Raw genomic sequence first — 57,671 nt, 5'->3', positions numbered from 1 at the left:
GGAGTTTGAACGTGTAGCAGGAACGAGTGCTGGGGCAATTGTCGCAGCGTTAATTAAAGCTGGTTATACAAGTGCAGATTTATTCGAAATTTTAGATACTTTAAATATAGAAGTTTTTAAAGATGAGAGAATGTCATGGCTTCCATTTACGGTTGCCAAATGGCTTCACATGTATTTTAAATTAGGGCTTTATAAAGGAGATGAATTGGAGGCGTGGCTCAGGACGGCTTTAGAAGCAAAGGGAGTTTCGACTTTTGCTGATTTACCAAAAGGATCTATTAAAATTGTCGCCTCTGATTTAACGAGAGGGAGAATTTTAGTTTTACCCGATGATTTACCACAGTTTGGAATATTACCTGAAAAATTTTCAGTGGCGAGAGCTGTTCGGATGAGCTGTAGCATTCCTTTCTTTTTTGAACCTGTTAAATTATATGATCGTAGAAATCGTGGTCAGTTTTCCTATATCGTTGATGGAGGATTGCTAAGTAATTTTCCACTTTGGCTTTTTGTTGATAAAAAACGAAAAAAAGGCGAAGACCTGTTATTGGCTTTAAATTAACGCCTAACATCAATCAAATACCTCCAAATGAAATTAAAAACGCCTTAGGGATGTATAGAGCGTTATTTGAAACGATAATTAATGCTCATGATACAAGATATATTGAGGCTGAAGAAGCGAAAGATATTATTTTTATTCCGATTAATCAAGATATCAAGGCGACGAATTTTTCCATATCAGAGGAAGAAAAAGAAGAGCTTGTTCAATTAGGACGCCAAAAAACAACGAAATTTTTACAAAAATGGTCTTAGTTAAATGAAGCTAGCTAAATACAAAAAACCGACTGAAAAAGCTCAGTCGGTTTTTGTATTTAAAATAAGGCTCGATTTTTCTTTTTATTTTTCTTTCCTTCAATGACGGTGAGATTATGTTCCCTTTTTCGATTAGCTGTTGACTTCGTTGTTTTTTTCTTAATAGGGGTGATCGTTGAATTTGTAGTTTGACGCCCGCTATTTCTAAAGGAAGATTTGGCAGAACCATTTTTTTGAACCGTACTAGTCCTTTTCGCTTTTTGAAGTTGTTTTCTTGTCGGCCCTTGTTTTTTAGGAATAAAGGATGTGCCATAACGTCTCATCATAAATAAACGATAAACAAGGAAAATGCCGCCAATAAAAAGAGCGATAAAAAGTAAGGTTCTTAATAAACCAAGAGGATTTGTGACAATTTGATGACTAAGACCGATGACTGCAAGAACAATAATGATAGGAACCGCAATTTGTAAAGCACGGTGCATTTTTTGTTCACCTCCATTTATGTTATAAAGCGAAGCCTGTTTGGGCAGAAGTGAGAAAAAATACAGGGCGGCTGTTGAAGACGCTTTTTGTCTTCATAAAGACGACCGATTTTTCTCGAACTTCTAACAGGCGTAGCTAGATTAAATATAAAGCGAAGCCTGTTTGGGCAGAAGTGAGAATATCAAGGTTCAACGCTAAGTTCGCACCATCCTGCCGCAACGCCTTGTACCCACATCCTGTGGGCAAGGGCGGCTGTTGAAGACGCTTTTTGTCTTCATAAAGACGACCGATTTTTCTCGAGCTTCTAACAGGCGTAGCTAGATTAAATATGTTATCAGTTTACCATAAGCATAACCTGACATACGTAATAATTCTATTAATATAAATTTACCCATTAGTTTCCCAAAATAAACAGGTTAGGCCTAAACGAATAAGTGCTTATTTAAGGCTGAGCATTCAGGCTTTATATTAAAGATATTCGACAGATAAAAAGATTATCCTTTTATCTATGCTGTTGTAGAATATTTTCTTTAGGAAAATTATTGGATGAGAAAAAAAGACTTCTGGATATACTAAAGTTGAGGTGAGTAGAATGGCTAAAAAGCAGTTAGAACAAAATGAGCAAGAAAAACAAATGTCTTTTAATACAAAAGTCGTTGTTATCGGTTTATTTGGGGGGCTGATCTGGGCTAGCATCTGGTATTTCTCCTTCTTTTTTAATTTTATTCGAGTCGGGCCAGCCTTGATCTTAATGCCTTGGGCTTTAGCTGATTGGAAGGATACATATATCGGACAGTTAGTTGGAATTGGCGTCATTATGATCCTTTCCATTGGAATTGCCTTTCTTTATAAAGCGACATTACAGCGGATGAAATCATTATGGGCAGGGGTTGGATTTGGTTTGTTATTGTGGGTTCTGCTCTTTTATATTCTCAATCCACTATTCCCTGGGTTAAAAACGGTTCAAAATTTAGATTCAAATACGATTGTTACTTCTCTTTGTCTGTTTGTTCTTTACGGGCTCTTTATCGGGTATTCGATTTCGTATGAATATGCTGAACAAAAAAGAGGGTAATCCTTTATTAAATGGACAAGGATGCAACGTGAATCCTTTAATTATGAATAGTGTCAATTTTTCGTGATATTGCGTTATAGAGCCGTTTATTATGATACAATAATAAAGATTGTACATAGTTAAAAGGCGGTGAATCTTTTGAAAACGTATCTAGTCTTAAATGGCCCAAATTTAAATCGACTCGGTTTAAGAGAGCCAGGTGTATATGGTCATGCGACATTAACTGATTTGGAACAGCAGTTACAAGTGAAGGCTCAAGAGCTCGGTTGTCAGCTTATTTTTAAACAGTCTAATCATGAAGGACAAATCATTGATTGGATTCATGAATATGCCGAGGATGTAAATGGGTTAATTATAAACCCAGGTGCTTTTACTCATTATAGCTATGCAATTCGAGATGCGATTGCTTCTGTGAGTTATCCAACAATTGAGGTTCATATTTCGAATGTGCATACTAGAGAAGCGTTCCGACATCATTCAGTGACGGCACCTGTTACCGTAGGGCAAATTGTTGGATTAGGTTTTAAAGGGTATCATTTAGCCTTAATCGCTCTAGTGGAAGGGGAAAATGAATCATGAAAAGAATTGAAGCTTTAAGAGGTAAATTAGCTGAAAATCAAATTGATGCGTTAGTCGTAGCAAGTGGAGTGAATCGACGTTATATGACAGGATTTAGTGGTTCGGCTGGAATTGCTTTAATTTCTGAAAAAGAAGCGGTTTTTATTACAGATTTTCGTTATGTTGAGCAAGCAAAGGAACAGGCAAAAGGCTTTGAAATTATCCAGCATACAGGACCAATTACAGAAGAATTAGCGAAACAAATTGAACGAATCGGTGCTAAGTCTGTTGGGTTTGAGAAAGCACACGTAACTTACTCTTCTTTTGAAGCTTATAAAGAAGCCATTTCATCAGCCAAGTTAGTTCCAGTTGGTGGATTGGTGGAATCATTACGTATGTATAAAGATGAAGAAGAAATCAAAATAATGAAGGAAGCGGCTCAAATTGCGGATGCGGCTTTTGAGCATATTTTGACGTATATTAAACCAGGTGTGAAGGAAATTGATGTATCGAATGAATTAGAATTCTTTATGAGAAAACAGGGAGCGATCAGCTCTTCCTTTGATATTATCGTGGCCTCAGGTCATCGCTCTGCTCTTCCGCACGGAGTTGCAAGTGAAAAAGTCATTGAAACTGGAGAACTTGTTACCTTAGATTATGGTGCTTATTATAAGGGCTACTGCTCAGACATCACGAGAACGCTTGCTATCGGTGAAATCAGTGATGAGCTTCGTCAAATTTATGAGACCGTTTTTTATGCTCAGAAATTGGGGATGGAGGGCATCAAAGCAGGAATTACAGGGATTGAAGGTGACGCTCTAACACGAGATTATATTAAAGAACAAGGGTATGGTGAGTACTTTGGACATTCAACTGGACATGGTTTAGGAATGGAAGTACATGAAGCACCAGGACTTTCATTTAAATCAGATATCGTACTTGAGCCAGGTATGGTCGTAACAGTTGAACCGGGTATTTACATTCCAAATGTCGGTGGTACAAGAATTGAAGATGATATCTTGATTACAAAGGATGGAAATGAATCCTTTACTTCTTCACCAAAAGAGCTAATTACCCTTGGATAAAATATAGCATTAATAGGTAGGGGATAAGTTCTTTTCTTTATAGACTCAGAAGGGTTAAGTACTAATGGGGTAGAAAAGGGCAACATGATTTCTTTATCATAAAAAAGAAGATTCTTCATGAAAGCTATGGTATAGTATTGATTGTGACTTTGCTCTGCGTATAGGCAGAGGGAAAGATGGAGGAATTGAAATGATTTCAGTAAATGATTTTAAAACAGGCTTAACAATTGAAGTGGACAATGGAATTTGGCAAGTGATGGAATTCCAACATGTAAAACCAGGTAAAGGTGCGGCATTTGTTCGTTCCAAACTTCGTAATCTTCGCACAGGTTCTGTTCAAGAGAAAACATTCCGTGCCGGTGAAAAAGTGTCAAAAGCTCATATTGAAAACCGTCGTATGGCTTACCTTTATGCAAGTGGAGATACACATACATTTATGGACAACCAATCTTATGAGCAATTGGAGCTTCAAACAGCTCAAATTGAACATGAACTAAAGTTTTTAAAAGAAAATATGGAAGTTCAAATCATGAGCTACCAAGGCGAAACGCTTGGTGTGGAAGTTCCAAATACGGTTGAATTAGAAGTAACGGAAACAGAACCAGGAATTAAAGGGGATACAGCTTCAGGTGGAACAAAACCAGCCACATTAGAAACAGGTTTAATTGTTCAAGTTCCTTTCTTTATTAACCAAGGTGATGTTCTGATTATCGATACACGTAGCTCAAGTTACGTATCTCGTGCATAATAAGTAAGCATTTTTGAAAAAAGGCTTTCCAAAAAGTTGTTTTTATAGCTTTTGGGAGCCTTTTTTGTTTTGTACTTGTAATGCTAATGTAGCGTGATTTTCGTTAAGTACAAAAAGTTTAAGTGCGACAAGCATAAGTGCGACAAGTGGCAGGTGTTTGTCGAATTAAATTGCGAGCTAAGGGCTTCCGCATTCTTTGTGGCTTTTTGATTCAATAAGCATTCTAACCCCACTCTCCTCTCTCTCCTTATGTTACCAATCCCATATTATATCGTTCTCTAAGTAAGCACCCTTCTATAACCTTCTCTAATTCTTTCAGTGAATATGTTCTGAACTCGTCCTTTCTTACATAACTTTGTATAAAGCCAATTGCTGTTAATAGAAAAGAAGTTTGGACATTCCGCAAGGTCGAAAAAGGATGGAGCAAAGGAGTCATGATAGTCATTAAAGGACTAAATGATTGTTCTTGTCGGTTCAATCGACTTTTGAATGGGAGTTGTTCTCCTTCTAGTACTTGAGGTGAAAGAATGAAATCGTGGTTTGTATCGATTGAACTAGCTTTAATTATTATGGTAGGTTTTCGCGTTTTATCTGGCTTGATAGAAATAAGTGCCGCGATGTTAATGCTGAAGCTTAATTCTATTGAAAAAGCGATAGGAGTAAATGCGGTTTTAGCTATCATTGGACCGACGATTTTTATTTTATCGGTTGTCGTAGGATTAGTTGGCATGTCCGATAAACTATCTTTTTCGAAATTTTTATTTATTGGGGCAGGTGTCATGTTAATTCTAATTGGCATTCGCAAATAGGAGGATACCCAATGAAACCAGAAATTATGGCTGTTTTGCCAGAGTCGATTAGAACGTTAATAAAAAGTATGCCGTCTTCTTTAATCGATAAAGTGGAAGAGATTCGAGTCAGGGTAGGAAGACCATTAGAAGTAATTGCAGAGGGAAGACCTTTTTATCCGGAAAATGATAACCATATGTATCGAATTCGTCCTGAGGATGGGCAATTTATTTTGAATCAGCTGAGCCATTATTCCTTTTATGCTTTTGAAGAAGAGTTAAAAAGGGGGTATATTACTATCCGCGGAGGCCACCGTGTTGGTTTGAGTGGCAAGGTTATTCTCGAAAAGGGACAAGTCAAAACACTAAAGGAAATTAGTTCTTACAATATCCGAGTGGCAAGGCAAACGATTGGAGTAGCGGATAAGCTTATTTCGCAAATTTTTGAAAAAGAGTGGTTGAATACATTAATCATTGGGCCGCCGCAAACGGGAAAAACCACGCTTTTACGAGATATAGCAAGGCTGATTAGTGAAGGCGATCGGAAAAAGGGAATTCAGCCATTAAAAGTAGGCATTGTGGATGAGCGTTCAGAGATTGCTGCTTCTGTAAAAGGAGTACCTCAGCATCGTTTAGGGGATCGTGTTGATGTTTTAGATGGTTGTCCAAAAGTGGAAGGAATGATGATGCTCATACGAACGATGAGTCCAGATGTCATTATCGTCGATGAGATTGGGCGAGAAGAAGATCGTATTGCTATTGAAGAAGCGATGTATGCCGGAGTAAAAGTGATTACGACAGCACATGGACACTCCGTACATGATTTAAAACGAAGGCCAGCTTTAAAAGGGTTAATAGAACTTGGTGTATTTGAACGCTTTATTGAATTAACGAAGTCAACAAAACCTGGGGTCATTCGTAGAGTCGAACGTTTTCAATGGCAAGAAGGGAGAGGCATAAGGTGAAGTTGTTAGGGGCTGTCCTCATTTTATTAACAACTACTTTTGTTGGGTTTGAATATGCCAGGCGGCTAAGTGAAAGGCCAAGACAGATTAGACAGCTCATGTCAGCGATGCAATCGTTAGAAGCAGAAATGCTCTATGGGTTAACCCCACTATCTGAAGCTTGTTCAAATATAGCTAAACAAATTCCAAATCCAATCTCTTCTTTTTATGAAGCCTTTGCTAATAAACTTTTGGCAAAGGAAGACTCAGCCTACTTAGCTTGGGAACAGAGCTTGGATGAGGTTTGGCCGAATACCGCTTTATTAGAGACGGAGAAGGAAATCATGAAACAATTTGGAGCGACACTTGGGCAACAAGATCATGAACAGCAAAAAAAACAAATTCAATTAGTGCTAACCCATTTAAAACGAGAAGAGTTAGAAGCCCGAGATAAACAAGCAAAGTATGAAAAAATGATTAAGAGTTTAGGTTTTTTAAGTGGGGTTTTAGTTGTTATCGTTCTTATCTAAATACTTAAATCTGAATATTATAATGGGTCTCAATTAGGTCGTTTTAGTAAAGGAGAGATAAAGGTGTATGATGTGAACACCATTTTTCAAATCGCAGGGATAGGGATTGTGGTTGCTATGATTCACACGGTTCTCAAACAGATGGGGAAAGAAGACTGGGCCCATTGGGTTACGCTAATTGGCTTTGTTGTTGTTTTATATATGGTTGCGACGATTGTCGATGATTTATTCCAAAAAATTAGAGGGGTCTTCTTGTTCCAAGGATAGGAGGAGATGACAATTGACATTATTCAAATTGTTGGGCTAGGGCTTATTGCAACCTTCCTAGCCCTCGTTGTGAAAGAACAAAAGCCTCAATTTGCCTTTTTATTGACGGTCTTTGTTGGTGTATTTATCTTCCTGTTTCTTATAGATGAAATCGCAAAAGTAATTCAGATGCTCCAAAGCATTGCAGAGCAAGCAAATATGAACATGATTTATTTACAAACGATTTTAAAAATTATTGGAATTGCTTATATTGCTGAATTCGGGGCCCAAATTGCGAAAGATGCCGGACAAGCTGCTATTGCATCTAAAATTGAATTGGCGGGAAAAGTGTTAATTTTAGTTATGGCGATTCCGATTTTAACGGCGGTTATTGAAATGGTCATTTCCTTTTTGCCGACTGCCTAAAGGGAACCAAACTTTAAAGAAGGGAGGAGGGAATGACATGAGAGTCCGGCTGTTTTTTCTTATTTTGGTGATGACTCTTGCTGCTTTTTCGCTCTCGCCTGACTATATCAAAGCCGAGGAAGGCCAGAAGCAAGAACAAGTGCCTTTTGATGAGCAAGGTTTTGTGGAGCAGCAATTGCAACGATTGAACTTAGATGAGATTGTTCAATACTGGGAACAAATATCGACCGAATATGGTGGATATTTACCAGAGAGTCAAAAAGGCTCCTTATTTGATTTTTTAACTGGTGAAAAGCAATTTTCTTTTAAGGAATGGGGATTAGGACTTGTTCGTTTTTATTTCATGAACTAATTGTAAGTGGGAAGCTACTTGGAAGCTTAATACTATTAACGATATTTTGTATGATTTTGCAATCGTTACAAAATGCTTTTGAACAACATACGATTAGTAAAGTGGCCTATGCGATTACGTATTTAGTCTTAATGATTATTGCTTTAAATAGTTTTCGCTTAGCGATTGATTATGCGGAGTATGCGGTTAGCAATATGACGAATTTTATGGTCGCAATGCTGCCTTTATTACTTGCTTTAATGGCTTCAATTGGAAACATCACATCTGCTGCTATGTTTCATCCATTAATCATCTTTCTTGTTCATACGAGTGGTTTACTTATTCAATATATGGTTTTTCCTTTGCTGTTTTTATCTACGGTCTTAAATATTGTAAGTACATTAACAGACCATTACAAAGTGACAAAATTAGCAGGTTTATTAAGGACGATTGCGGTCGGAGCATTAGGAGTTTTTCTTACCGTCTTTTTAGGAGTAATTTCCGTACAAGGAGCGTCCACTGCGGTATCTGATGGGTTAACAGTACGTACGGCCAAATTTATTGCCGGTAATTTTGTTCCTGTTGTCGGTCGGATGTTTACAGATGCAGCTGATACGGTTTTAAGTGCTTCTCTTTTATTAAAAAATACAGTTGGAATTGCCGGATTAGCGATTTTGCTTATTCTCTGTGCCTTCCCTGCTTTAAAAGTGTTAGGACTAGCCTTCATTTTCAGTTTCTCTTCAGCGGTATTACAACCATTAGGAGGCGGTCCGATTATTGAATGTTTATCGATTATTGGCAAATCGATTATCTATGTTTTTGCTGCTTTAGCTATCGTCTGTTTAATGTTCTTTTTGGCCATTACGATCATGATATCAGCTAGTAATTTATCATTTATGATTCGGTAAGGAGAGGAGGGGATCTAGTGGCATTTATTATCGAGTGGCTGACGAATATTATTTTGTTAATTTTACTTGCGACGATATTAGAGCTAATTTTACCGAAAAATTCATTTCAAAAATATGTGAAAATGGTTGTTGGTTTATTACTTTTAATTGTTTTATTACAGCCCTTATTTTCCATTTTTACGCAAGATTTTGACGAATGGCTTTTTACAATTGCTACTGACAGTGAATTACAGGAAAAATCAATAGAAGAATCTATAAATTTGCAAAAAAAAGAAATAGAGTTGGGACAATCTGCATATATTTCAGAACAGATGGCTTTCCTTTTAACAGAACAAGTAGATGCACACTTGGAACAGTCCTACTCATTAAAGATTTCAGAAATTGAGTTTGAGTTGAAAGAGAATCATCTCATGGACCGGCTCCCTACTGTGGACGATATTGCTTTTATCAGAGCACATATTGACCATATAGTAGACGCGGAGTCTGGTGAACTCCCAGAAGTAAAGGAGGTCGCATTAGTCAAAATTGATACGAGCACCCCGCTTGGCCAAGTGCAAGATGTGGAAGAAGCGGAGGACCCAATATTAGAAGATGTTAAAGAAGATCTCGTTAAAAGCTGGGAAGTTCCAAAAGAAACACTTTCAGTCGTTTGGAAAGGAGGGGCGAGCGAATTTGAGTGAGAAGGAAAAAAAGGATAATCAATGGTTGAAGAAGCTTTTTCAACCACCATCCCAGGATAAGAAGAAAAAAATTCCCTTACACTATGTGCTACTTCTAGGCTGTGTTGGATTAATGTTAATGGTATTAGCGAACATGGTCATTTCTGATGATGAAAATGACTTAAGTTCTGGACCGAGCGAGCCGGTATATAGTGACCCACCGAGAGAGAATGACGAAGAAACAGAAGAAGCATTTGGAAAAACGACTGAAGATCCAAACTCGATACAAGATTATGAAAACCGCTATGAAAATCAATTGAAAGAAATTTTGAACCAAATTGCTGGTGTAAGTAATACCGATGTAATGATTACTTTCGCTGAATCTGAAAAAAGTATTTTTGAAAGAAATCGAAATCAGAAACAACAAAATACAAAAGAAGTAGATCGTGAAGGGGGAACGAGAGAGGTAGAAGACTTTACTGAGGACGAACAAGTAGTGATCGTTCGGACAGGGGATACTGAAGAACCTATATTAGTAAAAACAGAAAAACCGAGCGTTAGTGGGGTACTCGTTGTCGCAAGGGGGGTAGAAAATGCTCAAGTGAAAAGCTATGTAGTGGAGGCTGTGAGCCGAGTATTAGACGTCCCGACACATCGAGTGTCCGTAATGCCGAAAAAAATAGAGGAGGATGAATAATGGTACTAAAAAAACAAACGGTATGGTTATTAACAATGTTAAGTTTGATCGTTGTCTTATCCGTCTATTATATTTTACCAGGAGCAAATGGCGGTGATCTAGCAGCGGTTGATACTGGGGAAATGGATAGTATGGAAAATGATGATAGAGAGGCTGGAGAATCCGATAAAGAAGAAGGTGACGAAGCAGACGGTGACAAGGCAGATGGTGACCAAGAAGAGGCACCATCTGATGGAGCTAATGATGCGGATCAACAAGATAGTGTTGTAAATGTTTCTGAAGTGTTTGAAGAAGCTGAAGAAATGGAAGGCACAGTGGCTAATCCAGAAGCTGCAGATGTCTTTGCAATGCAAAAAATGTCTTTACAAGAATCACGTCATCGTGCAGAAGAGGAGAATAATAATGTAGTAAGCTCACCTGAATCAAGTCCATCTGAAGTTTCTCTAGCGCTGGATAAAACAAAGGAACTTCAGCAACTAGCTCAACTAGAAGAAGAACTAGAAAGAGCGATTCAAATTGATGGCGGGTATGAAAATGTCTTAGTTCTCATGTCAGATGGTGCGGTTGAAATCCATGTCCAAGCAGAGGAATTAACAAGAGAAGATTCTGTGAAAATTATGGATATCGCAGGTGAAAAAGTGGGCAGAAATGTAGAAGTAGCTGTTAATTATACGAAATAATAAAGGGTGAGGCTGTCACTCGTAGCAATTGCTAAGAAAAAAAGGATGAGAAGGTCATTAAACCTCTTCATCCTTTTTTAATGGATTTTAGGAATGGTGGTTTGATTGGTGTGGAAGTGGCCTCGTATCAACCCTCTTAACGAAAGTCTTTTTACATCGTTTTATCAATTAATGTGCATTGCCTGTTCGGGCATGGTATAATACGACAATGTATCTTATGTTTATGAGGAGCGATTATGATGGAATGGACTGATTTAACAGAGGGAGCAAAGGCTGTTCTGGAGCAAACGAGAAATTTAAAAAATGATAATATCCAAATTGTTGAATTTGAAATTGGATTTGAACAGCACTTTGAAGCGAATGATGGGGACTCTTACACCGTTTCCATTCAAGAAGAAGATTATCAAAATTTAAAAAAATATACGCTCGAAAATAGTTATGATGAACGATATCATATGGCAAGAAATAAAGACATTGTAAAGATTATCTTATTAGAAGATGGTAAGATTCCTGATAATTTATCAGAGTTCCCGATTTTCCGTCAGTATAAAAAAGAGGCTTTATTAAAAGCAGAAGCTGAAACGGTTGTTGAAAGTCAAGAAGAAACAGAATAACTTCATTCATTCTACAAAAACTAGTTTTATGTAGAAAATGCTCAAATAAAAATTCGCTCCATTATTTACATAATGGAGGTTTTTTTGCTAGGAGAGCGAATAAGTACATTAAATAACGAAATAGTTTTTAACGTAACGATATATCGGAAAAATAACTTGTGGTATAATATGCGATGTACTTCTATTATGAGGTACTAATTACATCGTTTTCAAAGGAGCGTACATATATGTTATCTGTAAAAGAAATTAAAGAATTAATTAAAGCAGTCAATGAATCTGGTTTAGAGGAATTTAATTATGAAGAAGAAGGTACGAAGCTCCATTTAAAAAAACCTTCTAATGGACAGGTAGCTCAAGTGACTTCATTTGTGCCAGCCGTTTCGCATGAAGTAAAAGAGACGGTTGAAGCAGAAGTTGCGGAAACTGTGGAAGCATCAGAACAAGTAAAGAGTGCCGTGAGTAAAGAAGAGAATCTGCATACCATCACTTCTCCGATGGTCGGAACTTTTTATACCGCCCCTTCTCCTGATTCACCGGTTTATGTTGAAGCTGGAGATCAAGTGACAGAGGATACGGTTGTTTGTATCGTAGAAGCGATGAAGCTGATGAATGAAATTGAAGCAGAAATAAAAGGGAAAATCGTTGAAGTTTTAGCGGAAAATGGCGAACTTGTAGAGTTTGGTCAACCATTATTTGTCGTAGCACCAAGATAATAGTAGGAGAGTGTAATCATGATAAAAAAATTACTAGTCGCAAATAGAGGAGAAATTGCCGTTCGGATTATTCGAGCATGTCAAGAACTAGATATTGAAACGGTTGCTGTCTACTCAGAAGCAGATAGAGACGCTCTCCATGTTAAACTCGCGGACGAGGCTTATTGTATAGGACCAACACCTGCTAGCCAAAGTTATTTGAATTTCACTAATATTATGAGTGTCGCGACGTTAACAGAGTCAGATGCGATTCATCCGGGCTATGGATTTTTAGCTGAAAACCCTGATTTTGCTGAAATTTGTGCAGCGTGTAATATTAAATTTGTTGGCCCGAGTCCGCAAGCAATTAGCCGCATGGGGACAAAGGATGTAGCAAGGGAAACGATGGCCCAAGCTGGTGTTCCTATTGTTCCTGGTTCAGATGGTATTGTAGAAGATGTTGACGCTGGCTTAAAAGTGGCAAACGAAATTGGTTATCCTGTGATTATTAAAGCAACAGCCGGTGGTGGCGGAAAAGGGATTCGTGTCGCCAAAAATCCTGAAGAACTAAAAAAGGGCATCAATATTACTCAAAAAGAAGCTCAAGCCAACTTTGGAAATCCTGGTGTTTATATTGAAAAGTATATTGAAGATTTTCGTCATGTTGAAATTCAAGTCATTGCCGATGAGCATGGCAATACGGTTCACTTAGGGGAAAGAGATTGCAGCATTCAACGTCGCCTTCAAAAGCTACTTGAGGAAACACCATCACCAGCGATTTCAGAAGAGAAACGTAAAGAGATGGGAGATGCAGCTGTAAAAGCAGCGGAAGCGGTTGAATATACGGGAGCAGGAACAATCGAGTTTATTTTTGACCACCGCACAGGCGATTTTTATTTTATGGAAATGAATACTCGCATTCAGGTTGAGCATCCAGTAACAGAAATGGTGACCGGTATCGATTTAATCAAAGAGCAGATTCATGTGGCAAACGGAAAACCGTTATCGTTTAGACAAGAAGATGTAACGTTTAATGGCTGGTCGATTGAATGTCGGATTAATGCAGAAAATGCGAAAAAGAACTTTATGCCTTCACCAGGGACGGTAACTTCTTATTTAGTACCTGGTGGACTAGGTGTTCGAATTGATTCTGCGGTATACTCAGGTTATACAATTTCCCCATTTTATGATTCAATGGTCGCCAAAGTCATTACTCACGGGGCGACAAGAGAAGAGGCTATTGCTAGAATGAAACGGGCTCTTTCTGAATTTGAAGTTGAGGGAATTGATACAACGATTCCATTCCACATCCGTCTGTTAAATCATGAGACATTTGTTTCTGGGGATTTTAATACAAAATTCCTAGAAGAACATGCGATTATGGAAGATAGTAAGTAATCGAATAGATTGGAGGAAATGAAAATGAACGAGAATCATATTTTAGAATTAGATGAGCAAAAAAGCGAATTGGGAAAAGTAGAAATTTCACCTGAAGTGATTGAAGTAATCGCAGGGATTGCGGCTTCTGAAGTGGAAGGTGTCGCCAATATGAGAGGGAATTTTGCCTCAGGTGTTGCTGAAAAGCTAGGAAGAAAAAATCATGGTAAAGGCGTACGTGTTGACTTAAATGATGACGGGATTTTAGTTGATGTATCAGTTGTCATTATGTATGGTGTGTCTGTACCAGAAGTTGCGAAACTTATTCAAACGAATATTCAACAAGCTCTTCAAACAATGACGGCTATCCAATTAAATGCGATCAATGTTCATGTTGTTGGCATTCAATTTGAAACAACAGAAGCTGTTGTTGAAGAAAAATAAAAAAGTGTTTTATTCAGCTCGGTTTTGAAACAGTCAAGAGTATAAGCTTGACTGTTTTTTTTAGGTGGCTGTTACTTAGAGGCAATTGGCGATTTGCCTACCTTCTTTCGACAAGTGACAGGCACTTTCCACTATGGTATTATCAACGTATTAAACAAGCTTAAAGGAGCAAAGACAAAATATGAATCGTAGAGTAGCAAGGTTAAGAGCTGCACAAGCTTTATACCAAATGGATGTGGCTCAATCAGAGCCGAATGAAGCGTTAGAAAGTGTGCTTGATACAGGAGAAGAAGCGAGTGGATTTTTAAAAGATTTGATTTTCGGAACCGTCGAACATAAAGCAGAATTAGATACTATTATTTCCGCTAATTTAGTCGGCTGGACAATCGAACGAATGGGCCATGTTGACCGTGCGATTACAAGAATGGCTTTATATGAAATGCAATATATTGACGACATTCCGAAAAATGTCACGTTTAACGAAGCCATTGAGTTAGCCAAAGCATTTGGAGGGGAAGAATCCGGGAAATTTATTAATGGTGTGCTTTCCAAATCAATGGAGGAATTAAATAAATAGAGAAAAAAAGGAGTGAAGCAGGTGACAGCCACGATTCTAGACGGAAAAAAGATAGCAAAGAACAAAAAAATGGCGATAAAAGAAAAAGTAGAAGCGTTAGCAAATAAAGGAATCGTACCAGGGTTAGCTGTCATCTTAGTAGGGGAGGATCCAGCATCACAAACCTATGTCCGCTCAAAACAAAAGGCTTGTAAAGAAGTAGGGATTTACTCAGAATTAATAGAGCTTCCAGAAAGTGCATCGGAACAAACTTTATTAGTCGAAATTGATCGTTTAAACAATGATAACGACATTGATGGAATATTAGTACAACTCCCACTACCTAAACAAATAAGAGAACGTGAAGTGATTGAGCGGATCTCTCCCCAAAAAGACGTCGATGGATTTCATCCAATTAATATTGGGAAAATGATGATTGGTGAAGAAACATTCCTACCATGTACACCATTTGGTATTTTAGAAATGCTAAAGGAAACAAAAATTAATTTAGAAGGCAAACATGTTGTTGTCATTGGGCGCAGTAATATTGTCGGCAAACCTGTTGGACAATTACTATTGAACAAAAATGCGACCGTTACTTATTGTCACTCAAAAACCCGTAACCTTAGAGAATTAACGACCAAAGCAGATGTCTTGATCGTTGCAGTTGGACGTGACCGGATCATTAAAGCTGACGATGTCAAACAAGATGCGATTGTGATTGATGTTGGTATTAATCGAGTCGATGGAAAGCTTTATGGCGATGTCGATTTTGAAAATGTAAAGAATGTCGTCTCTTATATTACCCCTGTTCCTGGTGGGGTCGGCCCAATGACGATTACGATGCTATTAGAAAATACGATCCAATCAGCAATGAGGAGAGGGCTTTTATCATGTTAAAGCAAAATGTTTTAACCGTCACAGAAGTCACACGGCATATTAAGACGTTAATGGAAAAGGATTTTCAATTACAAAATTGTTGGTTACGAGGGGAAATTTCAAACTTTAAAAGACATAGTCGTGGCCATATGTATTTTACCATTAAGGATGAAAATACGAGGATGCAAGCAGTTATGTTTGCAGGCAATAATCGCTTTTTAGATTTTAATCCCGAAAATGGTATGAAAGTTATCGTTCAGGGAGAAATCAATGTGTATGAGCCATATGGTTCTTACCAAATGTATGTAAGGGAAATGCAGCCAGATGGTATTGGTAGTTTATATTTAGCTTATGAGAAGCTTAAAGCAGATCTTGAAAAAGAAGGGTTATTCTCTTTGGAACGGAAAAAAGCTTTACCTCAATTTCCAAAGAATATAGCAATTATTACTTCTCCTACTGGTGCTGCTATTAAGGATATTGCTTCTACATTAAAACGGAGATATCCGATAGCTCATTTAGCTTTATTTCCCGTTCTTGTTCAAGGCGAACATGCCCCCGCCTCGATTATTAATGCAATCGAACAGGCGAATTTGATTGGTCAATTTGATGTTGTCTTATTAGGGCGTGGTGGTGGTTCAATTGAGGAATTATGGGCATTTAATGATGAACATGTTGCAAGAGCAATAGCTGATTCTAATATCCCGATTATTTCTGCGGTTGGCCATGAGACTGATTTTACGATTAGTGATTTTGTCGCTGATTTACGTGCTCCAACCCCAACTGGAGCAGCAGAAATGGCTGTTCCCGATTTGAAGGACCTATTTATTCATATTCAGCAGTATAAACAAAGGCTAATGAGGCAAATGAATGAAAGAGTGCAGTTGGAACGAAAACAACTTGAGAGGCTTAATCGCTCCTATGCGTTTCGATATCCAGCTCAGTTGATTCGCCAAAAGGAGCAAGAATTAGATGGATTAATGGACCGGCAAAAACGGGCGATGTCGCAATTAGTGGCGAGTAAAAAAAGCACGCTCACTCAGCTTCATAAAGAAGTAACGAGAAGTCATCCGAAAGCTCGAATTGAGCAAACTGCAAATCAATTAAAAAGTTTAGAGGATCGACTAAAGGCAAAAACACATGAAACGATTCGTAGCAAACAACAAGGATTTCAATCATTAATTACGCAATTAAAGCTTGTAAGTCCGCTGCAGATTATGGAACGTGGCTATAGTCTTGTTTATAATAAAGATAACGAAATGATCAAAAAGACGACGCAAGTAACAAAAGGTGAGCACTTAAGCATTCAAGTAACAGATGGTTTAGTTCATTGTCATGTTGTCGATACGATCCGAACAAGCGACCAATTGAAAGAGGTAGAGGGGGATAAATGATGAGTGATACAAAAAAAGAAGAAATTAGTTTTGAAGAAGCGATGAACGAGCTTGAAAATGTAGTGGAACAGCTTGAGCAAGGAGATGTCCCTTTGGATGAAGCGATTTCAATGTTTCAAAAAGGAATGGAGCTATCTAAGCAGTGTCATGATAAATTAGAGCAAGTCGAAAAGAAAATGGACCGTATTTTACACCCAGATGGTGAAATAGAAGAGGTTCAGTTAGTGGAGGATGAAGGGTGAACGAACATCTTCAAGCATTTATAGAGGAAACGAAATTTGTGATCGATGAAAAGTTGCCGCAGTCGATTCGTGCTTTAAATGCTCCTGCCTCCTTAAAAGATGCGATGATTTATTCATTAGAGGCTGGTGGAAAACGAATCAGACCTTTGTTATTATTAGCGACCTTAAAAGGCTTTGATAAGTCATTTGAGACAGGTTACGAGTTAGCTTGTGCGATTGAAATGATTCATACGTATTCCTTAATCCATGATGATTTACCGGCAATGGATGATGATGATTTAAGAAGAGGGAAACCAACAAATCATAAAGTTTTTGGTGAAGCAACGGCAATTTTAGCTGGAGATGCCTTGTTAACTCATAGCTTTGAACGGATTGCTTCTTCACAACTTGCGCCGGAAAAGGTTGTTCGTTTAATTAAAGAGCTTGCGATTGCTGCTGGGCCGGTTGGGATGATTGGTGGGCAAGTGGCTGATATGGAAGGGGAAGAACGGGCGTTAACATTAGAAGAGCTTACTTATATTCATAACCATAAGACAGGTGATTTATTGACGTATTCTATTGTAGCAGGTGCGATTATAGCTGATGCTAGTGAGGAAGATGTTGAGCGTTTACGTCACTTTGCTCGTGAATTAGGGTTATTATTTCAAATTAAGGATGATTTGCTTGATGTTGAAGGTGAGCAAGAGCTGATTGGGAAGCCTTTAGGTAGCGATGTTGGAAATAATAAAAGCACCTATCCGAGCTTGCTTGGGTTGAATGAAACAAAAGAAGTATTAAATGCCCATTATGATGTTGCACTTGAATCCTTACATAAAGTTTCAATGAATACGAATCTATTAGAATCATTAGCTGATTATATAAAGAATCGTAATCATTAAGCTACTATGTTCTGCTGAGTCCTAAAGAGGGGGATGTTCCTTTTTAGGGCTTTTTTCTATGATAAATCATATGGCTGTTGTATAAAAAGGTTCTTCGGCTACCGCTGCAGAAATGATTGCTCCGCGTCCTGCTGGGTCCGACTCACCTGCGGAACGCGTAGGGTATCTCGCTGGTGGAGTATGCCAAATTATATACACCTTTGCCTTATTTACGTTAACGTTTGAGCAAAAAAAGACCACATGGTATAATATTAAACAGCTTTTATAAGCTAATGAGCCAAGCAATGAAAATAGTGGATAAATGCTAGAGAACGTTAAAAAACTTGGTGCTCTGAGCATAGTATTGAAGAAAAATGGACTGTATGAAGTTATAGTTAACCGTTTTACATAATTATCCTTATATTGACTTTTGAAAATCTTCTCTAATTTAGGTAAAAGGTTTTCATCTTTGTTTTTTCTGATACAATGAGGGGAAAGAATGAATTACGGTATGTATTTTGACTTTATTCTAAACAGACATAAGACGACCAAATGGCCAACATGAAATCAGCAATTGGCCCATATAAAAGTAAGATAAACTGACTCGAAAGTGAGTGTTTTGAAAATGAAGCTGGAAAATATTAAAGATCCTAGTTTGATAAAAGGCTACAGCAAAGCACAATTAGAGGAATTAGCTCAAGACATTCGTCATTTTCTAATTGAGAAACTATCCGTTACAGGCGGACATTTAGGCCCTAATCTTGGGGTTGTTGAACTGACATTAGTTCTTCACCATTTGTTTGAAAGCCCTAAGGATAAGTTTATTTGGGATGTAGGACATCAAGCATATGTCCACAAAATTTTAACAGGACGAGCTGACCAATTTGATAAGCTCAGACAATATCAAGGTTTATGTGGATTTCCCAAACGAAATGAAAGTGAACATGACGTTTGGGAAACTGGTCACAGCTCCACATCTTTATCTGCAGCGATGGGAATGGCGACAGCACGAGATTTAAAGGGAGAAGACAATAGTGTTGTGGCGATTATTGGAGATGGTGCTTTAACAGGCGGGATGGCTTTAGAAGCACTAAATCATATTGGGCACGAACAAAAGGATTTAATTGTTGTCTTAAATGATAACGAAATGTCGATTGCCCCTAATGTCGGTGCCCTTCACAATGTGTTAGGAAAATTAAGAACAGCCGGTAAATACCATAAAGCTAAAGAAGAGCTTGAAATGTTAATCAAAAAAATTCCAGCATTCGGTGGCAAGCTTGCCGCAACGGCTGAACGTGTGAAAGATAGCTTAAAATATTTACTCGTTTCGGGTGTCTTTTTTGAAGAAATGGGCTTTACGTATTTAGGTCCAGTTGATGGTCATGATTTAGATGACTTAATGGAAAATATGAAATATGCAAAGAAAACAAAAGGTCCAGTCCTCATTCATGTTCTCACCAAAAAAGGAAAAGGGTATGAACCAGCAGAAAATGATGCCCTTGGAACTTGGCATGGCTTAGGACCATACAAAATTGAATCAGGTGAAGTTGTGAAAAAGCCGGGACCACCTAGTTATAGTGGTGTATTTGCAGAAACGTTAAAGAAGATTGCCCGTGAAGATGAGCGAGTTGTTGCGATTACAGCGGCAATGCCTGGTGGAACGAAACTGGATGTTTTCGCAAAGGAATTTCCTGAAAGAATGTTTGACGTAGGGATTGCTGAGCAACATGCAACAACGATGGCTGGTGGCCTCGCCACACAAGGATTAAAGCCTGTTTTTGCTGTGTATTCAACTTTCTTACAACGAGGCTACGACCAAATCGTTCATGATATTTGTCGTCAAAATTTAAATGTCTTATTTGCGATAGACCGTGCCGGATTAGTCGGGGCTGACGGCGAAACACATCAGGGCGTTTTTGATATTGCTTATTTACGTCATTTACCAAATATGACGATTTTAATGCCAAAGGATGAAAATGAACTACAGCATATGATTTATACAGCTGTTCAATACAATGATGGCCCAATTGCAGTTCGTTATCCACGTGGTAATGGTTATGGGATTAAAATGGATCAACAATTAAAAACCGTTGAAATTGGAAAGTGGGAAGTTTTAAAAGAGGGCAAGGATGCCTGTATTTTAAGCTTTGGTACAATGCTTCCAGTCGCAGAAGAGGCGATCCATTACCTTGAATCACAAGGTATTCATGTTACCTTAGTAAATGCAAACTCAGCTAAGCCTTTAGACGAGAAGTTATTATCTCAGATAGCTGAACAAAACATCCCTATTTTAACTTTAGAAGAAGCGGCCCTTCAAGGTGGATTCGGTAGTGCGGTATTAGAATTTTATAATGAAGCAGGCTATCGTGATTTAACCATTAAACGAATGGGAATTCCGGATTACTTTATTGAGCATGGTAGTGTTTCCCAGTTACTTGAAGAAATCGGTTTAACGGCAAATCAAGTATCTGAACAGATCATCGCAATGGTTCCGAGACAAAGACAAAGGGCGTAACAAGCATGGCAAAAAAAGAACGAGTAGACGTATTGCTTGTCGATCAAGGTCTTTTTGATACGAGAGAAAAAGCAAAAAGAGCGATTATGGCAGGTTTAGTCTATTTAGATACAGAGCGTATTGATAAACCAGGAATGAAAATGGACAATGATGTTCACTTTACGGTAAAAGGAAATGTTTTACCGTATGTAAGCCGAGGTGGACTAAAATTAGAAAAAGCGATTAAGCTCTACAATCTTGATTTATCAAATAAAACCGTTCTCGATATCGGAGCGTCGACAGGAGGATTTACCGATTGTTCCTTACAAAATGGAGCAAAGATTGTGTACGCTCTCGATGTCGGGTATAATCAGTTAGCTTGGAAGTTAAGACAAGACGCTAGAGTTGTTGTAATGGAAAGAACGAATTTTCGCTACGTAACGGCCGAAGATCTTCATGAAGGCTTACCGGATTTTGCTTCGATTGATGTCTCGTTTATTTCTTTAAAACTCATTCTTCCCGTTTTAAAGACGCTTATAAAGCGGGGTGGAGAAGTGATTGCTTTAGTGAAACCACAATTTGAAGCAGGAAGAGAACAAGTAGGCAAAAAGGGTATTATTAAAGATGCTGCTGTCCATAATGAAGTTTTAACAAGTATGTGCCAATTTGTGTTAGCAGAAGGGTATGGGATTAAAGGAATTAGTTATTCTCCTATAACGGGTGGAGAAGGGAATATTGAATTTCTTTTATATTTAACATATCCAAACGAAGAATTAAAGGACATGGATTATCAGAGCGCGATTTCTGAAATTGTGACGGCCGCCCATACAGATTTAAAAAAATAAAAGTCGGGGAAAGGGAGAGCATAGGCTTAACCTTTCTCTTTTTTAGTCAGGTAATTTGTGAAAAGGTTGTCAATATCATTCGAAATGTGGATAATGAAAGCAGAAACTATATCTGAGAAATAGGTGATTTAGGTTTGAATAAAGGACAACGCCATATCAAAATTAGGGATTTAATTACAAATAATGAGATTGAAACACAGGATGAATTAGTCGAAAGGTTAAAGTCAGAAGGGTATAATGTCACACAAGCGACTGTTTCAAGAGACATTAAAGAATTACATCTTGTCAAAGTGCCGATGATCGATGGTCGTTACAAATATAGTTTACCAGCGGATCAGCGCTTTAACCCTTTACAAAAGCTTAAGCGTGCTTTAATGGACAGCTTTGTTAATATTGATCGTACAGAAAATTTAATTGTGATGAAGACATTACCTGGTAATGCAAATTCAATTGCCATCTTAATTGATAATTTAGACTGGTCGGAAGTGATGGGGACGATTTGTGGCGATGATACGATCTTAATTATTTGTAAAAATAAAGACGATGGACCACATATTATGGAGAAATTTTTAGATATGCTTTAAGGTGGGGAATGTGATGCTTGAAGAATTAACGATTAAAAACTTTGCGATAATTGATGAGATAACGATTCCGTTTGAAAAAGGCTTAACGGTGTTAACTGGTGAAACCGGAGCTGGAAAATCAATTATTATTGATGCAATCGGATTATTATTAGGTGGAAGAGGTTCTGTTGAATTTGTTCGATACGGTGAAAAAAGAGCGGAAATCGAAGGATTGTTTATTGTTGAGAAAAAACATCCAGTGATTAAAAAAGCAAATGAACTCGGGATTGAAGTTGAAGAGCAAATGTTCATTTTAAGGCGGGATTTAACCGCTCATGGCAAAAGTATTTGTCGAATCAATGGAAAGCTTGTGACTTTAGGAATATTACGGGAAATTGGTCAAACACTTGTTGATATTCATGGTCAACATGAGCATCAAGCGTTAATGCAAGGGGAACATCATCTTTCTATGGTTGATTATTTTGCCAAAACAGATACAGCAGAATATCAGAGTTTATATCGAGAAGCAATGACTTTACAAAAAAAGCTTAATGAATTTACTTATAATGAACAGGAAATCGCCCAAAAAATTGATTTGTATCAATATCAATTAAAGGAAATTGAAAGTGCGAAACTAATGCCTGATGAAGACAACCAACTATTTGCCGAGCGTCATAAATTAGCCAATAGTGAAAAATTGTTTAGCCTCTTGCAGGACAGCTATCAAAGCTTATACGGAGAAGGAAAAGGGTTAGATTTTGTTTCGAATACTTTGTCTAATTTAGAGATAGCTGCTACGATCGATAAAGATCTACAATCCTTATTTGAACAAATCTCAAATAGCTTTTATCTTATCGAAGAAGCGACTTTTAGTTTACGTGACCACGTTGAAGGGGTTGATTTTGATCCAGAACGACTCACCTTTATTGAGACAAGGCTAAATGAAATTCAGCAATTAAAAAGGAAGTATGGGCAAACGGTTGAGGAAATTTTAGAATATTCGGCTCGGATTGAAGAAGAGCTTGACTCGATTTTACATAAAGATGATCAAATCGATGAGATCAAACTTAAATTAGATACGCTCTGGTTGGATGTTAAAGTAGAGGCCGAGGCGATATCCGAAGTTAGAAAACAGGCTTCCAAGGACTTAGTAAAGGCTATTCACGAGCAATTACAAGAGCTTTATATGCAAAAAACGCAATTTGAAGTTCGCATTGAAGAAAGGCAGAGTCAGAATTTCTCTCAAAAATTTCAAAAAGATGGAATGGATCAAGTCGAGTTTTTTATTTCGACTAACCAGGGCGAACCAATGAAACCATTAGCGAAAGTAGCATCTGGTGGAGAGATTTCGCGAATTATGTTGGCAATTAAAACGATCTTTTCTTCCCATCAAGGGTTAACATCCGTTATTTTTGATGAAGTCGACACAGGAGTCAGTGGCAGGGTTGCTCAAGCTATTGCCGAAAAAATTTACGGGATTTCGGTTGGTTCTCAAGTGTTGTGTATTACGCATTTGCCTCAAGTAGCAGCAATGGCGGATACTCATTTGTATATTTCCAAACATGAAGCCAAAAATCGGGTCCATACAAAAGTCGAGAGTCTTTCAGCAAATGAAAAGACAAATGAAATCGCTCGGATGATTTCAGGAGTGGAAGTAACTGATTTAACGAAAAAACATGCAGAGGAATTATTGGAACTTGCACGAAAGCACAAAATAGCTAATATGAAAAGCTAACCAAAATAGGTTAGCTTTTTTCTGTTGGATCAGGTTATAAATGTTCGCTTCAAAGGCAACATTAGTAATACAGCCATCATGGAGGTGTGGGCTAGGAGCTAGGAGAGTGAAGTGAGTGAGAGGCGAACATATAAGAAAGTTGGTAGGAGTGGTCCTAATGCTCGGCCTTCTTAGCCTAGGAACTTCAAATATCGTTTCGGATTGGTTGGCCATTCCGCAAGAAATAACGGTATTCGAAGGGGTTGAGACAGAGCTTGTTGAGACCTCGAGTCCTGATATTACAAGTTTTATTAATCAAGAAAATAATACGATATCCTACTCAAGTACAAGTGAAGGAGATATAAATCGTTCACATATTACCGGACATGAAGTAGGTGAACAGGAAATGACATTTGAAGTAGGCGGTTTTCCTGTCAAGCAAGTTAATGTTAATGTTCTACCAAAAATCGAAGTTATTCCTGGTGGACAGTCAATCGGAGTAAAGTTAAACACAGAAGGCGTCCTCGTAGTCGGGCATCATTTAATTCCCACTTCAATTGGTGATGAGTCACCAGGGGAAGAAGCAGGGATTGAAGTAGGAGATATGATCGTCAAAATTAACGACGAACCGATTCAGCATATTACCGAAGTGGCGAATATCGTCCAAAAAGCAGGAGAAGGTAATCAACCTTTAAGTATTGAAATTAAAAGAAATAACCAATTATTTAACAAAGAATTAACACCGATAAAAGCTAAAAATGAACATTCATATCGATTAGGTTTGTATATTAGAGATTCAGCAGCTGGGGTAGGGACCTTAACTTTTTTTGACCCAGAATCAAAAAAATACGGTGCATTAGGTCATGTAATCTCAGATGTGGATACTCAAAAACCAATTGTAGTACATGATGGTCAAATTATTCGCTCTTCGGTCAATTCAATTGAAAAAGGAAGCAACGGTGACCCAGGGGAAAAATTAGCGAGTTTTAAAAATGCTCGAGATGTTCTTGGGACAATCGAAAAGAATAGCCCTTATGGAATATTTGGGACCTTAAAAAAGGATGATATAAAAAATAATCATTATGATCAAAAAATGCCGATAACGATGGCTCATGAAGTTAAAGAAGGACCTGCAAAAATTTTAACGGTGGTTAATGGGGAAGAAATTGAAGAGTTTGACATTGAAATTGTGAGTTCAATTCCACAAAAGCAAGCGGCAACGAAAGGGATGGTCATTCGAGTGACCGATCCAAAGTTGTTAGAAGCAACAGGTGGAATTGTCCAAGGAATGAGCGGTAGTCCTATTATTCAAAATGGGAAATTAGTCGGTGCCGTCACGCACGTTTTTGTGAATGACCCGAAAAGTGGTTATGGTTGTCATATAAGTTGGATGCTAGAAGAAGCGGGAGTTCTAGCACAGTTATCAGGAGCCAAAGCGAGTTAACTCGTTTGGCTTTTTTCGTGATTTCAGGAATCAATAGACAGATTTTCACTTTACCTATAATTTACTTTTGAAATAAACTCATCACTTCTCCTATTTTATGTTAAAGTAAGGATAGATAAAGAACATTCGACATATGGTGTATGTATGGAATGAATATTAGCGAAAAGGCTCGAAAATGAAAGGGATAGTGAGGAAATAGAAGAATTTCCAATAAAAATGAGAATTTTTAAATAATATAAAGGATTTAATGATTGCTTGTCGAAATCGTTAAAGACAAAATTAACCTGTTTATGAGGAGGACATTCCGTGGAGAAGATTAAAGTTGGTATTTCAGATGACAATCGAGAGTTAGTACATTTGCTAAACGAATACATTTCAGCGCAGGATGATATGGAAGTGATAGGGGTTGCTTATAATGGTCAGGATTGTTTGAATATGATCGAGAACAAACAACCAGACGTTCTGATTTTAGATATAATTATGCCTCACTTAGATGGGTTGGCTGTCCTAGAGCGTCTTTCGCAAATGAATATTCCCCAAAAACCAAACATCATTATGTTAACCGCTTTTGGTCAGGAAGATGTCACAAAAAAAGCAGTTGATTTAGGTGCGTCTTATTATGTTCTTAAACCATTTGACATCGAAGTATTAGTGACAAATATTCGAGAAATTGGAGGAGGCAAAAAAAGCTTTATCCAGAAATCAAGTGGTTCTGCGACATCTATTTTAAATGCAAATTCTTCTTCATCTTCTCGAAAAGAAAAACAAGGCTTCAATTTGGATGCAAGTATTACTAGCATTATTCATGAAATTGGAGTTCCGGCTCATATCAAAGGTTATATGTACTTACGAGAAGCGATTACAATGGTTTATAATGATATTGAGCTTTTAGGTTCGATAACGAAAGTATTATATCCAGACATTGCTAAGAAATTTAATACGACAGCTAGTCGTGTGGAAAGAGCGATACGTCATGCGATTGAAGTCGCATGGAGTCGAGGGAATATTGATTCGATTTCCAATCTTTTTGGTTATACTGTTAGCCATACAAAAGCAAAACCGACCAATTCGGAATTCATTGCGATGGTTGCCGATAAGCTGAGAATTGAACATAAAGTAAGCTAATAAATTATTATAAATACAAAAGAGTGGAAATGAACACCAAAACACGCTTTAGGCTAAAGCTGTTTTTGGTGTTTTTTGTTGTGGAAAAAAGAAGTAGAAATCGGCTTTGGCTGAGCGTGATATTTGTACAAGTAATAAACTCAACTTTCGCAGCGTATAATTAACCCTTAACCGTTGATAGAGATTGACTTTAGGGCGATACAACACTCAAATTGACTTTACATGAACGGTTCAATCGTTAACAGTCTGAACACATCTCTTCGTAGGCTGTTGAAGGAATCTGTTCACTAAAATGAAGCGCTTCGGCTGTCGCTCCCAAAACCATACTCCGCGTCCTGCGGGAACCTTGCGAGCCTCCTCGGCAAGCCTTGCGGGGTCTCGCTCCACGGTTTATTCGAGGCTGCTGAAAAACTGGTTGTTTTTGAAAATTGATGTTTTTTTGGGGGTCAAAAATGTCTCCCTACCACCCGAACGTCGCTTAGAAGCCAATCTGATGCCTCGTTTTTTTCTCGAAATTTTTTATTTTTAAAAAGTTGAACTTTTTCAGCAGCCTCGGTTTATTCCCGCGGGAGTCTCCGTATGGTTTTGTCCGCTAAGTGTCGTGGAGAGGCTTGATGATATGGCTTTTTTCAAATCAGCTATTTCTAACGCAGAAGGACCTTCTTCTTCACTTTGTTGGTTATGGAACTAAATAGGGAGTTGCCCCCTATTTTTTTTCGAAGTCTACAGTAATGAAAAGACATGATTCAAATCGAAACAAGCTCGATCATCTAACTAACGTACAGAGCATCAACACGGATTGATTTACAACTGTAACGGAATTAGTCATTGAAAGAGAAAAATCATTCTCAAGCTCATGTACGTTGAAGTCATGACTGTTTTTTTATTCAATGAGAAAACCAAACCTAGATTCGATTCCAGTATCTAGCGGACAAACAGACACGGAGACTCCCGCAGGAATAAACCGTCCAATGAGACCCCGCAAGCGTGAAACGCTGAGGAGGCTCATGAGGTTCCTGCAGGACGCGGAGTGTCTGTTTGGGAGCGACCGCCGGAGGGCATATATTATTTTTTTCTTACTGCACAGTTTATCCGTTTTGTAGTACGTTCTCGCTTTTCAAACGTGTCAAGGGCATTTGTTTAAGAGCTTCTATTCGCTCTGCCAACTAGTTGAACGGATTTTCTCGATGCGAAAGTTGAGTAATAAATTAAAGGAAAGAATCATTTTTTAAGACTATGAATGAGAAGAATGGCTCATACTAAAACCAATATTGTTAGGAGTGTTTTAGTATGTCCAATCTATTAGAGGGTAAAATTATTGCCCATAAAACAACAAAAAAATTAATTGAAATGATACCAAATGGGGAGTCAATGATCGCGGTATTATCGCATGAAGATTTAGATGGAGTAGCTGTGGATGGATTAATTGAAAAAAAAGTCAAAGCGATCATTAATTTTAAAACATCAATGAGTGGGAAATATGAACATAAACAAGTGCAAAGGCTACTGTCCGAAGGGATTCCTGTCTATGATCTTGAAGAAATAGACAAGCCATTCCACAGTCATTCTTTTACAGGAAATGTTCATTTTATTAAAGGAGATGACTTATATGAGAAAAGAGGCAAACAATCTCATCACCTTTGTCGTTTAATTCCCTATACAGAAGAGAAAATAACCGAACGTTTACAAACTGCGAAAGAAAATTACCAGCAGTTATTTTTAGACTTTATGAGTAATTCTCTTGCATACGCCAAAAAGGAAGTGCCTTTATTTTTGGCTCAATATGAGCTTCCGACTTGTTTTCAAATGCTAGAAGGAAAACAAGTGCTAATCGTCGCTAGAAATTGTTCGTATGAAAAAGATTTGTTTGCAATCAAACGAAAAATAAAAAAGGAAAAAATCATCGTCATGGCAGTCGATGGTGCAGCGGATGGATTGTTAAAGATTGGTGTGAAGCCAGATTTTATTATTGGGGACATGGATTCTGTATCTGAAAAAGCTTTATTATGTGGGGCGAATCTCATTTGTCACCGTTATATGTCAGGACAGTCCCCTGGAGCGGAAAGAGTTCAATCCTTAAACATAATGAACTGGGAGGAACTGCAATTTGTCGGTACAAGTGAAGATTTAGCGATTTACGGTGCATATTGGTCGAAAGCAGCTCATTTATTTTTGATTGGATGTCGAAGTGGGATGAAGGAGTTTTTAGAAAAAGGTAGGCCAGGTATGGGTTCAAGCATTTTAAGCCGGATTCAGGCTGGTGAAATGATTACAGACTTAAAAGGAATTCACATACTTGGTGGAGGCATTGATCAAGCGCCTATCTTTTCGCTTGATTGGTTTACTCAACTGTCAAATATGGTTTTGAAGTGGTGGGCTAAATACAATGTTCGGACAAAGTTAGCACAAGGCTGGTTTCAATTGAGACGGAAAAAGGAGAGCTTATAAGTGGTGCAAATTAGTGTGATCGTGCCTGCGTTTAATGAAGAAGAAAGAATAGCCCATACATTAAAAGCGATTCGTTCTCTTCCTTTTTCGCTTGAGTTAATTGTTGTAGATGATGGTAGTGATGATAATACTTTTTCTATTGCTAATCGTTATGCGGATGAAGTGATTCAATTGAAAGAAAACCAAGGAAAAGGAAGAGCATTAGAAGCAGGCTTTCACAAGGGGAAGGGGGAGTATATTCTTTGTCTTGATGCCGATTTAGGCTCAACAGCTAAAGAAGCCGAAGCCCTCATCCAACCAGCTCTGTTAGCTGAGGCTGATGTCATTGTTTCAAAAGTCGCTCCAGGAAAAAAGGCCGGCTTTGGATTGGTCAAAAAGCGTGCTCAAGCTTTAATTTTTGAGAAAACAGGTGTTAAATTAGAGGCACCCTTATCAGGCCAGCGTATTTTTCATCGCCAATGGCTCCCGTGTATTCAATCCATCCATTCGGCCAGGTTTGGCGTAGAGACGGAAATGTCGATTCGTTTTTTAGAGGCAGGGGCGAAAATTTTAGAAATCGAAACAAAAATGCAGCATCGTGAAATGGGGAAGAGCATAAAAGGTTTATGGCATAGGTGCAAACAATTATTAGATATTGAACGTTATCGAAAAGAGGTTTGAGATGTATCTCTATATTTTTATTTTGCCTATCATCGCTCTTTTAAGTATGTATGCGTTTTTGTCAGCTGGTTGGACGGTCCGAAATTATGAAGGGAAACAAGTCCCTTATAGCTTAGGTGTTCTTGTGGTCTTTGCCTATGCTCTTGTGATTGATTATTTCAATCTTGACTTAATGGCCCTTAGCACTTGGGCATTAATATATGTTTTGATTATTTGGGGCATAGGTTTTATTGATGATTTATACGGACAAAATTCACCAAAAGGAATTAAAGGTCACATAAATTATTTGATTAAACATAAAAAGCCAACAACAGGGATTTTAAAAATAGTAGGAACGATAGCAGCCTCCCTTTATATGACTATTTTTTTTGAACCGGAAACGACCTTTATTATGATTCGTTATTTTTTACTTCTCCTTCTTTTTCCACATGTCATGAATGCTTTAGATACACGACCTTTACGAGTGTGGAAGGTAAGTCTTTTCTTTTGGTTTGTTTTGCTTCTGGCTGGTTTTATTCCCTCCTTTCTCATTGTGATTTACATCGTAACGGTCTTTTATCTGCTTTTAGTTCTAGAAGGACACCGTATTGCGATGCTAGGGGATAATGGGGCGACGGTTATTGGCAGTATTTTAGCTCTTTGGACGATTACAGTTGCTTCTCCAATCGTTCAATGGTGTATATTGACGGTTTTAATAATAGTTAGTGGGATAATTGAACGTATTTCGATATCTGCTGTGATCGAAAAAAAACCATTATTACAATGGTTTGACAGACTTGGTGTCTCGATGAAAAAAACTTAAGCTGAAGAAAAGACAGTACTTGTCGTTTTAAACTCGTTCATCTGTTTATAAGCAGATGAACGAGGAGCAGCTCACCAAAGGAGCTCTATTTCTCTGCCTTTGGCTCGTCGAGTGACGAGTTTTTTTTGAATTTTGGTGAGATCTTTCCATTTTTCTTATCTCTATAAAAAATAAAACCTGCGATAAAACTTAATCCGGCTAAAAATAAAATTAGACCGAGGACAAATTCTAACGACAATGGTAAAAACGAAATATTACTAATTTGAAAAAAAGTATCTCTCATTAACTTAATTCCATATCCTGCGATAAAAACGGGAATAAGCATAATAGTTAAAGCGATAAAACGTCCCATTGTATGTGCCTCTTTCATTCTTTTTTCATTCATTCCTTTTAATTCTAACAAAAAATAATCGTTTTTAACACTATAAAGGTTGCAAGATTGTTTTATTTGAGTAATAGTAAAAGGAGGGAAATGAGAGCTGCAATTAGGACTTAGTCTTAATTTTTCCGTAAAAGCATAAAATAGTATTGAAATATAGTCAAATCTGCAACCGTTTGACGTGATAACTTTTACTTATCTTTGCCTATTTACCCTGTTACAGGATAGACGTGCTTCCTTCTTTCGGATCAATTATGATAGTAATAAAGCATTTGTATTACATAGTCTTTAATTTAACAGCTTGCTTTTTAAAAATTCATAACAGCTCTTAAGCTCAAGGAGGTTCATCATGCAATTATTTTCGGAAATGGAATATTACGATTATGAACAAGTGGTTGTATGCCAGGATAAAAGTTCAGGTTTAAAAGCCATTATTGCGATTCATGACACAACTTTAGGACCTGCCTTAGGTGGTACACGAATGTGGATGTACGAGAACGAAGAAGCTGCCTTTAATGATGCCTTACGATTAGCAAGAGGGATGACTTATAAAAATGCAGCGGCAGGACTTAATCTTGGTGGAGGAAAAACCGTGATTATTGGCGATCCACGAAAAGATAAAAATGAAGAAATGTTTCGAGCATTTGGCCGTTACATTCAAGGGCTTAACGGTAGATATATAACGGCAGAGGATGTCGGTACAACAGTTGAAGATATGGATACGATTTATCAAGAAACAAATTATGTAACAGGTATTTCACAAGCTTACGGTTCTTCAGGGAATCCATCCCCAGTTACGGCATATGGCGTGTATGTTGGAATGAAAGCAACGGCAAAAGCTGCTTTTGGTTCGGACGATTTATCCGGAAAAAAAGTAGCTGTGCAAGGGGTTGGAAATGTCTCTTATCATTTATGCAAATACCTTCACGAAGAAGGGGTTGAATTAATTGTGACAGATATCAATAAAGAGTCTGTCAAAAGAGCACAAGATGATTTTGGGGCTAAAGCAGTTGAGGTCAATGATATTTACAGTGTAGATTGTGATATTTTTGCTCCATGTGCCTTAGGGGCAATTATTAATGATGTGACAATCCCGGTATTAAAAGCAAAGGTCATTGCCGGTGCTGCTAATAATCAATTAAAAGATGAATCCCATGGTCATACTCTTCATGATTTAGGCATTTATTACGCACCAGATTATGTGATCAATGCAGGTGGTGTCATTAATGTGGCGGATGAGTTAAATGGCTATAATCGTGACCGAGCCTTAAAGAAGGTAGAAACGATTTATCAAAACCTAGAAACGGTTTTTGAGATTTCAGCTCGTGAAAAAATTCCTACGTTTAAAGCAGCAAATCGAATGGCAGAAGAACGAATTGCAAGAATGAAACAGTCACGCAGTCAATTCTTACAAGATGGACATCATATTTTGTCAAGAAGACACTAATTGTGACAAGAGGAAGGAGACGTCTATATGGCTGAAGAATATGATCTAGTGATTCTTGGTGGTGGAACTGGTGGTTATGTAGCAGCGGTACGAGCTGCACAAAATGGTCGTAAAGTAGCAATCGTTGAAAAAGGAAAGCTTGGAGGTACATGTTTACATAAAGGTTGTATCCCAAGCAAGGCCTTGTTACGTAGTGCTGAGGTTTTTGCAACAGCTAAAGATGCTAATAAATATGGGGTGTTAATTCAAGACCTCAAATTAGATTTCCAAGCTGTCCAAAGCAGAAAAGAGACGATTGTAAATCAACTACATCAAGGGGTCCAAGCGTTGATGAAAAAAGGGAAAATCGACGTATATGAAGGAAAAGGACGAATACTTGGTCCATCGATCTTTTCGCCACGTCCAGGTACGATTTCAGTTGAGATGAATGATGGAACTGAAAATATGATGCTTGTCCCAGAAAATATTATTATCGCCACGGGCTCCTCACCAAAGTCTTTACCTGGCTTAGATGTGGATGGCCATTTAATCTTAGATTCAGACGGTGCATTAGAATTGGAACAATTGCCGTCATCGATTTTAATTGTTGGTGGTGGTGTAATTGGCATTGAGTGGGCCTCAATGTTAGCTGATTTTGGAGTAGATGTAACTGTTTTAGAGTATGGAAATACGATCTTACCACAGGCGGATAAAGATATTGCGAAGGAAGCAACTAAGCTTCTAAAGCAAAGAGGGATTCAAATTGTCACGAATGCAAAGATTGATGCAGACTCATTGAAAAAGGGCGAAGATGTCACCGTGTCAGTTGATGTTTTAGGTGAAAAGATCGATTTTACAGCCGAAAAAATGCTTATTTCGGTTGGGAGAGCGGCTAATGTAGACGATATTGGACTAGTGAATACTGAGATAGAAATTGAAAAAGGCTACATAAAAGTAAATGAGTTTTATCAAACGAAAGAATCGCATATTTACGCGATTGGTGATGTCATTGGTGGATTACAACTTGCTCATGTTGCTTCACATGAGGGGTTGATTGCAGTAGAACATCTTTCACAAAATCATCCACAAAGATTAGATGAGCAAACAATTGCTACATGTGTGTATAGTCGTCCAGAAATGGCTAGTGTCGGGTTAACCGAGCAAAAGGCTAGAGAATTAGGCTTTCGTGTCAAAATAGGAAAGTTTCCATTTAAAGCAAATGGAAAAGCCCTTGTTTATGGAGAGGCTGAAGGTTTTGTCAAAGTCATTGCGAATGCGGACAATCATGATTTATTAGGAGTTCATATGATTGGGCCACATGTTACCGATTTAATTTCAGAAGCCGCCTTAGCAAAAGTGTTAGATGCTGCTGATTTTGAAATCGCTGAAATGATTCACCCACATCCGACCTTGTCAGAAATCATTGGTGAAGCTGCCTTAGCAGTGGACGGACGAGCGATTCATATGTAAAGAAAAGTAAAAATAAACGGAGGGTTTTTTATGACTGTTAATCGTCACCAAGCATTGGGGTTAACGGACCAAAATGTGATAGATATGTATAAAACAATGCTCTTAGCAAGAAAAATAGATGAACGGATGTGGCTTTTAAATCGAGCCGGAAAAATTCCATTTGTCGTCTCGTGTCAAGGACAAGAAGGAGCCCAAGTTGGAGCTGCATTTGCTTTAGATAATACAAAAGATTATCTTCTTCCGTATTATCGTGATGTCGGCATGGTTTTAGCTTTTGGGATGACGACACAGGACTTGCTTTTATCGGCTTTTGCCAAATCGGAAGATCCAAGTTCTGGAGGGAGACAAATGCCAGGACATTTCGGATCAAAGGCAAGACGAATTGTTACAGGCTCTTCACCTGTAACGACTCAAGTTCCTCATGCTGTCGGAATTGCTTTAGCAGGTCGACTTAGAAAAGAAGAATTTGTTTCGTTTACAACTTTTGGGGAAGGCTCATCAAACCAAGGTGATTTTCATGAAGGTTTAAATTTTGCAGGGGTACATAAATTGCCGGTTATTTTTATGTGTGAAAATAACAAGTATGCGATTTCTGTTCCAATTGAAAAACAGCTAGCTTGTGAAAATGTGGCTGACCGGGCCCAAGGATATGGCATGCCTGGAGTAACAGTGGATGGAAATGATCCTTTGGCTATTTATGAAGCTGTGAAAGAAGCGAGAGAACGTGCGTTGAACGGAGAAGGTCCTACGTTAATAGAGGCCATTTGTTATCGTTTGATGCCACACTCCAGTGATGATGATGATCGTACGTATCGTTCAGCCGATGAAGTTCAAGGAGCAAAAGAAAAAGATTCTTTAATCACTTTTGCCACGTATTTAAAAAGTGTAGATGTATTAAATGATCAAAGCTTACAGGACATTCATACAGAGTTAGACCAGTTAGTAAATGAGGCAACAGAGTATGCTGAAAAAGCCCCATATGCTGATCCAGAGTCTGGTCTTGATTTTGTGTACGCGAACAATTAGAGAGGAGGGAATAATATGGCGATTCGTTCTTATATAGAAGCCGTAACACTTGCTTTAAAAGAAGAGATGGAAAGAAATGAGGATGTTTTTGTTTTAGGAGAAGATGTTGGAGCTAGAGGTGGCGTTTTCCGTGCCACGATGGGGCTTTATGAGCAATTTGGGGAAGAGCGTGTTATTGATACACCATTAGCTGAGTCAGCAATAGCTGGAGTGGGAATCGGAGCCGCAATGTACGGAATGAGACCTGTTGCTGAAATGCAATTTGCTGATTTTATTATGCCTGCTATTAATCAGATTGTTTCAGAAGCAGCCAAAATTCGTTATCGTTCGAACAATGATTGGTCGTGTCCGATCACGATCCGAGCACCTTATGGAGGTGGGATTCACGGAGCATTGTACCATTCACAATCGATTGAAGCGATTTTTGCCAATGTGCCTGGTCTAAAAATTGTGATGCCTTCTACTCCATATGATGTGAAGGGACTTTTAAAAGCGGCGATTCGTGATGATGATCCGGTTATTTTCTTAGAGCATAAGCGAGCTTATCGTTTAATTAAAGGGGAAGTTCCAGACGATGATTATACGCTACCGATTGGGAAGGCGGATGTTAAGCGTGAAGGGGAAGATCTTACCGTTATTACATATGGATTGGCTGTCCACTTTGCCCTACAAGCGGCGGAAAAGTTAGCGGCTGATGGAATTAGTGTCGAAGTTGTTGATTTAAGAACGGTCTACCCTCTTGATAAAGAAGCGATTATTACAGCCGCAAGTAAAACAGGTAAGGTGCTTCTAGTTACAGAGGATAATAAAGAAGGTAGTGTAATGAGTGAAGTAGCTGCTATTATAGCTGAACATTGTTTATTTGATTTGGATGCACCGATTCAAAGGCTTGCGGGTCCTGACGTTCCAGCAATGCCATATGCCCCAACAATGGAAAAGCATTTTATGATTAATCCCGATAAAGTTGAAAAAGCAATGAGAGAACTAGCGGAATTTTAACGAGAAAGGAGATTAACATGGCAACAGAAATTAAAATGCCTCAATTAGGTGAGAGTGTAACAGAAGGAACGATTAGTAATTGGCTTGTCGCACCAGGTGATAAAGTAAATAAATATGAACCGATTGCTGAGGTTATTACCGATAAAGTAAATGCAGAAATTCCATCAACATTTACTGGAACGATTCAAGAGATCCTTGTAAATGTTGATGATACCGTTTCAGTTGGAACCGTCATTTGTACGATTGAACCAGAAGGAGCGGAGCCAAAAGAAACCGTTGAAGTGGCAAGAGCTGAAGCGAAGGATAATAAGCAGGATTCAAGTGCCGTAATCGAGGAGAAAGATACGAGCCAAAAGAAACGCTATTCTCCAGCCGTTTTACGATTAGCGGGAGAACATAACATTGATTTAGAACGGGTAAATGGTTCTGGAAAAGGTGGACGAATTACACGTAAAGATTTGCAAGCAGTTATTGAATCAGGTGGTCAAAAAACTGAAACGGCTGTGGTAAGCTCGGGTAGTAAGAGTGATTCAATTAAAGAGCCAATTCAATCGAACGAAAAGCCTGCTTATTCAGAAGTGAAGTCAGCTACTGGAGATATTGAAATTCCAGTCACAGGAGTCCGAAAAGCGATCGCAGCTAATATGTTAAAAAGTAAACATGAAGCTCCGCATGCTTGGTTAACGATTGAAGTAGATGTTACAAACCTTGTCCAATATCGGAATAGCGTTAAGCAGTCTTTTAAAGAGAAAGAAGGCTATAACCTAACTTTTTTACCTTTCTTTATTAAGGCCGCAGTTGAGGCATTAAAAGAATATCCACAACTCAATTCAATGTGGACTGGAGATAAAATCATCCAGAAAAAAGATATCAATATTTCTTTAGCTGTTGCTACAGAGGATGCTTTGTTTGTCCCAGTTATAAAAAATGCTGATGAAAAGACGGTCAAAGGATTAGCACGCGAAATTACTGAGCTTTCCGGCAAAGTTCGTTCCGGTAAACTACAAGCAAATGAAATGAAGGATGGGACATTTACGATTAATAATACGGGAGCATTCGGTTCAATTATGTCAACGCCGATTATTAATCATCCACAAGCTGCGATTTTATCGATTGAGTCCATAGTTAAAAGACCAGTTGTCTTAGAAACGGAGCAAGGAGACGTGATTGCTGTTCGCAGTATCGTGAATTTATGCTTATCATTAGATCATCGTGTGTTGGATGGTTTAGTTTGTGGCAGATTCCTTGCAAAAGTAAAAGAAAACCTCGAAAATATGAACGAAAAAAATACATCGATTTATTAAACAAAGAGGCTGGGACAAAACCCTTCTCTGATATGAAAAACCGGTAACATTTGACTCGTCAAATGTTACCGGTTTTCGTTCAATTTATTAGAATCAAAGTGGATGGCGATGAATGGGGCTCGATTCACCGCTCCCGAAAATCATGCTCCGCGTCCTGCGGAAAGCGTGCCCCCCATCTCGGGAGCGATCGGATTTCCTCTTTCGTTGTAAGGGGTTTTTTATATTTCGAGCTTACAGCTTTGTTCCAGCCTGTTTAAACGGTTTATCGGTGGTCTCTTCAAGCTTTAAAGTGGTTTTAACTCCTTTAAGTTAGGGTTGAATGTTTGAATAAAGAGAAATATGAATGAAACTTGTCTTTTTGGTCATTCTAACCATATAAGGAAATAAAGGAGTGTTTGAATATGGAGTTATTAACAAAGAGACCTTTTGTTTATATGATAACAATGACAGCTGTTTTTCTGATGTTTCAGTCGGTCGCTTTTGCAGAGGGAGAACCACCTACTGAGCAAAGGGAGAAATCTGGACATCATCAGTATCATAAAGACTTTATCGTCCATCTTGATTATTACTATGAATTACTTGCACAAAAATTCGCCCCAGAGCAAGTTGAAAAATGGAATGAGATTAGGCAGCAAAGAAAAGTATTAATGAAGCAATGGCGAGAGCATCAAAAACATAAAGACGATGATTTAAATGAACACACTGAAAAAGGTGAGTGGAAAGAAGCTCATAAGGAATTGCTACAAAAGTTTAATGAAGCTGTGGAATTACGTGATGAAGCCAAAATTAAAAAGATTCTCCCACAATTATTTGAGCATTACGAAAAAATGAATCAAATGCTAGAAGAAAAGCTAAAACAAGAATAAATACAGCCAAAAAGCTGTCCCATAAAGGTGAATCGACCTTGTGGGACATTTTTTTAATTTATATATTTACAAATCGTAAAGATTCCGATATAATTCAAAAAGTGATAAAACGTAATCATTACGAATAAGGGGAGGTTCTTTTGATGAAGAAGCATATAAAATATTTGTTCTTATTAGTAACTTTATTAATTATTAGTGCTTGTAATGAAGGGACAAGTGAAGAAAGTAACAATACTGACAACAGTGAAGATGGAGAGACATTAACGATTTTTACAACAATCTATCCCCTCCAGGATTTTGCAGAAAAGATTGGTGGAGAGTATGTAGTCGTTGAAAATATGATTCCGCCGGGTGCTGATGCTCATACATATGAGCCGACTGCTAGAGATATGATTGAGGTAGCAGATGGGGACGTTTTTCTTTATAATGGCTCTGGTTTAGAAGGCTTTGTTGAGGCATTAATTGAGACTGTAAAAAACGAAAATGTAAGTGTTGTTGAAGCTTCTAAAGGCATTTCTTTAATAGAAAGTTCACATGATCATGACCATGGTGATGGTCATGAAGAGGAGCATGAAGGTCATGAGCATGGTGAAGGACATGAAGAAGACCATGAAGGCCATGACCATAGTGAAAGCCATGAAGAAGGCTATGAAGAAGACCATGAAGGCCATGACCATAGCGAAGGACATGAAGAAGAGCATGAGGACCATGACCATGGTGAAAGTCATGAAGAAGAGCATGGAGACCATGACCATCATCACGGTGACCAAGATCCGCATCTTTGGTTAGATCCACTTCTTTCAATTTCAATGGCAGAGAACGTGAAAAAGGCGTTAGTGGAACTGAAACCAGAACATGAAGATTATTTTGAAGAAAATTTTCAGCAGCTTAAGGGGCAGTTAGAACAGTTAGACGCTGATTTTCAACAAATGGCTAACACAGCACAAAAAGATACATTTATCGTTTCGCATGCCGGATACGGTTATTGGGAACATCGTTATGGACTACATCAGATTGGAATTACTGGATTGTCTGGTACAAATGAACCATCACATAAACAAATCCAGGATATTATTGATTTAGCAGAAGAAAACGACTTGAATTATATTATGATGGAACAAAATATTCCTTCTAAAATGGCAGAAGTGGTTCAAGGTGAAACGAACACAGAGGCATTGTATTTACACAATCTAGAAGTGCTTATGCCAGCTGATATTGAAAATAACGAGGATTATTTTTCGCTTATGAAAAAAAATATTGAAGCACTTGAAAAAGCACTTAATTAGCCTTTTCTTTTGAGCGTCCTAGTCGATTGTCAAAAATCGTGAGTTTAATAGTTGGTTTTATCGCGAATTCAATGTACAATGGCAGTAATGTACGTTAAGTTAGCGATTAGGAGGTTTTCTAGATGGAATTTAATTTTTTTATGAATGATGTTGTTCAAGTAGCACGACAAGAAATGGTTACAGCTGGTTACCAAGAGTTAAAAACGACAGAGGATGTAGATACAGCTTTACAAGATAAAGGTACGACTCTCGTAATGGTCAATTCAGTTTGTGGGTGTGCTGGAGGGATTGCACGTCCAGCAGCAGCTTATATGAGAAACTACGAAGTGAAGCCAGATCGCTTTGTCACTGTATTTGCGGGACAGGATAAAGAGGCGACAGCGAAAGCACGTGATTATTTTAAAGGGTATGCTCCTTCCTCTCCTTCATTTGCCTTATTAAAGGACGGAGAAATTCAAATGATGGTTGAAAGACATGAAATTGAAGGGCATGAACCAATTCAAGTTGTTCAAAAGCTTGAGAAAGCATTTGATGAATTCATTAAGTAATGGAAAAGATGAACACGCTTAGTAGCTAATAATTGGCTGCAAGCGTGTTTTTTTGTTTAGAGGGCAATTTTACTTAATTGAAAAAAGTGTTATAATAAGCTGAGATTATTAAAGGAGTGTCAAGATTAGATGCAAACACTATACGAGCAAATTCAAGTTTATTTAAATATGGAAGAGGAAATTTCATTTAAAGAATTCAATGATTTTTATAAAAAAGTCGTCGATGAGTTAGGAGCAACTCATGAATCTTTAGAACAGGAATCTGTTTGGAAAGCTTTATTTATTGTTGAGAACGTGATGTCCAATGCAAATGGACGAGCGAATGAGAAAAAGGGAAGCGAAGCGAAAAAATACTCTAAAATGGCTCAACGTTTAGAGTTATGGGCGAAAAATTTATCAGCCCGTTTAGTAGAAGCTGGTTATACAGAAGATGATATTAATGAACGATTTAATGAAATGTTAGAAGAAGGTCCAGCTAAATAATGGCCTTGACTCCTCCTATTCTTTTGTAGATGGGAGGAGACTTAGTTTTGAATTCTGTAAAAGTTCTTGACTTTATACAGGATTTATATTAAATTTAATGATGTCGTTTCAAAACATGCGCCTATGGTGAAAGGGATATCATTCAAGATTCCGGTTCTTGCGTTGTAGGTTCGAGTCCTACTAGGCGCGCCAAACATATACATACAAACCTAGTCTTAGACTAGGTTTTTTTTTGTCAAAATGATGAAATAGGAAATGAGTCATAATAATGAATCTAAAAACATTTCTTTTTTGGGGTTGTCATTTTTTTGATATAACTTTTATAATAGGAAATAAGGGGGTCTTAACTAGTGAAAAAAGTGTACATATTAAGTCTTCTTGTAGCTCTTTTATTTGTTACGGCTTGTACATCACAGGTGTATAAGGAACATAAAGAGGAAGCACTTGAAGCGATTAAAGAAGAACGATATGAAGATGCAAAAATGGCGTTAGAGTCAGCGCTGGAAGAAAAAGAAGAAGCAGATGATTTCATCATTTTAGCAGATGTGGAAAGTATGATAGAGCTTCATCTTTCATTTAATGAAGGTGACTTTGAAACAGCACATAGCCACATTTTAGATATTGAAGAAAGTGAATCTGATTCTGAAGAAACTCAGTTGCTACAAGCACAAGCTGATGTTCAAAAGGATCTGCTCTTATTAGTTGAAACACAAATGAATGAACTGGCAGACTTATTAGCTGAAGTTTCAACTCTTTATGAGGAAGAAGCATATGAAGAAGCCTTTGATCGTGTAGAAGGTTATGAAGTACCAGAGGAACCACACGCGGTCTTAGAAGAACTTCTAGCAGAATTAGGTGAGTGGAGAGCTCGTCTTGAAGAAGCATTAGAAGCAGATGATGAGGGTGAAGAAGTGGTGGAGCCGGAAGCTGAAGAAGTCGTAGAAGAAACAACTGAAGATGAGAATACGAATGATTCAAACGAAACTGATAATAATGATAGTACGGATTCATCTAACTCAGGCCAAGATACAGTCGGTGGAAATGATGATTATGAAGCTCCAGAAGGTACGATGTCAAGAGATGATGCGGCTGAATTAGTAGCAGTTTTCGCTGGAATAGAGAACAGTCCTAACTATCAAGTTCAATATGATCATGAAAATGCTGATGGTGAATGGGTATTCCAAGTATATGAGGTCGTTATTGATAATCCTGATACGAGTGAAGGACACACGTCAACTTGGGGTTGGTATAGCGTTGACCCCAAAACTGGTAATGTAACGGATTTAATGAATTAAATAGTTGAATAGAAAAAGTGGATGAGAAGATTAACTCATCCACTTTTTATTGTCTCTTCTGTCCCTCTATTTATAATGCAAAAATTTAATACATACTGGATTTGGGAGAGCGAATTCCTTTTCGGTTTTTGTTAAAGCACCGGTGTTGTCATCACGTACGTACATGACGATATTACTTGTGTCTTTGTTCGCGGCAAATAAATATTTTTCGCTTGGGTCTAAAATAAAGTCGCGTGGGTGTTCGCCTCCACTTGTAACGGATGAGCGGTATTCAACTTCACCAGAATCTTGGTCAATTTCAAACACATAAATGCTGTCGTGTCCACGATTAGAGACATAAACGAATCGGCCATCTTTAGACAAATGTAGGGCTCCACTCGTGCTTTCACCTAAGAAGTCATCGGGTAATGTTCCAACGGTTTGAATTTCTTTAAACTGTCCTTCATTGTAAGCAAAGACAATTAATTCGGAACTTAACTCAGCATTGACGTAAGCAAATTTTCCATTTGGGTGGAAGGCAATATGTCTAGGACCACTGCCTGGTTTTACATCAACCTCGATATGAGGCAAAAGTTCATTGTTTTCTAGTTGGTAGACAGCGATTTTATCGGTTCCGAGATCAGCAACTGCTACATATTTTCCATCAGGAGTTAAGCCAGCATAATGAGCATGTGCTTTTTCTTGTCTTTTTTCGTTTGGACCAGAACCAGTATGGGTAATGGTAGCTGTATTTTCTGTAATTTCCCCATTATCATTTAAAGTATATACATCTGCTTGTCCACGGTGATAATTAGCACTAAAAAGTAAATCTCCTTTTTTATTAAGGCTCACATGGCATGGGCTTGCACCATCCGAAACGGATTGATTTAAAAGCTGCAGCTGTTCTTTTTCATCAATCTTAAAGGCGGCAATTCCACCACCCTCTGCATTTTTTGCGACGGCATAAAGAAATTGATTATCTTCACTTACGGTTAAGTATGTGGGTCCATCTACTTCGGCGACTAATTCCGGTTCGTCGATGACACCACTTGTTGGGTCAAAGGAAAATCGGTAAATGCCTTTACTGTCTCCATTTGTATATGTGCCTACAAACGCTGTTAATTTACTCATCAAATCATCCTTCACTTTGTATTCAGTTTCACTATATCACATTCAAAAAATGAATAAAATGAATTGCTGTTTCAGTTAGAAGATATTAGACAATCAAATGAATGTGATAAAAATGAGCCATTCATCGATTCCCTTATAAATCAATGGATAAACGAATCATATCAACAGCTTGAATACCATTTTCAAAAATTTCTTCCTCATAATGGCGAATAAAAAAGTCTTTATCGATTCCTGTAAGGCGAAAACCACATTTTTGATAAAGGGCTAGTTGAGAAACACTTGAATTAGCTGTGCCGATTTCTACTGTTTTAAAGCTAAGAGCCCGTGCCACTTCTAGTGAATGCTTAATAAGTTGTTTGCCAAAACCTTTCCCTTGTTCCTCTTCTTTAATTGCGATGTTTACAAGCTCAATAGTCTCTGGTCTTGTCGGTAAAAGCACATAAGTTCCAATTAATTTATTCTCCAAAAAGGCGAGATAACAAAACCCTCTATCAAGATAATTTTGGACGAGCTTCAATGATGGATCAGCTAATAAAAGCAAATCGTACGGCGGCTCTTCTTCCATATGTATTAAACGAATGTCCATAATGATTCTCCTTTTCCTTTTATCTTCTCGTTTCATTTTAAGTAAAGTGGGTAACCACAAATTAAAGAAGCATCTCAATCATAATAGCATAAAAGATTTGTCAATGATTTGATGAAAAGTTAAAAAGAACTACTATAGATTATTTCCAATCTTTCTGAATGAAACAAAATTTTTAGAATATGATTGTTTCCATTATTTAGTTGATTTATAATTTAAGAGTGATGCGAGAATGGAGTAGACATAACTAATGTAACCATTTTTTAACGAGTAGACCGTTTTCCTTAGCCACAATTTCAATTAGGGGAGGGTATTTGATGGGAGTACTGGTGATGCTGTTTCCGATTGTTTCGATTATCCTTCTAGTTGTCTCGTTTTTTATTCGACAAAAGGGAATTCGGACTCTGACTTTTTGTTTTGGTCTTGGTGGAATAATGGTTCTTATTTTTTTCTATTTTGTTTTTCCTTTAGTCCCTTAAGATAAACACTGGATTATAGAAAAGACACTTAAACTAACTCTGATATATAGAGAAATGAGGAGAATTTATGGAAAGTGAAAAACCTAAAATCAGCTTGATTATTGTCAGTTTACTGTCAGCCATTTTTTTAAGTTCTACTTTAGTTGTTACGTCCTTATCCCCATTGTCACATACTTGGCCACATAATCAGTTTGGTAGTTTTGAGATGTGGATAGCTATTGGCATGATTATCTTTTTCTATTTTGCTCAGCTAATTGTTTATGCAATGGGGATCGATGCAATGAGGTATGTGATGGCTTTTAGTTGTGGAGTTGGCCTTTTGCTATCTGGGGCACTATTGCTTGGCGCTTTTTCTTCCCTTTTTTTAATTAATGTTGAACACGGATTTATTTATACAGTTTTGGTCCTATGTATCGCGACGATTATCACAAATAGCATTTGGTTAAAGATGGCCTTTCATAGTCAAATGAAGCGAAGAAATAATGAGTATTATATGTGAATGTAGGAGGGGAGTCGTTGTAGAAGCTTTCATATAGAAATGAAACGTCATCAACTACTAGGTGACGTTTTTTATTTTTGGATTTAAGATATGTCATAACAATTTCCAATTGAATATGTTAAAATATACATGAAATTTCAAAAATTCGATTTAATACATTCACCATTCTTAAATCATCATGACAATCATATCTTAATGATGACTTATCTGTTGCACTTAATTTGATGTGAATGCAGAAGGAGTGTTCGAGATGCAAGGCTCTATCTTAGTTTGTGTAAGCTATGGGAAGAATGCAGAAAAACTCATTAAAAAAGGAAAAAACTATCTAGTTTATATGGTGTTCCATGTTATGTACTTTCAATTGAAAACAGAGAATATGACTCTAAAGATTTTACAGTAGCAGAGCATAAGAAGTTTTTTGAACAACTAGCAACTCAGTATGAATGTCAATTTATTTGGAAAACAAAGGGCCAAAAACGAATTGCTGATATTATTACGGCAACAACAAAAGAGTTCAATATAACTCAATTGGTCATGGGGCAGCCACCTATTTCGAAATGGGAAGTCCTTACAAAGGGGTCACTTATTCATGAATTACTCCATCATTTAACAGATGTGGATTTACACATTATCTCTATGAAAAAAGAACAGCTTCAAACAGAAGAAGAAATGTACCAACGAGGAGTCACCGCTTATATTGTGAAAGAGAATGGAGAGTACGAGTTATTGCTCGACAAATGTGAAAATTATTTAATCAAAGGAATTTATTTTCAAGCAGTTGCGACTGAATTTACAAATGGAGTGTTTAAAGCAGAGTTGAAAGGCAAGGAAACGATCATTCGGATTCATGATGGAAAGGCAGATCTTGTTCAGGTCGACCTAGTAAAATAGTTAGCTCTGAAAAAAAGCTAATAACTTTGACCCGTATTTTTGGTTATGTTCGTAATCAGAAATACGGGTTTAAGTTATGTATTCAACTAAACTTAGGTGAAAGAATCTTAATTCTTTAATTCTATTCCATTTATTTTTAAGTGGTCATGAAAAATGTCTTTACTTGAAGGGAGTTCGGTTTTGTTTATCCAAGTACTAGTATCCCAAACTTTTGACTCGTTTAAAGCTCTCGGACAATGGATAAAGCATTCCTCTACATCTACTCCGATCCCTAGTAATGGAGGCTTACCGTTTAAACTCATGTTTCCTAAAAGTTGTTTATCTTTAATGACTGTGGCTCGCCCATTTATGCGTAGAACTTCATTTAACCCTGGAATTAAAAAAATAAGACCAATATGTGGGTTCGACATAATGTTTTGAATGGAGTCTAGTCGTCTGTTGCCTGGACGATCAGGAATTACTAATTGATGTTTGTTTAAAATTTTGATCGAGCTTGGGAAGTCTCCTCGTGGTGAAACATCACATTTGCCCTCTGCATTGCAGGTCGATAGTAGAAAGAGAGGCGACTTAGCAATAAATTTTTCGCAATGCTCATCGATGATTGAAATGCTCTTTTTTACGACTAGCTCATGAGGGGCTTGGATAATATCTCTTAGTTCTTCTTCTGTAGTAATAGCGTTGTGAGAAAAATTAATTAAGTCCATAAAACAGCTCTTTTCTATATGTATTAAATGAAAATCATTTTCAATCATACACCTATTGTAAACGATAAAAAGCTATTTTTACAATAGGTTAAAGGTAAAAAAGGAAAGAATATGGTATAATAACGAACGTACATTCTGTAATGGGAGTTGCTAAAATGTTAAATTCAGAGTCGGATGTGTTAAACTTAATTAGGAAAGATAAAGAAATGATGGAAATAATAAGAATTGTAGCTTCTTTACAAGATTGGTGGGTTTGTGCGGGATTTGTTCGAACAAAGGTATGGGATACTTTGCACCAATTTCCGGAGAAAACCTCAATGTCTGATATCGATGTCATTTATTTTGACCCACACAAAACGAGTGAACAAATTGAAAAAGAATGGGAACAAAAATTAATAGAGATACAACCTCATACGCCTTGGTCTGTCAAAAATCAAGCAAGGATGCATGTCATCAATGGACTTCCGCCGTATCAGTCATCAGAGGACGCCATTTCAAAATTTCCAGAAACGGCAACCGCTCTTGGAGTGAAGCTAAATGAAAAAGGAGAATTACAGTTAACCTGCCCGTGTGGGCTAGATGATTTGTTGAATTTAGCGATAAAGCCTACCCCGCATTTTCTCGAAAATAAGTCGTTGCATAAGATTTATCAAAAAAGAATGAACGAAAAATGTTGGAAGTCAAAGTGGCCGTTAATTACAGTTGATCCATTATCATGAAGCTAAGGAGGGATTCGTTATGAAAATACGTCATTCAAAGTCAGAAGATTATAATAAAATAAGCTCTGTTATGAATGGATGGTGGGGTGGGAGAGAGATGGCTCATTTACTACCTAGATTATTTTTTGACCATTTTAATGATACTAGTTTTGTGATTGAAAAAGAGCAAAAAATAGTTGGCTTTCTTATTGGTTTTTTGTCGCAATCTAAGCCGAATGAAGCCTATATTCATTTTGTTGGAGTACATCCAGAATATCGTCAAGATGGTGTGGGTACCCAACTCTATTATTCTTTTTTTGAGCATGTTCAAAAGAGAGGAATCAACATAGTGACAGCGATCACATCACCAATTAATAAAAGGTCGATTGCTTTCCACTCGCGACTTGGCTTTCAAATGGTACAAGGTGATAAGGAAGTTGACGGGGTACCGGTCTTTTCCGATTATGATGGGCATGGAAATGAGCGAGTAGTGTTTAAAAGAAACTTAAGAAATCATACAAGGAGGTATAGTGATGGATTTTAAACAAGCGTTAGAGCAATACATAGCCGCGACAAATACTCATGATTTTAATGAGGTAGCCAAACATCTTCATCCTAATGCGATTTATTGGTTTTCGGATAAAACATGTACAACGAAGGAGCAAATTCAAAGCTATTTTGAACATAGTTGGTCTGTCATTAAAGAAGAGGTTTATTCAGCAAACGATGTGCAATGGCTTGCGACTTCTGATGAGGTGGCAACGTGTATTTATACATATCATTATGAAGGGTTATTAGAAGGTAAGTTTGTCTCTGGCCAAGGGAGAGCGACGAATGTTTTTAAAAAAGAGTGTGCGGAATGGAAGCTCATTCATGAACATTTGAGTCAATGAGTTTTAGACGCTGATATGATTTGAGGTAAGGGGAGTATGAAATGGATTATATCAAATGGTTAAGAAGTAAGGTTGGGACAGAGCGTGTATTTTTAAATTTTGCCGGGGCTTGTATTGAAAATGGACAAGGTGAAATTTTATTGCAAAGAAGAGCAGATAAAAACATGTGGGGTTTCCCTGGTGGTGCGATAGAGCTCGGCGAATCAGCGGAGGAAGCGGCGATACGAGAAATTAAAGAAGAAACAGGTTTAGATGTTAAAGCTGAGCGGTTGTTAGGTGTTTATACAAAATATGAGGATGAATATCCTAATGGGGACAAGGCACAGACGATCCTTTTTTTCTTTAATTGCTCCATTTTAGGTGGCGATTTGGAAAAGGATGAAAAAGAAACACTTCAATTAAAGTTTTTCAAAAAAGACGAAATACCAAAGCTCGTAAATAAGCAGCATGAAGATTGTTGGAAGGATATACGGGATGGGAATCAGTTTGTTTATAGGTAGTGATTGAGGGATTGTAGTTGAATAAGTAGAAATGAAAGGGTACGATCGGGTGGATGGTAGAATTTCTTAAAGAGGTGAAACGATGGACAGTATTATTTTTGATTTAGACGGAACAATTTGGGATTCAAGAGAAGCGGTGCTTGCGGTTTGGAATCAAGTTTTACAAAATAGAGACATTGAGACGAAATTAACGATTGCTGATTTTAGCAAAACGATGGGTCTACAAGTGGAGGAGATTGGGAGAATCCTATTACCTCAATTAAGTGAGAATGAGAGAAATGAAGTTTTAAATGAATGTAATGAGCAGGAAAATAGCTCTTTAGCTAAAAAAGGCGGTTTACTTTATGATGATGTGGAATCCGTTTTAGAGTACCTTTCCAAAAGATATAAGCTCTTTATCGTCAGCAATTGCCAAGATGGCTATATTGAATCCTTTTATGAATACCATCAGCTTGAAAAATACTTTCAAGACTTTGAGAACCCTGGCCGGACAGGGTTACCAAAAGGGAAAAACATTCAACTTATTGTGGAAAGAAATCAATTAGCCGCACCTGTATATGTTGGCGATACAAAAGGTGATTGTAACGCTGCAAAGGAAGCGGGCGTTCAGTTTGTGTTCGCTGAATACGGATTTGGGGAAGTAGAAGATTACGATTATCGAATCCAATCGTTTAAAGATTTACGGGAAATTTTTTAACTGAACGACAAAAAGGCTCAGTCTTTTGAGCTTTTTTTCTTTTGCTGATATTTAATAACTCAACTTTCGCAGAGTATAATTGACTCTTAACCGTTGATAGAGATTGACTTTAGGGCGATACAAGACTCAAATTGACTTTACATGGACGGTTCAATCGTTGACAGTCTGAACACATCTCTTTCTTAGTAGGCAGTTGAAGGAATCTGTTCACTAAAATGAAGCGCTTCGGCTGTCGCTACCAAAACCATACGCGGAGTGTCTGTTTGGGAGCGACCGCCGGAGGGCCTATTATTTTTTTCTCGATGCGAAAGTTGAGTAATTAGAATTGTATGCATTTTTTAGGAGGCTTAAAATGAGAAAAATAGTGATAACGACGGAAAGATTAACTTTAAAAGAAATGAATCATGATCATGTCCGTGATTTATTAGAAATCTTCTCAGATCCAGAAGCAATGACATATTACCCTTCGACGAAAAATATACAGGAAACGAGTGAATGGGTCGATTGGACCATATCTAATTATAAAAAATACGGAGTTGGTCTTTGGATTGTAGAAGATAAAAAGTCAGGAGAATTTCTTGGGCAGTGTGGAATTGTTCCACAAGAAGTGGAAGGTTCTCTTGTAATGGAAATAGGTTATCTTTTTGCTAGGCGTGCATGGGGGCATGGATATGCTACAGAAGCTGCTTTAGCATGTAAACATTTTGGGTTTGAGCAGATGAATCTACCCAAAATAGTATCATTACCTGATGTGAAAAATATTCCTTCGATTAAAGTGGCTGAAAGAATTGGGATGAAAGTCGAAAAGAAGATCCACAAATGGGGGAAAGATGTGTTTGTTTATTCGGTATCTAGATCGTCTTTAGAAAAAAATCAGTGCGAGTAGCCTATAAAAATCGGCAAAGGCAAATAAAATAAACTGAATTAATTTAATATTTTGTAATAACTGAAACTAAATGATTATAATAAAGTTGGAAGATGTATAGAAGGGGGTGGTAAAATGATTCATGTTAGAAAGGCTTCTTTAAAAGATGCCGATCAAATTGTTCAGGTTTGTGTAGAGGCACAGTATCACACTTATAAAGGTTTAATACCTCCAAATTTTATAGAAAAGACAATTAGAGAATTTTATGTTAAGGAAAGAATTGAACAGGAAATCAAAACGACCAGTCAGGATTGGAATGGTTGGTTTGTTGCGGTTGATGATGAAACTGAAACGATTGTTGGAGCTGGTGGTGGTGGGTTTATAGCTCAGGATGTATCTGAGTTATTTGTGCTGTACTTAGAACCTACTAGAAAAAGAGAAGGGATTGGAACTCAGCTTCTGGAAGCTATAACAGCTGAGCAAATTGAACGGGGAGCGAAGGAACAATGGGTGTCAGTGTTGAAGAATAATAGGATGGGCATTCCCTTTTATGAAGCAGTAGGATTTGTTTATCAAGGTGAGGAACTGGCTCACGGATATCCAAGTGAAATCGGATTGAAGTCTTTAAGATATAAACGTCATTTATAAGGATGTAACCGTTCGCTGAAAAATGAAAGATAGCTATTGCTTATGGTCATTATGAAGGCCTGTTAGAACAGCCCGAATGTTGTTAAAACAAGAACCTTTTTGTTATGAAGGGGCAAGGATTGTGTTGACACATAAGGAGATGAACTGGTTAGAAGGTGTTGAAGATAAATAAAGGAAAGATCGTCTTTTTAAATGGAGTCCCTCGTGCAGGCAAATCATCTGTTGCGACTGAGCTTCAAATCATCTCGGATGAAATATGGATTCATATCGGTGTGGACAATACCGCTTCTATCATTGATTCTAAATTTTCACCGGCGATGGGCTTAAGGCCGGGTGGAGAGTTTCCTGAGCTTGAAGAAACGGTAACGAAGCTCTATTTAGCATTGTTTGATAGTATTAAAGCTTATAGTGACCAAGGTTTTTCAGTTGTCGTCGATGTTGGTTTCCATCACCACTACGTCTCAAAATGGAACCCAATGAAAGAAATGCAAAAGATTCTCCATGATTACCGATTTTTTGTTTTTAGTATTTATTGTCCGGATGAAGTGATTATGCAGAGAAGGATGGCTACATGGGGGAATCAATTAGAAAACGGACAAATCCCAGAACCAGTCCTTAGGTGGCAAAAGGCTGTTTATGGAAATACTGAATATGAGAAGAGATTTGATACGTCGAAATTAACTTCAAGGGAGATTGCGGAGGAGGTTTTGACGATTGTTGATCGTTAGGACTATTTTTAAAGAAAAATGCTTAATCTTTTACTCAAACTAAAAAACTGGAGGGTTTATGAATGGCAAACATGAATGAGTTTATGAATCTACCAACGACATCTATTACAGATGCCTTAGGAAGTAAGAATTATATGGACATGTCGATAAAGCCATTAAAAGAAGACTGGCATTTAGCAGGCCCTGCTTATCCTGTTCAAATATCAGCAGGAGAGAATATCTCTGTGTTAGAAGCTATTTATCATGCCAAACCAGGTGATGTTTTAGTGATTAATGGAGAAGGTGGTACAAAAAATGCGTTTGCTGGTGATTTTATTATCGGGTTGGCAAAGTCTCGTGGGTTAAACGGAGTTGTCGCAGATGGTGTCATTCGAGATATTATCGGTATCAAAGAATTAGATTTACCTGTGTTTTGTCTAGGCACGACAACAGCAGCTAGTAAAAAAAATAAAATCGGTGAAATCAATAGACCGATCGTTTGTGGAGGGGTTCAAGTCAATCCAGGCGACATCGTTGTCGGTGATGCAGATGGCGTTGTGGTTATTCCAAAAGGACAGCAAGAGGAAATTTTAAATAGAACAAAACAAAGAATAAAAGACGATGAAGAAAGAGAGAAAAAAGTTGGGACAGAAAAAGAGTCAGTAGAAGCTTATCTTAAAAAAGTGATCGAGTTACATAGGGAAAAAGGATAAAAGATGTCATCCAAAATGTTTCTTTAAATTTATTCAAAGAGAAAAAACACCTCCTATAAAGGAAGGTGTTTTTGTTGTTTAAATGACCCGTACTGGGCTCGAACCAGTGACCTCTACCCTGTCAAGGTAGCGCTCTCCCAGCTGAGCTAACGGATCCTGTGGGATATGTATTAATGACATTTATAAATATACAAGCTTTTAGCTGAATTGTCAATAAGGTTTTTATAAAAAGATTTAAAGAAAGTAATCAGGCTCTTTCAAATGATGCTATTACCATTTGAAAGAGCCTCTTATAGTGGAACTTATTCTTCCTCCAACTGTTCAAAGTAATATTCACTAAAGATTTCAGCAAAGACCTCAGCAGAGCGGTGTAATTCGTTCATATGGTTATCAACACCACCAAACTCTAGTAAAATTGCTCCTTCACTTAAGTCTTGGTTATAAACGCCATTCCCTTGTGATTTATCTTTTCCAAAAATCCCACGTGTAATATTCTTATCCCATTCTTCCAAACGGTTATTTAAATCTTTTGCTAAAGCTTCATTGACTTCATAATTCGGATGGGCTTCTCCGACAACAAAAAATAATTTTGCAAAATCTTCGCCATCAATCTCGGCGTGAGTAGTATTATATCTTGCTGAATCGCGATGAAGGTCGATAATGTAGTCAATATTCTCATATTCATTTAAATAATCTTTGACGATTTCACGAGAGGCATGATATGAATAACCAGTTCCCTCCCCTAGGTTATTTAAAAGCTCGGTCATATTAGTTGTATCTAAAACCGTCTTAATTCCATGTTTTTCTAGTTCTTTTTGTAAATGTTCACCGACATTTATAATATTGACGTCGTTACTAGTCGCACGATTTAAATCATCTACACCTGGTAAATGAGGTAAAAATGATTCCCAACTATGGCTATGATAAATAAGCACGACTGGCTCATCAGCGAGTTCAACAGATGGAGCCTCTTCCTGTTCTTCTTCCTCATCAACCCAATCTTTGACCGTCTCTCGTTCTTCAAGAATAACCTCTAATGGTGCTGGTGATTCATATGGAAGATTGGTAATGTCGGTTCCTTCCCCAGCAACGATGATACGGACATCCCGACTGTTAAGCCCCGGTATTTCTCTACCTAACAAGGAACGAAAATCACCTAATTCAATATTGGTCGCTAATTCAAATGTAATTCCGCCAACAGATGGAGATTGGTAATCGGCGGGAAGTGCTTGTCCAAAATATTGATTTTCCATGCTCATAAAATCTAATAAAAAGGTGCTCTTTACACCTTCAATCCCACGGTGAATGTTTTTGGAGTGAAAGTCAGTTAAGGTCACAATACTAGTGAGAATAATAAAAATGCTGACCATTATGACCGTAAAAAAAATCGTTGCTTGTCGTATCACTTTTTGATTTGTTCTGAAGTGTCGCAAAAAATCCCTCCCTAAATAGGTCGTTAAGAGAGTTTATTCTGAACAGTTGTGATTTAGTATAAAAAAATTGCTAGATTTTTATTTTTCTATGTTTAGGAGATTTTATCGAGAATTGGATGCTAGTTGATGGATATGTTAAAATTTTCATAATAGATACTCAATAGTGGGAAGGGGGATTGGGATGAAGCTACCTACTTGTGCGACGTGCCAGCATTCATTTAGTTATCAAGAGTCGATTCAATATTATTGGAAAAGGAAATGCCCAGCTTGTGAGACGAAACAATATTTAACGACAAAAAGCAATGTCAGAACGAGTATTCCAACAGTTGTGTTTATTTTATTTCCAGGCTTTGTTGTGTTTAATCTAGTTGACTCTTTTTGGATTTATACTTGTTTTGCGATTTCCTTTCTTATCATCACTTTACTCGTCCTGCCATTTTTCTTCGAGTTTTCAAACGAAAGACAAGCATTATTTTAATAGGCTACAAAGGAGTAGGCTGGGACATAACTAGCAATAGAAAGTAGAAAACGAGTCCGAAGAACAAATTTTAGGTGTTTTTGGTTCTCTATTTCTCCGTTTTGAATTTAGTCACTTCATGCTATTACCTACAAGGATGAGAACTAAGATTATCCTGTGCCCTAGCGGACGAAAACATGCGGAGACTCTCGTGGGATCTAGTCGCAGGCTGAAATCCACCGGCCTAGCCGGTTAGTTCAGCGGCACCCCACAGGACGCGGAGCATGATTTTCGGGAGCGATGAATAGAACGCTATTCATCAATATCCATTACGTTCCCAATAAATAGAATGAAAGCTGGTGACATTTTACTTTTATAAAATGTTACCGGCTTTTCATATCAGAGGAGGCTTTTCAATCTAGGTTGAGCATAAGACTTCTTCAGTGGTTCCTATTACTAGAAAGGCGCTCGCAAATAGAAAATGATTCCATGATGCTATAGATCACTTTTTATGTATATAAATTTTCATAGATAAACAGGGGAATGGGTACTAAATAAAGAATCCTTTAAGAGGTAGAGATTTATAAAAGGGGGAAGGTTTAGTTGGAAACGGTTATTGTGAAGAAAAAGGCAACAAAAAGGTGGAAAAAAGGACTGTTATGGACTGGTGCTGGACTTGTATTTTTAGTTATTGCAGTCTTAGTTGCAGGGAATCTATTTTTAAATCGTTCTTTACCGCAAATTACGGGAGAAATCTCACTACAGCATTTGAGTGAACCGGTCACAGTTATTCGCGATGAAAAGGGTGTCCCACATATTAATGCGGCTAACGAACAGGATCTTTATATTGCTCAAGGTTATATACAAGCACAGGATCGCCTTTTTCAAATGGACCTTAGTCGCAGACAAGCTTCAGGTACATTAAGTGAAGTGATTGGTGAGGCTTCGATTGAGAATGATAAATATTTTCGGACATTAGGATTACGACGAGCCGCAGAGGATTCTGTTCAAGCGTATTCGAGTGAAGGGATCAATGTTTTGGGAGCGTTCTCATTAGGTGTAAACTTATACATTGAAGAATTACGTCAAAATGGAAAGTGGCCCGTTGAGTTTACGATTCTTGGATATGAACCGGAAGGGTGGACGATCGTTGACTCTTTAACGATTGGCAAATATATGGCTTATGATTTAGGCGGCCATTGGGAAAATCAAGCGTTTAGGCAATACTTAATCCAAAGTTTTGATGAAGAAAAAGCCTATGATTTATTTCCAGAATATCCAGAGGATGCCCCTTATATTATCGGTGTTGAAGAGCTAGATTTTACGAAAGCTTTTGCAAATGCCGTCATTCCCCATGAACATAATGGCAGTAATAACTGGGTCCTAAGTGGGGAGAAAACAGAGAGTGGAATGCCGCTATTAGCAGATGATCCTCATTTAGGTTTAGCGACGCCATCTATTTGGTATCAAATGCATCTTGAAGCTCCGACAGTTAATGTTAGTGGCGTTATTTTTGCCGGTGTTCCTGGGATTATATTAGGGCATAACGAAAATGTCGCTTGGGGTGTCACGAATACAGGACCAGACGTGCAAGACTTATATATTGAAAAAAGAAATCCAGAAAATCCGAATCAATATTTATACAATGGAGAATGGGAAGAAGCTCAAGTGATTCCAGAGCCGATCAAAGTGAAAGGGCAAGAAACATTGGATTATGAAGTGACGATTACTCGTCATGGTCCTGTTATTTCTGAGTTTGCAGATGTGACGGAAAGTGAAACGGTTCTTTCTATGCAATGGACCGCCCTTGAGCCCTCGACTGAATTAGAAGCGATATTAAATATGAATAAAGCTAAAAACTGGGAAGAGTTTGAAGAGGGCTTATTAGATTTTCATACACCTGTGCAAAATTTTGTTGTAGCTGATACGGAAGGAAATATTGCTTTTAAAGCTAATGGGAAAATTCCAATTCGTAAACAGGGCAATGGGTTATTACCTGTTCCAGGCTGGACAGATGAGTATGGTTGGGATGGCTATGTCCCATTTGATGAGTTGCCGAGATTAGTTAATCCAGAAGAAGGGTTTATCGCAACGGCAAATAATAAAGTCATCAGTGATGAATACCCCTATCATATTAGTCATCATTGGGCCCAACCTTACCGACAGTTACGAATCGTAGAAGTATTAAGTGACGAAGAGGGTTTTACAGCAGAAGATATGATTGATTTACAAATGGATATTAAAAACTTACACGCGGCAGAATTTATTCCTCCTTTTATGGAAGTTCTAAGTCAAGTGGAAGGGACAAGAGAAAAGGAAGCACTAAACATCTTATCCGAATGGGATTATTTTGACGAAATTGATCAAGCAGCTCCTTATATTTTTAATATATGGATGAGGAAAATCGCGGATGTTTTATTTAATGAACAAGTTCCCGAAGAAATGCGTGATCTTTTTAATGGTGAACGTGCTGCTGTTGATCAGCTTTTGCGGCGGGCATTGGCAGGTAATCCTGGACCATGGGTAGAGGAGGCAGGCGGTTTTGAGGACGTTTTAACAGAAGCCCTTATAATGACACTTGACCAAATCGAAGCGGCAGAAGGTTCTAATATGAGTCAATGGAAATGGGGCAACTTCCATCAAGTACACTTTACTCACCCATTATCAAGTGTGTCTCCTTTAAATTATTTATTCAATTCCAAAGGTGGCCAACCTGTTGCTGGTAGTCAAGTAACGGTTCAAGCGGCAGCCTTCCGTGATAATGGTGTCGTCAACCACGGGGCATCATGGCGATATGTAATTGATATGGAACATTCAACGGAAGCTTACCACATCGTCGGTCCAGGGCAATCAGAACATGTAAAAAGCAAATGGTATGATGACCAATTTGAAGACTGGATTAATGGAAACTACCATAAAACCGTCATGGCTGAGCCAAGTGGAGAAACGCTTTTATTAAAGCCGGTAGACGTCGAATAATTTCTATAGTGCTAATTTATAAATACAAACAAAGGAAAGAACCGCATCTAATTTCCCATCTTTATACAACTGACAGGATTTGTTTAGTTGATGTCTAATTTTATATATATGGACATATGAATATCGTTAGACAATCTATCGGTAAAGGGGAATTGATGTGAAAAAGACGACTCTGACTATCATCGTTTTATTTTTTCTAGTTTTTAGCTTAAGTGCATGTCAATCAAGTGACAGTGTTACAGGGGAAACGGAAACCGAACGAGACGAAGAAATGAATCAATCAGACGAGGAAGAAGCATCAATTTTAGAAGGAGAGCATGAATCAACAGAGGAGGCGGAACCATTAACAATAGAAGATTCCCAGTGGTTATTAGGGTTGGCGGAAGATACATTCCAAAAGCTTAAAAATCATCAGTTTGAATCATTAGCGGATGTCACTCATCCAAGTAAAAACCTAACATTTGTTGCTTTGGCAGATTCTGCGACAACAGATGTATACGAAACCGTCTTTACGGGGGAACAATTTACAAAATATAAGAAAAGAGATAAGTATATGTGGGGATATGATCAAGAAGGACTAGAAATAAATTTAAACCTAAATGACTATGTGTCACAGTATTTATTTAAAGATCACAATGAAGATGACATTGATTATCGAGAAGTTCTCTTTCACCAAATTGAAAAAGAAGAAGGGCGCATTGAACAATTGATAAAGGCTCACCCAAGAGCTGTTTTGATTGATTACGCCACAACCGAGCTTGAAAGTGATGAACAAAAATTACGGTTTATGTTTGAAAAGGAAGAGGAGCAATGGTATCTATTCGCGATTATTAGAGAGGAAAGCTTGTGATGTAGAGTTTATCAGACTCAAAACAGTTCCATTGGAAGACCGAAAGCTCCTCTAGGACTCCCGCTGGAAAAGTAGACCAAATCAGATCTATCCTAAATACAGTTGTTCGAAAACCTTTTTATCGGTAGTCTTCTGAAAAGTGGATGTGAAGGATAATCCTTCCGTCCACTTTGTTTTGGCGAAATTTACTCATTTTTCATCTGTGCTCACCTTAGCGATATTGCTCAACCGTCATTTTGGCATACATCCAGGTAATAATCGTAACGAGGAAAATGGTTGTAAAAAAAAGTAAATAGATAGTTTCGGTAAATCCTTGGAAAAAGAACAGATTAATTAGAATAAAAAGGAACGATAAGCTAGCCGTTAGTAAACTAGGAAAATAAATAATGACTTTAGGCTTTTGAAAGATGATTAACTTTCTAGTTAAGAATAAAATCATAAAACCAATGAGTAACCCCACTCCAATTGACATTATAACAAGCATTCTTACAAACCCCCTCTACTTTTCAATGGTTATAATGTACTTTAGCCTGTTTCTTCTTGTTTCAAATGTAGATAAAATGATAAATGAAAAAAATAGTTTTAATTTGTATTTTTATAATGAGCAAGATAAGTACTATATTTATCATTTCCCGACAGAAGACTCCCTCTTCAATCGTGTGAAGGGAGAAGCCCAACGATAAGGGGGAGATGAATGGAGGTTGGCGGTAGCCAAAGAGATTCTTGTTAGGGTATAATAAGAACATACATTCCTATTGGAGGTGAAAA

At 37.7% G+C, this 57,671-nt stretch carries 62 protein-coding genes, 2 tRNA genes and 2 pseudogenes (1 of these 66 running past the window's edge); 58 read left to right on the top strand and 8 right to left on the bottom strand.

Annotated elements, in window-relative coordinates:
• A pseudogene (locus BALCAV_RS07260) lies at window positions 1-810 on the top strand (patatin-like phospholipase family protein) (it extends 86 nt beyond the left edge of the window).
• Window positions 811-869: 59 nt separating this feature from the next.
• On the opposite strand, the gene BALCAV_RS07255 reads toward BALCAV_RS07260, so the two are convergent.
• Window positions 870-1,292, bottom strand: a complete 423-nt coding sequence (locus BALCAV_RS07255) for an SA1362 family protein (RefSeq protein ID WP_003324604.1) — start codon at window positions 1,290-1,292, stop codon at window positions 870-872.
• A gap of 593 nt (window positions 1,293-1,885) precedes the next feature.
• Between BALCAV_RS07255 and BALCAV_RS07250 the strand changes: the two genes are divergently transcribed.
• The 31 genes and pseudogenes from BALCAV_RS07250 to BALCAV_RS07100 all read left to right on the top strand — a co-directional run bounded on the left by BALCAV_RS07250 (window position 1,886) and on the right by BALCAV_RS07100 (window position 30,115).
• Complete coding sequence (locus BALCAV_RS07250) at window positions 1,886-2,368, top strand: YqhR family membrane protein (protein ID WP_003321392.1); 483 nt, start codon at window positions 1,886-1,888, stop codon at window positions 2,366-2,368.
• 138 nt (window positions 2,369-2,506) lie between these two features.
• A complete protein-coding gene (aroQ, locus tag BALCAV_RS07245) occupies window positions 2,507-2,947 on the top strand; it encodes a type II 3-dehydroquinate dehydratase (RefSeq protein WP_003321391.1) in 441 nt (146 codons plus the stop codon).
• Complete coding sequence (locus BALCAV_RS07240) at window positions 2,944-4,011, top strand: M24 family metallopeptidase (RefSeq protein ID WP_003321390.1); 1,068 nt, start codon at window positions 2,944-2,946, stop codon at window positions 4,009-4,011. Before aroQ ends, BALCAV_RS07240 begins: the two co-directional genes overlap by 4 nt.
• A gap of 190 nt (window positions 4,012-4,201) precedes the next feature.
• The gene (efp, locus tag BALCAV_RS07235) at window positions 4,202-4,759 is read left to right on the top strand and encodes an elongation factor P (RefSeq protein WP_003321389.1); all 558 of its coding nucleotides are present in this window, start codon (window positions 4,202-4,204) and stop codon (window positions 4,757-4,759) included.
• Window positions 4,760-5,286: 527 nt separating this feature from the next.
• On the top strand, window positions 5,287-5,568 hold the full coding sequence (locus BALCAV_RS07230) for a YqhV family protein (protein ID WP_003321388.1): 282 nt from the start codon (window positions 5,287-5,289) through the stop codon (window positions 5,566-5,568).
• A gap of 11 nt (window positions 5,569-5,579) precedes the next feature.
• Window positions 5,580-6,512 (top strand): stage III sporulation protein AA, encoded by a 933-nt coding sequence (gene spoIIIAA / locus BALCAV_RS07225; RefSeq protein WP_003321387.1) that lies wholly within the window; start codon window positions 5,580-5,582, stop codon window positions 6,510-6,512.
• On the top strand, window positions 6,509-7,021 hold the full coding sequence (spoIIIAB, locus tag BALCAV_RS07220) for a stage III sporulation protein SpoIIIAB (RefSeq protein WP_003321386.1): 513 nt from the start codon (window positions 6,509-6,511) through the stop codon (window positions 7,019-7,021). The genes spoIIIAA and spoIIIAB overlap by 4 nt, the downstream gene beginning before the upstream one ends.
• Before the next feature lie 63 nt (window positions 7,022-7,084).
• The gene (spoIIIAC, locus tag BALCAV_RS07215; protein ID WP_003321384.1) at window positions 7,085-7,288 is read left to right on the top strand and encodes a stage III sporulation protein AC; all 204 of its coding nucleotides are present in this window, start codon (window positions 7,085-7,087) and stop codon (window positions 7,286-7,288) included.
• Window positions 7,289-7,294: 6 nt separating this feature from the next.
• On the top strand, window positions 7,295-7,693 hold the full coding sequence (spoIIIAD, locus tag BALCAV_RS07210) for a stage III sporulation protein AD (protein WP_003321383.1): 399 nt from the start codon (window positions 7,295-7,297) through the stop codon (window positions 7,691-7,693).
• A gap of 37 nt (window positions 7,694-7,730) precedes the next feature.
• Window positions 7,731-8,932, top strand: a pseudogene (gene spoIIIAE / locus BALCAV_RS07205) (stage III sporulation protein AE).
• Window positions 8,933-8,949: 17 nt separating this feature from the next.
• Window positions 8,950-9,612 carry a stage III sporulation protein AF gene (spoIIIAF, locus tag BALCAV_RS07200; protein ID WP_003321381.1) on the top strand — a complete coding sequence of 221 codons (663 nt, stop codon included), beginning with the start codon at window positions 8,950-8,952 and terminating at the stop codon, window positions 9,610-9,612.
• Window positions 9,605-10,288 (top strand): stage III sporulation protein AG, encoded by a 684-nt coding sequence (gene spoIIIAG / locus BALCAV_RS07195; protein ID WP_003321380.1) that lies wholly within the window; start codon window positions 9,605-9,607, stop codon window positions 10,286-10,288. The genes spoIIIAF and spoIIIAG overlap by 8 nt, the downstream gene beginning before the upstream one ends.
• Window positions 10,288-10,968 carry a SpoIIIAH-like family protein gene (locus tag BALCAV_RS07190; protein WP_003321379.1) on the top strand — a complete coding sequence of 227 codons (681 nt, stop codon included), beginning with the start codon at window positions 10,288-10,290 and terminating at the stop codon, window positions 10,966-10,968. The genes spoIIIAG and BALCAV_RS07190 overlap by 1 nt, the downstream gene beginning before the upstream one ends.
• Before the next feature lie 239 nt (window positions 10,969-11,207).
• Complete coding sequence (locus BALCAV_RS07185; RefSeq protein WP_003321377.1) at window positions 11,208-11,582, top strand: hypothetical protein; 375 nt, start codon at window positions 11,208-11,210, stop codon at window positions 11,580-11,582.
• Window positions 11,583-11,809: 227 nt separating this feature from the next.
• Complete coding sequence (accB, locus tag BALCAV_RS07180; RefSeq protein WP_003321376.1) at window positions 11,810-12,295, top strand: acetyl-CoA carboxylase biotin carboxyl carrier protein; 486 nt, start codon at window positions 11,810-11,812, stop codon at window positions 12,293-12,295.
• An 18-nt stretch (window positions 12,296-12,313) separates the two neighbouring features.
• A complete protein-coding gene (accC, locus tag BALCAV_RS07175) occupies window positions 12,314-13,672 on the top strand; it encodes an acetyl-CoA carboxylase biotin carboxylase subunit (RefSeq protein ID WP_003321375.1) in 1,359 nt (452 codons plus the stop codon).
• Between the two features lie 24 nt (window positions 13,673-13,696).
• Window positions 13,697-14,095: an Asp23/Gls24 family envelope stress response protein gene (locus BALCAV_RS07170; protein WP_003321374.1), complete on the top strand. Its 399-nt coding sequence runs from the start codon at window positions 13,697-13,699 to the stop codon at window positions 14,093-14,095.
• 181 nt (window positions 14,096-14,276) lie between these two features.
• Window positions 14,277-14,672 (top strand): transcription antitermination factor NusB, encoded by a 396-nt coding sequence (nusB, locus tag BALCAV_RS07165; RefSeq protein ID WP_003321372.1) that lies wholly within the window; start codon window positions 14,277-14,279, stop codon window positions 14,670-14,672.
• A gap of 21 nt (window positions 14,673-14,693) precedes the next feature.
• Complete coding sequence (gene folD, locus BALCAV_RS07160; RefSeq protein WP_003321371.1) at window positions 14,694-15,551, top strand: bifunctional methylenetetrahydrofolate dehydrogenase/methenyltetrahydrofolate cyclohydrolase FolD; 858 nt, start codon at window positions 14,694-14,696, stop codon at window positions 15,549-15,551.
• The gene (xseA, locus tag BALCAV_RS07155) at window positions 15,545-16,921 is read left to right on the top strand and encodes an exodeoxyribonuclease VII large subunit (RefSeq protein WP_003321370.1); all 1,377 of its coding nucleotides are present in this window, start codon (window positions 15,545-15,547) and stop codon (window positions 16,919-16,921) included. Before folD ends, xseA begins: the two co-directional genes overlap by 7 nt.
• A complete protein-coding gene (gene xseB / locus BALCAV_RS07150) occupies window positions 16,921-17,163 on the top strand; it encodes an exodeoxyribonuclease VII small subunit (protein ID WP_003321369.1) in 243 nt (80 codons plus the stop codon). The genes xseA and xseB overlap by 1 nt, the downstream gene beginning before the upstream one ends.
• Window positions 17,160-18,041 (top strand): polyprenyl synthetase family protein, encoded by an 882-nt coding sequence (locus BALCAV_RS07145; RefSeq protein WP_003321368.1) that lies wholly within the window; start codon window positions 17,160-17,162, stop codon window positions 18,039-18,041. Before xseB ends, BALCAV_RS07145 begins: the two co-directional genes overlap by 4 nt.
• A 604-nt stretch (window positions 18,042-18,645) precedes the next feature.
• Window positions 18,646-20,535 carry a 1-deoxy-D-xylulose-5-phosphate synthase gene (dxs, locus tag BALCAV_RS07140; protein WP_003322396.1) on the top strand — a complete coding sequence of 630 codons (1,890 nt, stop codon included), beginning with the start codon at window positions 18,646-18,648 and terminating at the stop codon, window positions 20,533-20,535.
• Between the two features lie 5 nt (window positions 20,536-20,540).
• Window positions 20,541-21,359 carry a TlyA family RNA methyltransferase gene (locus BALCAV_RS07135; protein WP_003322395.1) on the top strand — a complete coding sequence of 273 codons (819 nt, stop codon included), beginning with the start codon at window positions 20,541-20,543 and terminating at the stop codon, window positions 21,357-21,359.
• A 134-nt stretch (window positions 21,360-21,493) separates the two neighbouring features.
• On the top strand, window positions 21,494-21,943 hold the full coding sequence (gene ahrC / locus BALCAV_RS07130; protein WP_003322393.1) for a transcriptional regulator AhrC/ArgR: 450 nt from the start codon (window positions 21,494-21,496) through the stop codon (window positions 21,941-21,943).
• A 13-nt stretch (window positions 21,944-21,956) separates the two neighbouring features.
• Entirely contained in the window at window positions 21,957-23,657 is a 1,701-nt protein-coding gene (recN, locus tag BALCAV_RS07125; protein WP_003322392.1) for a DNA repair protein RecN, read from the top strand.
• Window positions 23,658-23,772: 115 nt separating this feature from the next.
• Complete coding sequence (gene spoIVB / locus BALCAV_RS07120) at window positions 23,773-25,080, top strand: SpoIVB peptidase (protein ID WP_040323761.1); 1,308 nt, start codon at window positions 23,773-23,775, stop codon at window positions 25,078-25,080.
• A 306-nt stretch (window positions 25,081-25,386) separates the two neighbouring features.
• Entirely contained in the window at window positions 25,387-26,205 is an 819-nt protein-coding gene (gene spo0A / locus BALCAV_RS07115) for a sporulation transcription factor Spo0A (RefSeq protein WP_003322390.1), read from the top strand.
• 1,290 nt (window positions 26,206-27,495) lie between these two features.
• Entirely contained in the window at window positions 27,496-28,653 is a 1,158-nt protein-coding gene (steA, locus tag BALCAV_RS07110) for a putative cytokinetic ring protein SteA (protein ID WP_003323221.1), read from the top strand.
• A complete protein-coding gene (locus BALCAV_RS07105) occupies window positions 28,654-29,313 on the top strand; it encodes a glycosyltransferase family 2 protein (RefSeq protein WP_003323222.1) in 660 nt (219 codons plus the stop codon). It begins immediately after the preceding gene.
• A gap of 1 nt (window position 29,314) precedes the next feature.
• A complete protein-coding gene (locus BALCAV_RS07100; RefSeq protein ID WP_003323223.1) occupies window positions 29,315-30,115 on the top strand; it encodes a hypothetical protein in 801 nt (266 codons plus the stop codon).
• Between the two features lie 85 nt (window positions 30,116-30,200).
• On the opposite strand, the gene BALCAV_RS07095 is transcribed toward BALCAV_RS07100, so the two are convergent.
• On the bottom strand, window positions 30,201-30,518 hold the full coding sequence (locus BALCAV_RS07095; protein WP_326938295.1) for a DUF2627 domain-containing protein: 318 nt from the start codon (window positions 30,516-30,518) through the stop codon (window positions 30,201-30,203).
• Window positions 30,519-30,843: 325 nt separating this feature from the next.
• On the opposite strand from BALCAV_RS07095, the gene BALCAV_RS07090 reads away from it, so the two are divergent.
• The 11 genes from BALCAV_RS07090 (at window position 30,844) to BALCAV_RS07040 (ending at window position 41,197) form a co-directional block, all read left to right on the top strand.
• Window positions 30,844-31,941 (top strand): Leu/Phe/Val dehydrogenase, encoded by a 1,098-nt coding sequence (locus BALCAV_RS07090; protein WP_003323225.1) that lies wholly within the window; start codon window positions 30,844-30,846, stop codon window positions 31,939-31,941.
• A 27-nt stretch (window positions 31,942-31,968) separates the two neighbouring features.
• Window positions 31,969-33,390 carry a dihydrolipoyl dehydrogenase gene (gene lpdA / locus BALCAV_RS07085; protein ID WP_003323226.1) on the top strand — a complete coding sequence of 474 codons (1,422 nt, stop codon included), beginning with the start codon at window positions 31,969-31,971 and terminating at the stop codon, window positions 33,388-33,390.
• Between the two features lie 30 nt (window positions 33,391-33,420).
• Window positions 33,421-34,416 (top strand): thiamine pyrophosphate-dependent dehydrogenase E1 component subunit alpha, encoded by a 996-nt coding sequence (locus tag BALCAV_RS07080; RefSeq protein ID WP_003323228.1) that lies wholly within the window; start codon window positions 33,421-33,423, stop codon window positions 34,414-34,416.
• A 15-nt stretch (window positions 34,417-34,431) separates the two neighbouring features.
• The gene (locus BALCAV_RS07075; RefSeq protein WP_003323229.1) at window positions 34,432-35,415 is read left to right on the top strand and encodes an alpha-ketoacid dehydrogenase subunit beta; all 984 of its coding nucleotides are present in this window, start codon (window positions 34,432-34,434) and stop codon (window positions 35,413-35,415) included.
• Between the two features lie 17 nt (window positions 35,416-35,432).
• Window positions 35,433-36,719, top strand: a complete 1,287-nt coding sequence (locus BALCAV_RS07070; protein ID WP_003323230.1) for a dihydrolipoamide acetyltransferase family protein — start codon at window positions 35,433-35,435, stop codon at window positions 36,717-36,719.
• 401 nt (window positions 36,720-37,120) lie between these two features.
• Window positions 37,121-37,585 (top strand): hypothetical protein, encoded by a 465-nt coding sequence (locus tag BALCAV_RS07065; protein ID WP_004427677.1) that lies wholly within the window; start codon window positions 37,121-37,123, stop codon window positions 37,583-37,585.
• Between the two features lie 143 nt (window positions 37,586-37,728).
• The gene (locus BALCAV_RS07060) at window positions 37,729-38,871 is read left to right on the top strand and encodes a metal ABC transporter solute-binding protein, Zn/Mn family (RefSeq protein WP_040323760.1); all 1,143 of its coding nucleotides are present in this window, start codon (window positions 37,729-37,731) and stop codon (window positions 38,869-38,871) included.
• A gap of 122 nt (window positions 38,872-38,993) precedes the next feature.
• Window positions 38,994-39,419, top strand: a complete 426-nt coding sequence (locus BALCAV_RS07055; RefSeq protein ID WP_004427674.1) for a BrxA/BrxB family bacilliredoxin — start codon at window positions 38,994-38,996, stop codon at window positions 39,417-39,419.
• 129 nt (window positions 39,420-39,548) lie between these two features.
• Window positions 39,549-39,902: a hypothetical protein gene (locus tag BALCAV_RS07050; protein ID WP_004427672.1), complete on the top strand. Its 354-nt coding sequence runs from the start codon at window positions 39,549-39,551 to the stop codon at window positions 39,900-39,902.
• A 117-nt stretch (window positions 39,903-40,019) separates the two neighbouring features.
• Window positions 40,020-40,094 (top strand) — tRNA-Arg (locus BALCAV_RS07045).
• Between the two features lie 158 nt (window positions 40,095-40,252).
• The gene (locus BALCAV_RS07040) at window positions 40,253-41,197 is read left to right on the top strand and encodes a hypothetical protein (RefSeq protein ID WP_004427671.1); all 945 of its coding nucleotides are present in this window, start codon (window positions 40,253-40,255) and stop codon (window positions 41,195-41,197) included.
• A gap of 66 nt (window positions 41,198-41,263) precedes the next feature.
• On the opposite strand, the gene BALCAV_RS07035 is transcribed toward BALCAV_RS07040, so the two are convergent.
• On the bottom strand, window positions 41,264-42,307 hold the full coding sequence (locus BALCAV_RS07035) for a lactonase family protein (protein ID WP_004427669.1): 1,044 nt from the start codon (window positions 42,305-42,307) through the stop codon (window positions 41,264-41,266).
• A 133-nt stretch (window positions 42,308-42,440) separates the two neighbouring features.
• Window positions 42,441-42,893 carry a GNAT family N-acetyltransferase gene (locus BALCAV_RS07030; RefSeq protein WP_004427667.1) on the bottom strand — a complete coding sequence of 151 codons (453 nt, stop codon included), beginning with the start codon at window positions 42,891-42,893 and terminating at the stop codon, window positions 42,441-42,443.
• A gap of 314 nt (window positions 42,894-43,207) precedes the next feature.
• Here BALCAV_RS07030 and BALCAV_RS22250 point away from each other — a divergent pair, with 314 nt between their 5' ends.
• The 3 genes from BALCAV_RS22250 (at window position 43,208) to BALCAV_RS07020 (ending at window position 44,759) form a co-directional block, all read left to right on the top strand.
• Complete coding sequence (locus BALCAV_RS22250; protein ID WP_160173393.1) at window positions 43,208-43,369, top strand: hypothetical protein; 162 nt, start codon at window positions 43,208-43,210, stop codon at window positions 43,367-43,369.
• A 67-nt stretch (window positions 43,370-43,436) separates the two neighbouring features.
• Window positions 43,437-43,868 carry a DUF5391 domain-containing protein gene (locus BALCAV_RS07025; protein ID WP_003324673.1) on the top strand — a complete coding sequence of 144 codons (432 nt, stop codon included), beginning with the start codon at window positions 43,437-43,439 and terminating at the stop codon, window positions 43,866-43,868.
• Between the two features lie 528 nt (window positions 43,869-44,396).
• Entirely contained in the window at window positions 44,397-44,759 is a 363-nt protein-coding gene (locus BALCAV_RS07020; RefSeq protein ID WP_152563036.1) for an adenine nucleotide alpha hydrolase family protein, read from the top strand.
• 107 nt (window positions 44,760-44,866) lie between these two features.
• Here the strand turns inward: BALCAV_RS07020 and BALCAV_RS07015 are convergent, their stop codons facing one another.
• Window positions 44,867-45,463 carry an MSMEG_1061 family FMN-dependent PPOX-type flavoprotein gene (locus BALCAV_RS07015; RefSeq protein WP_003324670.1) on the bottom strand — a complete coding sequence of 199 codons (597 nt, stop codon included), beginning with the start codon at window positions 45,461-45,463 and terminating at the stop codon, window positions 44,867-44,869.
• Window positions 45,464-45,618: 155 nt separating this feature from the next.
• Here BALCAV_RS07015 and BALCAV_RS07010 point away from each other — a divergent pair, with 155 nt between their 5' ends.
• From BALCAV_RS07010 to BALCAV_RS06970, 9 genes are all read left to right on the top strand, one after another.
• Window positions 45,619-46,182: a nucleotidyltransferase family protein gene (locus BALCAV_RS07010; RefSeq protein WP_003324668.1), complete on the top strand. Its 564-nt coding sequence runs from the start codon at window positions 45,619-45,621 to the stop codon at window positions 46,180-46,182.
• A 19-nt stretch (window positions 46,183-46,201) separates the two neighbouring features.
• Window positions 46,202-46,705: a GNAT family N-acetyltransferase gene (locus BALCAV_RS07005; RefSeq protein WP_003324667.1), complete on the top strand. Its 504-nt coding sequence runs from the start codon at window positions 46,202-46,204 to the stop codon at window positions 46,703-46,705.
• Window positions 46,695-47,054 (top strand): YybH family protein, encoded by a 360-nt coding sequence (locus tag BALCAV_RS07000; protein WP_003324666.1) that lies wholly within the window; start codon window positions 46,695-46,697, stop codon window positions 47,052-47,054. Before BALCAV_RS07005 ends, BALCAV_RS07000 begins: the two co-directional genes overlap by 11 nt.
• A 41-nt stretch (window positions 47,055-47,095) precedes the next feature.
• On the top strand, window positions 47,096-47,554 hold the full coding sequence (locus BALCAV_RS06995) for an NUDIX hydrolase (RefSeq protein WP_003324665.1): 459 nt from the start codon (window positions 47,096-47,098) through the stop codon (window positions 47,552-47,554).
• An 82-nt stretch (window positions 47,555-47,636) separates the two neighbouring features.
• Window positions 47,637-48,251, top strand: coding sequence for an HAD family hydrolase (locus BALCAV_RS06990; protein ID WP_003324664.1), 615 nt, complete (start codon window positions 47,637-47,639; stop codon window positions 48,249-48,251).
• Window positions 48,252-48,603: 352 nt separating this feature from the next.
• Window positions 48,604-49,137: a GNAT family N-acetyltransferase gene (locus BALCAV_RS06985; protein WP_003324598.1), complete on the top strand. Its 534-nt coding sequence runs from the start codon at window positions 48,604-48,606 to the stop codon at window positions 49,135-49,137.
• A 114-nt stretch (window positions 49,138-49,251) separates the two neighbouring features.
• Window positions 49,252-49,764 carry a GNAT family N-acetyltransferase gene (locus tag BALCAV_RS06980; protein WP_003324597.1) on the top strand — a complete coding sequence of 171 codons (513 nt, stop codon included), beginning with the start codon at window positions 49,252-49,254 and terminating at the stop codon, window positions 49,762-49,764.
• 158 nt (window positions 49,765-49,922) lie between these two features.
• A complete protein-coding gene (locus BALCAV_RS06975) occupies window positions 49,923-50,492 on the top strand; it encodes a phosphotransferase-like protein (RefSeq protein WP_003324596.1) in 570 nt (189 codons plus the stop codon).
• A gap of 62 nt (window positions 50,493-50,554) precedes the next feature.
• Window positions 50,555-51,184, top strand: a complete 630-nt coding sequence (locus BALCAV_RS06970) for an RraA family protein (RefSeq protein ID WP_003324595.1) — start codon at window positions 50,555-50,557, stop codon at window positions 51,182-51,184.
• An 83-nt stretch (window positions 51,185-51,267) separates the two neighbouring features.
• Here the strand turns inward: BALCAV_RS06970 and BALCAV_RS06965 are convergent.
• Window positions 51,268-51,340: transfer RNA gene (locus tag BALCAV_RS06965), tRNA-Val, on the bottom strand.
• Between the two features lie 146 nt (window positions 51,341-51,486).
• A complete protein-coding gene (gene spoIIP, locus BALCAV_RS06960) occupies window positions 51,487-52,617 on the bottom strand; it encodes a stage II sporulation protein P (protein ID WP_003324593.1) in 1,131 nt (376 codons plus the stop codon).
• Between the two features lie 181 nt (window positions 52,618-52,798).
• Here spoIIP and BALCAV_RS06955 point away from each other — a divergent pair, with 181 nt between their 5' ends.
• The 3 genes from BALCAV_RS06955 to BALCAV_RS06945 all read left to right on the top strand — a co-directional run bounded on the left by BALCAV_RS06955 (window position 52,799) and on the right by BALCAV_RS06945 (window position 56,903).
• Entirely contained in the window at window positions 52,799-53,095 is a 297-nt protein-coding gene (locus BALCAV_RS06955; protein ID WP_003324592.1) for a TIGR04104 family putative zinc finger protein, read from the top strand.
• A 582-nt stretch (window positions 53,096-53,677) separates the two neighbouring features.
• Window positions 53,678-56,053 (top strand): penicillin acylase family protein, encoded by a 2,376-nt coding sequence (locus BALCAV_RS06950; protein ID WP_003322689.1) that lies wholly within the window; start codon window positions 53,678-53,680, stop codon window positions 56,051-56,053.
• Window positions 56,054-56,210: 157 nt separating this feature from the next.
• The gene (locus BALCAV_RS06945) at window positions 56,211-56,903 is read left to right on the top strand and encodes a hypothetical protein (protein WP_003322688.1); all 693 of its coding nucleotides are present in this window, start codon (window positions 56,211-56,213) and stop codon (window positions 56,901-56,903) included.
• A 211-nt stretch (window positions 56,904-57,114) separates the two neighbouring features.
• On the opposite strand, the gene BALCAV_RS06940 is transcribed toward BALCAV_RS06945, so the two are convergent.
• Window positions 57,115-57,387 (bottom strand): hypothetical protein, encoded by a 273-nt coding sequence (locus tag BALCAV_RS06940; protein ID WP_003322687.1) that lies wholly within the window; start codon window positions 57,385-57,387, stop codon window positions 57,115-57,117.
• Between the last annotated feature and the right edge of the window lie 284 nt (window positions 57,388-57,671).

It is taken from the genome of Alkalihalobacillus alcalophilus ATCC 27647 = CGMCC 1.3604, from assembly GCF_000292245.2.
GTDB classification, from domain to species: domain Bacteria; phylum Bacillota; class Bacilli; order Bacillales; family Bacillaceae_D; genus Alkalihalobacillus; species Alkalihalobacillus alcalophilus.
This window is presented reverse-complemented; position numbering and strand designations above follow the sequence as displayed.

Excerpts from the sequence above, each read along its gene's own strand:
- BALCAV_RS07030 (WP_004427667.1), bottom strand. The coding sequence starts at position 42,893 with ATGGACATTCGTTTAATACATATGGAAGAAGAGCCGCCGTACGATTTG.
- BALCAV_RS07135 (WP_003322395.1), top strand. The coding sequence starts at position 20,541 with ATGGCAAAAAAAGAACGAGTAGACGTATTGCTTGTCGATCAAGGTCTT.
- steA (WP_003323221.1), top strand. The coding sequence starts at position 27,496 with ATGTCCAATCTATTAGAGGGTAAAATTATTGCCCATAAAACAACAAAA.
- BALCAV_RS07100 (WP_003323223.1), top strand. The coding sequence starts at position 29,315 with ATGTATCTCTATATTTTTATTTTGCCTATCATCGCTCTTTTAAGTATG.
- BALCAV_RS07060 (WP_040323760.1), top strand. The coding sequence starts at position 37,729 with ATGAAGAAGCATATAAAATATTTGTTCTTATTAGTAACTTTATTAATT.
- BALCAV_RS07190 (WP_003321379.1), top strand. The coding sequence starts at position 10,288 with ATGGTACTAAAAAAACAAACGGTATGGTTATTAACAATGTTAAGTTTG.
- BALCAV_RS07025 (WP_003324673.1), top strand. The coding sequence starts at position 43,437 with ATGGAAAGTGAAAAACCTAAAATCAGCTTGATTATTGTCAGTTTACTG.
- efp (WP_003321389.1), top strand. The coding sequence starts at position 4,202 with ATGATTTCAGTAAATGATTTTAAAACAGGCTTAACAATTGAAGTGGAC.
- BALCAV_RS06995 (WP_003324665.1), top strand. The coding sequence starts at position 47,096 with ATGGATTATATCAAATGGTTAAGAAGTAAGGTTGGGACAGAGCGTGTA.
- BALCAV_RS06970 (WP_003324595.1), top strand. The coding sequence starts at position 50,555 with ATGGCAAACATGAATGAGTTTATGAATCTACCAACGACATCTATTACA.
- accB (WP_003321376.1), top strand. The coding sequence starts at position 11,810 with ATGTTATCTGTAAAAGAAATTAAAGAATTAATTAAAGCAGTCAATGAA.
- BALCAV_RS07015 (WP_003324670.1), bottom strand. The coding sequence starts at position 45,463 with ATGGACTTAATTAATTTTTCTCACAACGCTATTACTACAGAAGAAGAA.
- BALCAV_RS06985 (WP_003324598.1), top strand. The coding sequence starts at position 48,604 with ATGAGAAAAATAGTGATAACGACGGAAAGATTAACTTTAAAAGAAATG.
- BALCAV_RS07035 (WP_004427669.1), bottom strand. The coding sequence starts at position 42,307 with ATGAGTAAATTAACAGCGTTTGTAGGCACATATACAAATGGAGACAGT.
- accC (WP_003321375.1), top strand. The coding sequence starts at position 12,314 with ATGATAAAAAAATTACTAGTCGCAAATAGAGGAGAAATTGCCGTTCGG.
- dxs (WP_003322396.1), top strand. The coding sequence starts at position 18,646 with ATGAAGCTGGAAAATATTAAAGATCCTAGTTTGATAAAAGGCTACAGC.
- BALCAV_RS07090 (WP_003323225.1), top strand. The coding sequence starts at position 30,844 with ATGCAATTATTTTCGGAAATGGAATATTACGATTATGAACAAGTGGTT.
- spoIIIAD (WP_003321383.1), top strand. The coding sequence starts at position 7,295 with ATGACAATTGACATTATTCAAATTGTTGGGCTAGGGCTTATTGCAACC.
- BALCAV_RS07000 (WP_003324666.1), top strand. The coding sequence starts at position 46,695 with ATGGATTTTAAACAAGCGTTAGAGCAATACATAGCCGCGACAAATACT.
- xseB (WP_003321369.1), top strand. The coding sequence starts at position 16,921 with ATGAGTGATACAAAAAAAGAAGAAATTAGTTTTGAAGAAGCGATGAAC.
- BALCAV_RS07185 (WP_003321377.1), top strand. The coding sequence starts at position 11,208 with ATGGAATGGACTGATTTAACAGAGGGAGCAAAGGCTGTTCTGGAGCAA.
- lpdA (WP_003323226.1), top strand. The coding sequence starts at position 31,969 with ATGGCTGAAGAATATGATCTAGTGATTCTTGGTGGTGGAACTGGTGGT.
- spoIIIAA (WP_003321387.1), top strand. The coding sequence starts at position 5,580 with ATGAAACCAGAAATTATGGCTGTTTTGCCAGAGTCGATTAGAACGTTA.
- BALCAV_RS07240 (WP_003321390.1), top strand. The coding sequence starts at position 2,944 with ATGAAAAGAATTGAAGCTTTAAGAGGTAAATTAGCTGAAAATCAAATT.
- nusB (WP_003321372.1), top strand. The coding sequence starts at position 14,277 with ATGAATCGTAGAGTAGCAAGGTTAAGAGCTGCACAAGCTTTATACCAA.
- BALCAV_RS06955 (WP_003324592.1), top strand. The coding sequence starts at position 52,799 with ATGAAGCTACCTACTTGTGCGACGTGCCAGCATTCATTTAGTTATCAA.
- xseA (WP_003321370.1), top strand. The coding sequence starts at position 15,545 with ATGTTAAAGCAAAATGTTTTAACCGTCACAGAAGTCACACGGCATATT.
- BALCAV_RS07055 (WP_004427674.1), top strand. The coding sequence starts at position 38,994 with ATGGAATTTAATTTTTTTATGAATGATGTTGTTCAAGTAGCACGACAA.
- recN (WP_003322392.1), top strand. The coding sequence starts at position 21,957 with ATGCTTGAAGAATTAACGATTAAAAACTTTGCGATAATTGATGAGATA.
- BALCAV_RS07230 (WP_003321388.1), top strand. The coding sequence starts at position 5,287 with ATGAAATCGTGGTTTGTATCGATTGAACTAGCTTTAATTATTATGGTA.
- BALCAV_RS06990 (WP_003324664.1), top strand. The coding sequence starts at position 47,637 with ATGGACAGTATTATTTTTGATTTAGACGGAACAATTTGGGATTCAAGA.
- BALCAV_RS22250 (WP_160173393.1), top strand. The coding sequence starts at position 43,208 with ATGGGAGTACTGGTGATGCTGTTTCCGATTGTTTCGATTATCCTTCTA.
- BALCAV_RS07080 (WP_003323228.1), top strand. The coding sequence starts at position 33,421 with ATGACTGTTAATCGTCACCAAGCATTGGGGTTAACGGACCAAAATGTG.
- BALCAV_RS06940 (WP_003322687.1), bottom strand. The coding sequence starts at position 57,387 with ATGCTTGTTATAATGTCAATTGGAGTGGGGTTACTCATTGGTTTTATG.
- BALCAV_RS07070 (WP_003323230.1), top strand. The coding sequence starts at position 35,433 with ATGGCAACAGAAATTAAAATGCCTCAATTAGGTGAGAGTGTAACAGAA.
- BALCAV_RS07255 (WP_003324604.1), bottom strand. The coding sequence starts at position 1,292 with ATGCACCGTGCTTTACAAATTGCGGTTCCTATCATTATTGTTCTTGCA.
- BALCAV_RS07050 (WP_004427672.1), top strand. The coding sequence starts at position 39,549 with ATGCAAACACTATACGAGCAAATTCAAGTTTATTTAAATATGGAAGAG.
- BALCAV_RS07250 (WP_003321392.1), top strand. The coding sequence starts at position 1,886 with ATGGCTAAAAAGCAGTTAGAACAAAATGAGCAAGAAAAACAAATGTCT.
- BALCAV_RS06980 (WP_003324597.1), top strand. The coding sequence starts at position 49,252 with ATGATTCATGTTAGAAAGGCTTCTTTAAAAGATGCCGATCAAATTGTT.
- BALCAV_RS07065 (WP_004427677.1), top strand. The coding sequence starts at position 37,121 with ATGGAGTTATTAACAAAGAGACCTTTTGTTTATATGATAACAATGACA.
- BALCAV_RS07010 (WP_003324668.1), top strand. The coding sequence starts at position 45,619 with ATGTTAAATTCAGAGTCGGATGTGTTAAACTTAATTAGGAAAGATAAA.
- BALCAV_RS07075 (WP_003323229.1), top strand. The coding sequence starts at position 34,432 with ATGGCGATTCGTTCTTATATAGAAGCCGTAACACTTGCTTTAAAAGAA.
- BALCAV_RS07170 (WP_003321374.1), top strand. The coding sequence starts at position 13,697 with ATGAACGAGAATCATATTTTAGAATTAGATGAGCAAAAAAGCGAATTG.
- BALCAV_RS07005 (WP_003324667.1), top strand. The coding sequence starts at position 46,202 with ATGAAAATACGTCATTCAAAGTCAGAAGATTATAATAAAATAAGCTCT.